This window comes from Trinickia mobilis (assembly GCF_017315705.1).
In the GTDB taxonomy this organism is placed as follows: Bacteria; Pseudomonadota; Gammaproteobacteria; order Burkholderiales; family Burkholderiaceae; genus Trinickia_A; species Trinickia_A mobilis.
This window is the reverse complement of the sequence record NZ_JAFLRF010000035.1, coordinates 1-56,053: the sequence shown is the minus strand read 5'-3', so window position 1 is coordinate 56,053 and position 56,053 is coordinate 1. Positions and strand designations below refer to the sequence as shown.

At 65.8% G+C, this 56,053-nt stretch carries 54 protein-coding genes (1 of these 54 cut by a window edge); 23 read left to right on the top strand and 31 right to left on the bottom strand.

Going from position 1 to position 56,053, the window contains the following annotated elements; translation table 11 throughout:
• From bioB to J3489_RS29655, 12 genes are all read right to left on the bottom strand, one after another.
• Positions 1-668, bottom strand: the 5' portion of a protein-coding gene (gene bioB / locus J3489_RS29710) for a biotin synthase BioB (RefSeq protein ID WP_207004403.1). It extends 397 nt beyond the left edge of the window; the window shows 668 of its 1,065 coding nt (coding positions 1-668); it begins with the start codon at positions 666-668; the stop codon falls past the left edge of the window.
• A 35-nt stretch (positions 669-703) separates the two neighbouring features.
• On the bottom strand, positions 704-1,435 hold the full coding sequence (gene bioD / locus J3489_RS29705; RefSeq protein WP_207004402.1) for a dethiobiotin synthase: 732 nt from the start codon (positions 1,433-1,435) through the stop codon (positions 704-706).
• A 37-nt stretch (positions 1,436-1,472) separates the two neighbouring features.
• A complete protein-coding gene (gene bioF / locus J3489_RS29700) occupies positions 1,473-2,657 on the bottom strand; it encodes an 8-amino-7-oxononanoate synthase (RefSeq protein WP_207004401.1) in 1,185 nt (394 codons plus the stop codon).
• Positions 2,657-4,000 (bottom strand): adenosylmethionine--8-amino-7-oxononanoate transaminase, encoded by a 1,344-nt coding sequence (gene bioA / locus J3489_RS29695; RefSeq protein WP_242540407.1) that lies wholly within the window; start codon positions 3,998-4,000, stop codon positions 2,657-2,659. Before bioA ends, bioF begins: the two co-directional genes overlap by 1 nt.
• Positions 4,001-4,415: 415 nt before the next feature.
• A complete protein-coding gene (locus J3489_RS29690) occupies positions 4,416-5,705 on the bottom strand; it encodes a dienelactone hydrolase family protein (RefSeq protein ID WP_207004399.1) in 1,290 nt (429 codons plus the stop codon).
• A gap of 360 nt (positions 5,706-6,065) precedes the next feature.
• Positions 6,066-6,539 (bottom strand): YchJ family protein, encoded by a 474-nt coding sequence (locus J3489_RS29685; RefSeq protein ID WP_207004398.1) that lies wholly within the window; start codon positions 6,537-6,539, stop codon positions 6,066-6,068.
• 15 nt (positions 6,540-6,554) lie between these two features.
• Positions 6,555-7,685, bottom strand: coding sequence for an acyl-CoA dehydrogenase family protein (locus J3489_RS29680; protein ID WP_207004397.1), 1,131 nt, complete (start codon positions 7,683-7,685; stop codon positions 6,555-6,557).
• Positions 7,686-7,789: 104 nt separating this feature from the next.
• Positions 7,790-8,467: an SDR family oxidoreductase gene (locus J3489_RS29675; RefSeq protein ID WP_207004396.1), complete on the bottom strand. Its 678-nt coding sequence runs from the start codon at positions 8,465-8,467 to the stop codon at positions 7,790-7,792.
• A gap of 65 nt (positions 8,468-8,532) precedes the next feature.
• Entirely contained in the window at positions 8,533-9,735 is a 1,203-nt protein-coding gene (locus J3489_RS29670) for an acetyl-CoA C-acetyltransferase (protein WP_207004395.1), read from the bottom strand.
• The gene (gene can, locus J3489_RS29665; RefSeq protein WP_207004394.1) at positions 9,728-10,492 is read right to left on the bottom strand and encodes a carbonate dehydratase; all 765 of its coding nucleotides are present in this window, start codon (positions 10,490-10,492) and stop codon (positions 9,728-9,730) included. The genes J3489_RS29670 and can overlap by 8 nt, the downstream gene beginning before the upstream one ends.
• 78 nt (positions 10,493-10,570) lie before the next feature.
• Positions 10,571-12,391, bottom strand: coding sequence for a bifunctional isocitrate dehydrogenase kinase/phosphatase (gene aceK, locus J3489_RS29660; RefSeq protein WP_207004393.1), 1,821 nt, complete (start codon positions 12,389-12,391; stop codon positions 10,571-10,573).
• 258 nt (positions 12,392-12,649) lie between these two features.
• Positions 12,650-13,081, bottom strand: a complete 432-nt coding sequence (locus J3489_RS29655) for a MerR family transcriptional regulator (protein ID WP_207004392.1) — start codon at positions 13,079-13,081, stop codon at positions 12,650-12,652.
• 177 nt (positions 13,082-13,258) lie between these two features.
• Here J3489_RS29655 and J3489_RS29650 point away from each other — a divergent pair, with 177 nt between their 5' ends.
• From J3489_RS29650 to J3489_RS29640, 3 genes are all read left to right on the top strand, one after another.
• Positions 13,259-14,335 carry an MBL fold metallo-hydrolase gene (locus J3489_RS29650; RefSeq protein WP_207004391.1) on the top strand — a complete coding sequence of 359 codons (1,077 nt, stop codon included), beginning with the start codon at positions 13,259-13,261 and terminating at the stop codon, positions 14,333-14,335.
• A 211-nt stretch (positions 14,336-14,546) separates the two neighbouring features.
• Positions 14,547-16,145: a methyl-accepting chemotaxis protein gene (locus tag J3489_RS29645; protein WP_207004390.1), complete on the top strand. Its 1,599-nt coding sequence runs from the start codon at positions 14,547-14,549 to the stop codon at positions 16,143-16,145.
• Between the two features lie 147 nt (positions 16,146-16,292).
• The gene (locus J3489_RS29640) at positions 16,293-17,549 is read left to right on the top strand and encodes an EAL and HDOD domain-containing protein (RefSeq protein WP_207004389.1); all 1,257 of its coding nucleotides are present in this window, start codon (positions 16,293-16,295) and stop codon (positions 17,547-17,549) included.
• On the opposite strand, the gene J3489_RS29635 is transcribed toward J3489_RS29640, so the two are convergent.
• From J3489_RS29635 to argS, 9 genes are all read right to left on the bottom strand, one after another.
• Positions 17,546-18,826, bottom strand: a complete 1,281-nt coding sequence (locus J3489_RS29635; protein ID WP_207004388.1) for an RNA polymerase sigma factor — start codon at positions 18,824-18,826, stop codon at positions 17,546-17,548. The genes J3489_RS29640 and J3489_RS29635 overlap by 4 nt on opposite strands.
• A gap of 36 nt (positions 18,827-18,862) precedes the next feature.
• Entirely contained in the window at positions 18,863-19,282 is a 420-nt protein-coding gene (locus tag J3489_RS29630) for a YciI family protein (protein WP_207004387.1), read from the bottom strand.
• A 166-nt stretch (positions 19,283-19,448) separates the two neighbouring features.
• Positions 19,449-19,802 carry a YciI family protein gene (locus J3489_RS29625; protein WP_207004386.1) on the bottom strand — a complete coding sequence of 118 codons (354 nt, stop codon included), beginning with the start codon at positions 19,800-19,802 and terminating at the stop codon, positions 19,449-19,451.
• Positions 19,803-20,024: 222 nt separating this feature from the next.
• Complete coding sequence (locus J3489_RS29620; protein ID WP_207004385.1) at positions 20,025-21,638, bottom strand: ABC transporter substrate-binding protein; 1,614 nt, start codon at positions 21,636-21,638, stop codon at positions 20,025-20,027.
• A gap of 146 nt (positions 21,639-21,784) precedes the next feature.
• The gene (locus J3489_RS29615; RefSeq protein WP_207004384.1) at positions 21,785-22,606 is read right to left on the bottom strand and encodes a helical backbone metal receptor; all 822 of its coding nucleotides are present in this window, start codon (positions 22,604-22,606) and stop codon (positions 21,785-21,787) included.
• Positions 22,607-22,610: 4 nt separating this feature from the next.
• Positions 22,611-23,399, bottom strand: a complete 789-nt coding sequence (locus tag J3489_RS29610) for an SDR family oxidoreductase (protein ID WP_207004383.1) — start codon at positions 23,397-23,399, stop codon at positions 22,611-22,613.
• Between the two features lie 19 nt (positions 23,400-23,418).
• Positions 23,419-24,057 carry a thiol:disulfide interchange protein DsbA/DsbL gene (locus J3489_RS29605; RefSeq protein ID WP_207004382.1) on the bottom strand — a complete coding sequence of 213 codons (639 nt, stop codon included), beginning with the start codon at positions 24,055-24,057 and terminating at the stop codon, positions 23,419-23,421.
• A gap of 144 nt (positions 24,058-24,201) precedes the next feature.
• Complete coding sequence (locus J3489_RS29600; protein ID WP_207004381.1) at positions 24,202-25,011, bottom strand: SPOR domain-containing protein; 810 nt, start codon at positions 25,009-25,011, stop codon at positions 24,202-24,204.
• Between the two features lie 79 nt (positions 25,012-25,090).
• On the bottom strand, positions 25,091-26,875 hold the full coding sequence (gene argS / locus J3489_RS29595) for an arginine--tRNA ligase (RefSeq protein WP_207004380.1): 1,785 nt from the start codon (positions 26,873-26,875) through the stop codon (positions 25,091-25,093).
• A 334-nt stretch (positions 26,876-27,209) separates the two neighbouring features.
• Here argS and J3489_RS29590 point away from each other — a divergent pair, with 334 nt between their 5' ends.
• Positions 27,210-27,536: a DUF1840 domain-containing protein gene (locus J3489_RS29590; RefSeq protein ID WP_207004379.1), complete on the top strand. Its 327-nt coding sequence runs from the start codon at positions 27,210-27,212 to the stop codon at positions 27,534-27,536.
• Between the two features lie 159 nt (positions 27,537-27,695).
• Here J3489_RS29590 and J3489_RS29585 read toward each other — a convergent pair whose 3' ends face one another.
• The 6 genes from J3489_RS29585 to J3489_RS29560 form a co-directional block, all read right to left on the bottom strand.
• Complete coding sequence (locus tag J3489_RS29585; RefSeq protein WP_207004378.1) at positions 27,696-27,896, bottom strand: acid-shock protein; 201 nt, start codon at positions 27,894-27,896, stop codon at positions 27,696-27,698.
• Positions 27,897-28,089: 193 nt separating this feature from the next.
• Positions 28,090-30,807, bottom strand: coding sequence for a methionine synthase (gene metH / locus J3489_RS29580; RefSeq protein ID WP_207004377.1), 2,718 nt, complete (start codon positions 30,805-30,807; stop codon positions 28,090-28,092).
• A 102-nt stretch (positions 30,808-30,909) separates the two neighbouring features.
• Positions 30,910-31,977, bottom strand: coding sequence for a homocysteine S-methyltransferase family protein (locus J3489_RS29575; protein WP_207004376.1), 1,068 nt, complete (start codon positions 31,975-31,977; stop codon positions 30,910-30,912).
• A gap of 302 nt (positions 31,978-32,279) precedes the next feature.
• Entirely contained in the window at positions 32,280-32,537 is a 258-nt protein-coding gene (locus J3489_RS29570; RefSeq protein ID WP_207004375.1) for a BTH_I0359 family protein, read from the bottom strand.
• A 223-nt stretch (positions 32,538-32,760) separates the two neighbouring features.
• Positions 32,761-33,975: a DUF3108 domain-containing protein gene (locus J3489_RS29565; RefSeq protein WP_207004374.1), complete on the bottom strand. Its 1,215-nt coding sequence runs from the start codon at positions 33,973-33,975 to the stop codon at positions 32,761-32,763.
• A 229-nt stretch (positions 33,976-34,204) separates the two neighbouring features.
• Positions 34,205-35,245 carry an IclR family transcriptional regulator gene (locus J3489_RS29560; RefSeq protein ID WP_374193501.1) on the bottom strand — a complete coding sequence of 347 codons (1,041 nt, stop codon included), beginning with the start codon at positions 35,243-35,245 and terminating at the stop codon, positions 34,205-34,207.
• 21 nt (positions 35,246-35,266) lie between these two features.
• Between J3489_RS29560 and J3489_RS29555 the strand changes: the two genes are divergently transcribed.
• The 7 genes from J3489_RS29555 (at position 35,267) to rfaE2 (ending at position 42,539) form a co-directional block, all read left to right on the top strand.
• The gene (locus J3489_RS29555; RefSeq protein WP_207004372.1) at positions 35,267-36,259 is read left to right on the top strand and encodes a fumarylacetoacetate hydrolase family protein; all 993 of its coding nucleotides are present in this window, start codon (positions 35,267-35,269) and stop codon (positions 36,257-36,259) included.
• Between the two features lie 182 nt (positions 36,260-36,441).
• Entirely contained in the window at positions 36,442-37,623 is a 1,182-nt protein-coding gene (locus tag J3489_RS29550; protein ID WP_207004371.1) for an ABC transporter substrate-binding protein, read from the top strand.
• A 110-nt stretch (positions 37,624-37,733) separates the two neighbouring features.
• Positions 37,734-38,561 carry an enoyl-CoA hydratase/isomerase family protein gene (locus J3489_RS29545; protein WP_207004370.1) on the top strand — a complete coding sequence of 276 codons (828 nt, stop codon included), beginning with the start codon at positions 37,734-37,736 and terminating at the stop codon, positions 38,559-38,561.
• Between the two features lie 95 nt (positions 38,562-38,656).
• On the top strand, positions 38,657-39,472 hold the full coding sequence (locus tag J3489_RS29540) for a PhaM family polyhydroxyalkanoate granule multifunctional regulatory protein (RefSeq protein ID WP_207004369.1): 816 nt from the start codon (positions 38,657-38,659) through the stop codon (positions 39,470-39,472).
• A gap of 54 nt (positions 39,473-39,526) precedes the next feature.
• Complete coding sequence (locus J3489_RS29535) at positions 39,527-40,717, top strand: patatin-like phospholipase family protein (protein ID WP_207004368.1); 1,191 nt, start codon at positions 39,527-39,529, stop codon at positions 40,715-40,717.
• Between the two features lie 449 nt (positions 40,718-41,166).
• Complete coding sequence (locus J3489_RS29530) at positions 41,167-42,039, top strand: ferritin family protein (protein ID WP_207004367.1); 873 nt, start codon at positions 41,167-41,169, stop codon at positions 42,037-42,039.
• The gene (gene rfaE2, locus J3489_RS29525) at positions 42,039-42,539 is read left to right on the top strand and encodes a D-glycero-beta-D-manno-heptose 1-phosphate adenylyltransferase (protein ID WP_207004413.1); all 501 of its coding nucleotides are present in this window, start codon (positions 42,039-42,041) and stop codon (positions 42,537-42,539) included. Before J3489_RS29530 ends, rfaE2 begins: the two co-directional genes overlap by 1 nt.
• Positions 42,540-42,571: 32 nt before the next feature.
• On the opposite strand, the gene J3489_RS29520 is transcribed toward rfaE2, so the two are convergent.
• The 3 genes from J3489_RS29520 to J3489_RS29510 all read right to left on the bottom strand — a co-directional run bounded on the left by J3489_RS29520 (position 42,572) and on the right by J3489_RS29510 (position 44,870).
• A complete protein-coding gene (locus J3489_RS29520) occupies positions 42,572-42,811 on the bottom strand; it encodes a hypothetical protein (RefSeq protein ID WP_207004366.1) in 240 nt (79 codons plus the stop codon).
• Positions 42,812-42,902: 91 nt separating this feature from the next.
• Positions 42,903-43,691: a type III pantothenate kinase gene (locus J3489_RS29515; RefSeq protein ID WP_242540409.1), complete on the bottom strand. Its 789-nt coding sequence runs from the start codon at positions 43,689-43,691 to the stop codon at positions 42,903-42,905.
• Positions 43,692-43,952: 261 nt separating this feature from the next.
• Positions 43,953-44,870 (bottom strand): biotin--[acetyl-CoA-carboxylase] ligase, encoded by a 918-nt coding sequence (locus J3489_RS29510; RefSeq protein WP_207004364.1) that lies wholly within the window; start codon positions 44,868-44,870, stop codon positions 43,953-43,955.
• A gap of 95 nt (positions 44,871-44,965) precedes the next feature.
• On the opposite strand from J3489_RS29510, the gene J3489_RS29505 reads away from it, so the two are divergent.
• The 9 genes from J3489_RS29505 (at position 44,966) to J3489_RS29465 (ending at position 52,641) form a co-directional block, all read left to right on the top strand.
• A complete protein-coding gene (locus J3489_RS29505) occupies positions 44,966-46,099 on the top strand; it encodes an MlaE family ABC transporter permease (RefSeq protein WP_207004363.1) in 1,134 nt (377 codons plus the stop codon).
• Complete coding sequence (locus tag J3489_RS29500) at positions 46,096-46,974, top strand: ABC transporter ATP-binding protein (protein WP_207004362.1); 879 nt, start codon at positions 46,096-46,098, stop codon at positions 46,972-46,974. The genes J3489_RS29505 and J3489_RS29500 overlap by 4 nt, the downstream gene beginning before the upstream one ends.
• 109 nt (positions 46,975-47,083) lie before the next feature.
• Complete coding sequence (locus J3489_RS29495; protein ID WP_207004361.1) at positions 47,084-48,049, top strand: MlaD family protein; 966 nt, start codon at positions 47,084-47,086, stop codon at positions 48,047-48,049.
• A 33-nt stretch (positions 48,050-48,082) separates the two neighbouring features.
• Complete coding sequence (locus J3489_RS29490; RefSeq protein WP_207004360.1) at positions 48,083-48,724, top strand: ABC-type transport auxiliary lipoprotein family protein; 642 nt, start codon at positions 48,083-48,085, stop codon at positions 48,722-48,724.
• Positions 48,725-48,917: 193 nt separating this feature from the next.
• Positions 48,918-49,241 (top strand): (2Fe-2S) ferredoxin domain-containing protein, encoded by a 324-nt coding sequence (locus tag J3489_RS29485; RefSeq protein WP_207004359.1) that lies wholly within the window; start codon positions 48,918-48,920, stop codon positions 49,239-49,241.
• A 70-nt stretch (positions 49,242-49,311) separates the two neighbouring features.
• The gene (locus J3489_RS29480; RefSeq protein WP_207004358.1) at positions 49,312-49,956 is read left to right on the top strand and encodes an alpha/beta hydrolase; all 645 of its coding nucleotides are present in this window, start codon (positions 49,312-49,314) and stop codon (positions 49,954-49,956) included.
• Between the two features lie 206 nt (positions 49,957-50,162).
• A complete protein-coding gene (locus tag J3489_RS29475) occupies positions 50,163-51,389 on the top strand; it encodes a D-alanyl-D-alanine carboxypeptidase family protein (RefSeq protein WP_207004357.1) in 1,227 nt (408 codons plus the stop codon).
• A 13-nt stretch (positions 51,390-51,402) separates the two neighbouring features.
• Complete coding sequence (locus J3489_RS29470; protein WP_207004356.1) at positions 51,403-52,338, top strand: D-amino acid aminotransferase; 936 nt, start codon at positions 51,403-51,405, stop codon at positions 52,336-52,338.
• 33 nt (positions 52,339-52,371) lie between these two features.
• On the top strand, positions 52,372-52,641 hold the full coding sequence (locus J3489_RS29465; RefSeq protein ID WP_207004355.1) for a DUF493 family protein: 270 nt from the start codon (positions 52,372-52,374) through the stop codon (positions 52,639-52,641).
• Positions 52,642-52,650: 9 nt separating this feature from the next.
• Here J3489_RS29465 and J3489_RS29460 read toward each other — a convergent pair whose 3' ends face one another.
• Positions 52,651-53,610, bottom strand: a complete 960-nt coding sequence (locus J3489_RS29460; RefSeq protein WP_207004354.1) for a transcriptional regulator GcvA — start codon at positions 53,608-53,610, stop codon at positions 52,651-52,653.
• 101 nt (positions 53,611-53,711) lie between these two features.
• On the opposite strand from J3489_RS29460, the gene J3489_RS29455 reads away from it, so the two are divergent.
• The 3 genes from J3489_RS29455 to lipA all read left to right on the top strand — a co-directional run bounded on the left by J3489_RS29455 (position 53,712) and on the right by lipA (position 55,925).
• Entirely contained in the window at positions 53,712-54,038 is a 327-nt protein-coding gene (locus tag J3489_RS29455; protein WP_207004353.1) for a DUF2917 domain-containing protein, read from the top strand.
• A gap of 74 nt (positions 54,039-54,112) precedes the next feature.
• On the top strand, positions 54,113-54,928 hold the full coding sequence (gene lipB, locus J3489_RS29450; RefSeq protein WP_207004352.1) for a lipoyl(octanoyl) transferase LipB: 816 nt from the start codon (positions 54,113-54,115) through the stop codon (positions 54,926-54,928).
• Positions 54,921-55,925, top strand: a complete 1,005-nt coding sequence (gene lipA / locus J3489_RS29445) for a lipoyl synthase (RefSeq protein ID WP_207004351.1) — start codon at positions 54,921-54,923, stop codon at positions 55,923-55,925. The genes lipB and lipA overlap by 8 nt, the downstream gene beginning before the upstream one ends.
• Positions 55,926-56,053 lie beyond the last annotated feature (128 nt).

The window sequence follows — 56,053 nt, the reverse complement described above, 5'->3', positions numbered from 1 at the left end:
CGCTCGCGGCGCGTCTCGCCCATGCCGATGATCCCGCCGCAGCACACGTTGATGCCCGCGTCGCGCACGCGCTCGAGCGTGTCGAGGCGGTCCTGGTATGTGCGCGTCGAAATGATCTGGCCGTAGAACTCGGGCGACGTGTCGAGGTTGTGGTTGTAGTAGTCGAGCCCGGCGCCGGCCAGCCGCTTGGCCTGCGCGTCTTCCAGCATGCCCAGCGTCATGCAGGTTTCGAGGCCCATTTCCTTCACGCCGCGAACCATCGCGGTGAGCGGCTCCATATGGCGTTCCTTCGGATTGCGCCAGGCCGCGCCCATGCAGAAGCGCGTCGCGCCGTTGGCCTTCGCGGCGCGCGCGGCTTCGAGCACGGCATCCACGTCCATGAGTTTTTCCGCCTTCAGGCCCGTATCGTGATGCGCGGACTGCGAGCAGTAGCCGCAATCCTCTTCGCAGCCGCCGGTCTTGATCGACAGCAATGTCGAGAGCTGCACGGCGTTCGCATCGAAATGCTCGCGGTGCACCTGCTGCGCGCGCAACAGCAGATCATTGAACGGCAGTTCGTACAGCGCGGCGACATCGGCCACGCGCCAGCGCGCCGGCGCGCCGCCGGCATTCGCTGCGGGGATGGCGGTGGCGCTCGCGGTCTCGGCGGCAGGTTGGAACTGAGTCATGTCGTCAATCCTTGTAGGCAAAGAGTCGAAGGGGTTCAGCGCTGCAGGGTGCGCAGCGTCTGCAATAGCTTGGCGGTGCCGATGCAGTCGGCTGCGGCATCGGCAATGGCGTCGGGGGCGGTCATCGCGAGATACGGCACGACGCCGAGAAGCGGGGCGCGGAGCTCGCGTTCGAGCCAGGCGCGAATCGTGTCGATGTTCTCGTCGGCGAAGCGCATCGCCGGATCGACGCGATTGGCGACCCAGCCCGCCATGCGCAGGCCGCGTGACGCAATCGCTTCGGCGGTGAGCAACGCATGGCTGATGCAGCCGAGCCGCATGCCGACGACGAGCACGACGGGCAGGTTCAGTGCGAGCGCGAGGTCGGCGGTGTCGTGCTTATCGTCAAGCGGCACGCGAAAACCGCCGACACCTTCGACAACGACGATATCCGCTTGTTTGAGCGCTTGCGCGTGACAGTCGACGATGCGCGATATCTCCAGCGCGACGCCTTCTTGCGCCGCGACGATATGCGGTGCGGCGGGCGCTTTCAGCAGATACGGCGTGCGGATCCCGGGCGGCAGCAGCACGCTGGCGGCGGCGTCGAGCTGATCGGCGTCTTCATTGCGCCATTGCCCGTCGTGCTCGTACGCGCCGGCGGCGATTGGCTTCATCGCGGCGGCGCGCAAGCCCTCGCGCGTGAAGCCGCGCAGAAGCGCGCACGAAACCAGGGTCTTGCCGATTTCGGTGTCGGTGCCGGTGACGAAAAGCGAAAGCGGCGCGCTCATGTTGCCTCGCGCGAAAGAAAGTGAGCGTGGGGGTGATTCATGACTTCACCTCGCCGAGTTGCGCTAGCGCGGTCTCGAGGCGCGCGAGATCGTCGTGCGAGTGTGCCGCCGAGAGCGAAACGCGCAAACGCGACGTGCCCGCCGGAACGGTAGGCGGACGAATCGCGGGCACCCACAGGCCTGCTTCGTCGAGACGCGCGGCAACCGCCAGCGCAGCCTCGTTCGACCCGATGATGAGCGGCTGCACCGCGGTGTGCGAATCGACCGGCTGCCAGCGCGTTGCTTTGAGCATCGCGCGCGTGCGCTCGATGAGCGTCGCGAGGTGGGCGCGCCGCGCGTCGCCTTCCTCGCCTGCGATGATCTTGATGCTCGCGGACACCGCATGCGCAACCGCCGGCGGCGAGGCCGTCGTGAAGATGTACGGCCGCGCGCGCTGCAAGAGCCACTCGATCACCGTCTCGTGCGCAATGACGCACGCGCCCGCGACGCCCGCTGCCTTGCCGAGCGTGCAGATGTAGACGAGATGCGGCGAGCGCAGCGCGGCGGCGGAAAGCGCGCCGCGGCCTTGCGGGCCGAGCACGCCAAAGCCGTGCGCATCGTCGACGACGAGCCACGCGCCATGCCGTTCCGCGAGCGCGAGCAGTGCGGCGAGCGGCGCGACGTCGCCATCCATGCTGAATACCGTGTCGGTGACGATCACTTTCACGCCGGCGCCGGACGCTTCGAGCATCGCGGCCAGCGCTTCGGCGTCGTTATGCGGATAGATCTGCACGTCGGCGCGCGACAGCCGCGCACCGTCGATCAGCGAGGCGTGATTGAGCGCGTCGGAGAAGAGCGTGGTGCCGCGGCCCGCGAGCGCGGTGAGCGTCGCGAGATTCGCCATGTAGCCGGTGGAAAACGATAGCCCGCGCGGCGCATCGGCGAAGCCGCCCGCGAATTCGGCGAGGTCGTCCTCGAGCTGCACGTGCGCGCGCGAATGGCCGCCGAGCAGGTGCGAGCCGCCGCTGCCCGCGCCATAGCGCGCGGCGCCCTCGGCCAGCGCGGCAGCCAGCGCGGGGTGACCGGCGAGGCCAAGATAGTCGTTGCTCGCAAAGCCGACGATGTCGCGCCCGTCGACGTTCATATGCGCGCCGCACGGCGTCTCGGCGATGCGCCGGCGGCGGCGCAGGCCGCGCGCGTCGAGATCGGCGAGCCCTTCCTTGAGCGTGTCGAGGATGAACATCAGTGCGCCTCCGTCAGCGTCGCTTCGAAGGTTTCGCGCGTGCGTGCGGCGAGCAGTGCGATTTCTTCGGTGTCCAGAATATATGGCGGCATCAGGTAGACCGTCGCACCGATCGGGCGCAGCAGCAATTCCTTGGCGAGCGCTTTTTCGAAGAAGCGGCGCGAGAAGGTCTGGGCGGCACTCGCTTCGAGCACGGCATCGAACGCGAAGATCGTGCCGCATTGGCGGAAGTTGCGCGCGCGCTCGTGCGTCGCGAGCGGTTTCAGCGCCTCGCACAGGTGCGCTGATTTTTTCGCGTTCTCGGCGAGCACGTTGTCGCTGGCGAACAGATCGAGCGTCGCAAGCGCCGCGCGGCATGCAAGGGGATTGCCGGTGTACGAGTGAGAATGCAGGAAGCCGCGGGTCGTGTCGTCGTCGTAGAACGCCGCGAAGATTTCATCGCGCGAGAGCACGATCGACAGCGGCAAGTACCCGCCGCTGATGCCCTTCGACAAGCACAGGAAGTCGGGCCACACGCCCGCCTGCTCGCTCGCGAAGAACGTGCCGGTGCGCCCCGCACCGACGGCGATTTCGTCGGCGATCAGGTGCACGCCGTATTGATCGCACAGCGCGCGCAGCCCCGCGACATACGAGGCATCGTGCATCGCCATGCCCGTTGCGCATTGGACGAGCGGCTCGACGATCACCGCGGCGATCTGCGTCGCGCGCGCTTCGAAGAGCGCGCGTACGCTTTCGAGCGCGCGCCGTGCGACGTCGGCGGCGCTTTCGCCATCGCGCGCGTTGCGCGCATCGGGCGAGGCTACGACATGCGCGTGGCGGATCAGCGGGTCGTATGCGTCCTTGAACAGCGCGACATCGGTCACGCCGAGCGCGCCGATCGTCTCGCCGTGATAGCTGTTCGCTACGCAGACGAATTCGCGCTTCTCGCTCCTGCCGTGATTGCGCCAGTAGTGAAAGCTCATCTTCAGCGCGATTTCGACGGCCGATGCGCCGTCCGACGCGAAGAACGCATGGCCGAGCGTGTTCTGCGTGAGTTGCGCGAGCCGCTCCGCAAGTTCGATCGCGGGCTCGTGCGTGCAGCCGGCGAGCATGGCGTGTTCGAGCGTATCGAGCTGGGCTTTGAGCGCGTCGTTGATGCGCGGATTCGCGTGCCCGAACAGATTGACCCACCACGAGCTGATCGCGTCGAGATAACGGTGCCCCGCACGGTCGTAGAGCCATGCGCCGCTGCCTCGCGCAACGGGGATGAGCGGCAGCCGCTCATGGTGCTTCATCTGCGTGCACGGGTGCCACACGGCTTTGAGGCTACGTGCGACCCAGTCTTCGGTTGCTGGTGCTTTCAAAAACCACTCCGTAGCATGAACGTTCGTCGATGCGCGTCCCTCGTGGCGGCACGCGTTCATGCAAAAACAGATGACAGGTAGCCCGATTGCGCATCGACACGCAGAAAACGATGAGCGTCTCGCTGCCAATCGGAAAAACGGCACTGAGAGTAACGCGTTCTGCGCGCCGATGCACTAAGCGATGCAGTCCATGCCTACCTGTCCCGTCGACGAGCTAAGCGGCTGTTAAACGCAGCTCGCGGCGTTTCGCATCAAATCGGGAAAATTCGATGCCGTTGACGACGGCAAAGCCGTGCGATTCTTCGGACGAAATTCAGCCGTGGCAGACCGGCTGCTGCGTGTTTTCGTCTGCGTATTGTGGCGAGCGGTGGGTTTGAAGCGCGGCCGCGCTAAGCGCGCGGCGAACCGCCGATCATTAGCGGCTTGCGAGCGCGTGGCTCTCGCGATCGTCCGCGGCGGGCGCGTCAGCCGTCGCTTGCGCGGTCGCTGCAGGCGTGGCCCCATGCCCGTCTTTCCACACCACCGCATCGTTGACCGCATAAAGATGGCACGTGCCCGCGCCTTCCTTTTCGCAGTTCTGGATGGCGAGCGCCATCGGGTTGTCGCCGCCTTCGGCCCACGACCACGCGCCCGAATCGGACACGGCGAACGCACGCGTCGGATACTGCTTGAGGAAATTCTGGTAGCCGGCACGGCCCGAGGCATCGAGGAACGGTACGGCGCTCACGGCATCGAGCGCCGCATAGCCGGACGCCTTCGGCATCGATGGTTCGTCGACGCGGTACTGGATGCTGGTCGGCATGCCAATGTGCGCAAGGAACGCCTCGACGGACGGCCACCAGATGCTCACGCCATCGCGATCGACGACGAGCCGATGCGCGTCGTTCTTGTAGTCGCCGAAGTCGACCATCTGCGCGTGCGCGCCATGCGCGACGTAGGCCGCGTACATCTTCGCGGCGAGTGACGGCGTCCATACCGAATCGTTGTCGCCGTAGAGCCACAGCGACGGCACTTGCGTATTCTGGCCGTACGTTTCGAACGCTTGCGTGAGGTTGTTCTGCCAGCCGCTGCAGGCATCTTGGCGCAAGCCGCCCGAGAAATTGATCAGGCCGCGCACGCCGGGCGCCGCGTTGACGCCGTAAGCCATTGTCGTGAGGCCGCCGTGCGACGAACCGGCGACGACGACGTGCTGCGCGTCGACATACGGTTGCTTCGACATGTAGGCGACCGTCGCGGCGACATCGTCGGCCTGCGCGACGCCGTTGCGTTCGACATCGCAGCCGGCCTGCTGATACGTGCCGCCCGAGCCGGCGAAGCCCTCGCGATTAGGCGCTACGACGAGATAGCCGCGCCGCACGAATTCGCGCGCGAACGCGATCGGCCGGCTGCGCGCCTGATCGCGCGGATCGCCCGGGATCTTGCCGTGGTTGAACACGACCATCGGAAAGGGGCCGGATCCATTCGGCTTGAAGATCGTGGTCTCCAGCGTGACGGAGCCGGAGGCGTCGACGGGAATGCGGATGATCTGCTCGTTCAGATCGGCGGCGACGTTCGGCTGATAAGCGTCGTGGTACTCAAGATTTGGGACGTGGGCTTTGGAAAGCGGCCCGGCAGCAGCGATGTTCGCGATTGCGAGCGGATCGGCCTGAGCGACGGACAGCGCGCACGCTGCCATGCATCCGGTCAACATGTTCTTCAAACTCATTCGCTACACCTGCCTGCTATGAAGTGATTCCTGAATAGCGCGCTGCTTTCAACGCGCCGGACTAAAAAAGACATCCGGGCGAAGCCTATCGAACGACTTTAGAAAGCGCACTGCAAGGAGGGCGATGCTGGCGCGCATCACATTTCGCGGCAAACGTGATGCGGCAAAACGTGAGGTCATCCTAGCGCGACAATTTTTCGTTGTGCAATGCAGGAGAACCCCGACCTTTCGGGCGGGTTGAACAATGCGAGGCGGTCTACTTAGGGTCTACTTAGGGAAAAACCTAGGCGGCGTTCGTTCGAGTCCCTTATTTGCCGCCTGGCGATCGTTGGGTACAACCAACAATGCGGAATAGCAGTCTCAGCGTTCGCTTACATCGCCGTCGACATAGCGCCAGCGCGAATCGGCGCCGCGCACGAAACGGCTCACTTCGTGCAGCCGCTGCGCACGTCCGCCGACTTTGTATCGTGCGACGAATTCGACGATCGCGTGGGTGTCGTCGAGTGTCTCGAAACGTTTGACTTGCAGGCCGAGCCAGCGAGGTGCGTCGGGGGCGGCCGTGTCGATCTCAAGATCCGCGGGGCAGGTCGCCGGGTCCCAGGTTGCACGGAGGTAGTCGGCATCGCCGAGCACGTACGCGCTGTAGCGCGAGCGCATCAATTCGAGCGCGGTGGGCGCGGCCTCGCCGCCGTCAACGAAGCGTCCGCAGCAGTCGGCAAAGCGCGGCGCCTTTGCGGCAGCAGCCTTGCCCGGCGCCGCGCCGCCGCAAGGACATTCAAGCGGACATTCAAGCGGGCGGGCGGCTGGGGGCGCCGTCGATGCGCGATTCCTCATGCGTGGTTGTCGTTTTCAGTTGAGACCGCGTGCGATCAGGATCTTTTGGATATCGCTCGTGCCCTCGTAAATCTGGCACACGCGCACGTCGCGATAGATGCGCTCGACGGGGAAGTCGCTCAGGTAGCCGTAGCCGCCGTGCACTTGCAGCGCCGCCGAGCAAATGCGCTCGGCCGCCTCGGACGCGAAGAGCTTCGCCATCGCCGCTTCGGTGAGACAGGGCTTGCCAGCATCCTTCAACGCCGCCGCGTGCCAGATCAACTGGCGGGCGGCTTCGAGCTGCGTCGCCATGTCGGCGAGGCGGAACTGCACGGCCTGATGCGCAAAAAGCGGCTGACCGAAGCTCTCGCGTTCCTTCGCGTAGGCGAGCGCCGCTTCGAACGCCGCGCGCGCCATGCCGACGCTTTGCGCCGCGATGCCGATGCGTCCGCCTTCGAGACCCGACAGCGCGATCTTGTAGCCCTCGCCCTCCGTGCCGATCAGATTCGCTGCCGGCACGCGGCAATCCTCGAACACGATCTGCGCGGTGTCCGACGAATGCTGCCCGAGCTTGTCCTCGACGCGCGCGACGAGGTAGCCGGGCGTGTTCGTCGGCACGATGAACGCGCTGATGCCGCGCTTGCCCGCGGCTTTGTCGGTGACGGCCATCACGATCGCGACGTCGCCGTTCTTGCCGCTCGTGATGAACTGCTTGACGCCGTTGAGCACGTACTGGCCGCCGTCGCGGGTCGCGGCGGTGCGCAGCGCCGAAGCGTCGGACCCCGCTTGCGGTTCGGTCAGGCAGAACGCGCCGAGCATCTCGCCGCGCGCGAGCGGCGTGAGCCAGTCGCGTTTCTGCGCGTCGTTGCCGTAGGCGAGCAGAATGCTGCAGACGGGGCAGTTGTTGACCGAGATCGCCGTCGACGTGCCGCCGTCGCCCGCCGCGATCTCTTCGAGGATCACGGCGAGCGCGAGCGCATCGAGGCCTGCGCCGCCATACGCCTCAGGCACGAGCACGCCGTATGCGCCGAGCTCGGCGAGCTGACGGTGCACGTCCTTGGGGAACGTGCGGTCGCGGTCCCACTGCGCGGCGTTGGGCGTTATCGCCTCGCGCACGAACGTGCGCACGGCATCGCGGATCATCTGATGATCTTGATCTAGTACCATGCTGCCTCCTGCCGGGCCGCCCCAAAGGAGGCAGCCGCCCCCTCGGGGGGCAGCGAACGAATGTGAGCGTGGGGGCCGTTCATCCCTTTGCCTCCTGCCGGGCCTTACCAGTCGATGGCGATGCCGTCGTATTGAAAGAAGCGGCCGTTGAACGACGCGTGCGCGGCGGCGGCTTGCGCGAGCACTTCGCGCATGCCCGCCACGCTGCGCTCGGGATCGATCGCCGCTTGCGCACCGCCCATGTCGGTGCGGACCCAGCCGGGATGCAGCGCGACGCAGGTCGCGCGGCGCGTCTGCAGCGAGGCGATCTTCACCGCGTCGTTGAGCGCCGCCTTGCTCGCGCGATAGAGCCAGCCCGTCGTGCCCGTCCCCTCGCTGATGCTGCCCATCTTGCTCGACAGCACCGCGAGCACCCCTTGCGCCTCTTCGACGAGCGGCAGGAGGATCGGCATCAACTGCATCGGGCCGCGGACGTTGGTCGCCATCACGTAGTCGAAATCCTCCGCCGTGATCGTCTCGACGCCTTCGGTGCGCGGACCGTACACGCCGGACACGATGACCGCGGCATTGAGCCGTTCGCCGTCGAGCTTCCGGCCGAACGCGGCGATGTCCTCGGGCTCGGTGATATCGAGCGAGAACGTCTCGCAGCCGAGCTCGGCGAGAGCGTCGAGCGCGCCGTCATCGCGCGCCGTGGCGAGCACGCGCCAGCCGGCGCGCTGGTATTGACGCGCGAACTCGCGGCCGATGCCGCGCGATGCGCCTACGATCAGTGCTGTCTTCATTCTTTACTCCCTCTCGCGGTTGTGACCCATCGCCGAATGGTACGACGATGGGTCTGCGAGCGTCGTCAGACGAGCTCGATGCCCATCGCCGTCGCTTCGCCGCCGCCGATGCACAGGCTCGCGACGCCGCGTTTCCCGCCGCGCGCCCTCAACGCGCCGATCAGCGTGACGAGAATGCGCGCGCCTGAAGCGCCGATCGGGTGGCCGAGCGCACATGCGCCGCCGTTCACGTTGACCTTCTCGTGCGGCAGGTTGTGCTCCTTCATCGCGGCCATCGCGACGACGGCGAACGCTTCGTTGATCTCGTAGAGATCGACGTCGCCCGCGCGCCAGCCGTTCTTGTCGAACAGCTTCTTGATCGCGCCGATCGGGGCCGTCGTGAACTTCGCGGGCTCCTGCGCGAACGTCGAGTGGCCGACGACGCGCGCAAGCGGCGTGACGCCCAAGCGTGCGGCCGTCGATTCGCGCATCATCACGAGCGCGGCGGCGCCGTCGGAGATCGACGACGAGTTCGCCGCCGTCACCGTGCCGGTCTTGCTGAACGCGGGCTTGAGCGTCGGGATCTTGTCGAGGTTCGCCTTGAACGGCTGCTCGTCGCGCGCGATCGTCACTTCGCCCTTGCGGCTTTCGACTTTCACCGCTGCGATTTCCCAGGCGAACGACCCGTCTTCGTTCGCGCGTTTCGCGCGCGTCAGCGATTCGATCGCGAACGCATCCTGCGCGGCGCGCGTGAAGTCGAACGATGCGGCGCATTCCTCCGCGAACGTGCCCATCAGACGACCCTTGTCGTACGCGTCTTCGAGACCGTCGCAGAACATGTGATCGATCACCTGGCCGTGGCCCATGCGCATGCCGGCGCGCGCTTTCGGCAGCAGATAGGGCGCGTTCGACATGCTCTCCATGCCGCCCGCGACCATCACGTCGACGCTGCCCGCGGCCAGCATGTCGTGCGCGAACATCGCCGCGCGCATGCCGGAGCCGCACATCTTGTTGACCGTCGTGCAGCCCGTCGCAAGCGGCAGGCCGGCGCCGAGCGCCGCTTGCCGCGCGGGTGCCTGGCCGAGACCCGCGGGCAGCACGCAGCCCATCAGCACTTCGTCGATCTGCTCGGGCTCGAGGCCGGCGCGCTCGAACGCGGCCGCGATCGCGACCGAGCCCAGTTGCGGCGACGTGAGCGCGGCGAAGTCGCCCTGAAACGCGGCCATCGGCGTGCGCGCCGCTGCCGCGATGACGATCGGATCTTGGTTACCGCGAGTTGCATCAGTCATGTTTCAACTCCTTGATTACGCCATTGACGATCGCCTGGACGTCGCCGAGTTGGGCGGCGTCGGCAGCGACCACATCGTTTTGCGCCAAGCGTGCGCTTTTCGCCGACAGCGCGGCGACGCAGCGCTGATAGGTGGCGTCGAGCTGGTCCGGGTCGGAAATCGTCATGCCGAGATTGCGCACGCGGCCGTCGTGTACGCCGTAGGCCCAGCCGTGCACGGCGAGCGGCTGACTGCGCGCCCACGCGTCGTTGACGATCGTCGTGCGGCACACGTTGACGACCTGTTCGATTGCGTTCAATTCGACGAGGCGCCGGTGACGCGCTTCGCCCATCGGCCACTCGTCGAGCAGCGCAGCGTGTTTCGCGCGCACGTCCTGAATGTGATGGAGCCAGTTGTCGGCGAGCCCGACGCGCCGGTTGTGGAGCGCCGCGCCGACGCCCGAGCAGCCATAGTGGCCGACCACCATGATGTGCTTCACCTTCAGCAGATCGACGGCGAACTGGATCACCGACAGGCAGTTCAAGTCCGTATGCACGACCACGTTCGCGATGTTGCGGTGGACGAACACCTCGCCCGGCGGCAGGCCGATGATCTGGTTCGCCGGCACGCGCGAATCGGAGCAGCCGATCCACAGGTATTCGGGCGTTTGCTGGTCCGCGAGGCGCGAGAAGTACTCCGGGTCCTCGGCGAGCATGCGCTCCACCCAGGCTTCGTTATTGGCGAACAACGGGTCGAGCGGATTGTTTTTGATACTCATGGTGCGTGTCCAGGTTCGTGGAATTGGACCGGTAACGGGTCAGTCGGACGCGCTGAGCGCGGCTGGTTTTCGCGCCTTTCACGCGGCGCGCGCATTGCCTCCGTGATCTTCGGAGGCGTCATTCGAATCCGTAAAGCGTTCGGGGTAGCGCACGCAGAACCGGATGCTCTGGTCATACGGAAAGAAATCGGGCAACTCGCCCTTGAGCAGATGATCCTTGTGCCGCTGCCATAGCGCCGGATTGAAGAAATCCGCGTGATGACGCATGAAGTGCTTGCGCACCGAAGGGTCGCCGAGCAGGAACGTGCCGTACGTCTCCGGAAAGATGTCATGCGGCCCCACGGCGTACCACGGCTCGGCGGACATCTCTTCTTCCTCGTTGCGCGGCGCCGGCACGTGCCGCACGTTGCAGTCGGTCAGGTACTCGATTTCGTCGTAGTCGTAGAACACGACGCGCCCGTGCCGCGTCACGCCGAAGTTCTTGTACAGCATGTCGCCGGGGAAGATGTTCGCTTGGATCAGTTCCTTCACCGCGTCGCCGTATTCCTTGATCGCGTGCTCCACGTCCGCTTCGCTGCCGTTTTGCAGGAACAGATTGAGCGGCACCATCCGGCGCTCGATGTACACGTGGCGGATCACGAGGTTGTCGCCCTCGTATTCGATCATCGACCGCGCCTCTTTTTCGAGCTCACGAATCAATGCCTCGTCGAGACGCGAGACCGGCAGCGCGACGCTCGAATATTCGAGCGTGTCGGCCATGCGGCCCAAGCGGTCGTGCCGTTTGACGAGCAGGTACTTCTCCTGGATCTTCTCGCGTGTCGTATCTTTCGGCGGCGGGAACGTGTCTTTGATCAGCTTGAACACATACGGGAACGACGGCAGGGTGAAGACGATCATCACGAGCCCCTTGATGCCGGGCGCGATGATGAACGGGTCGCTCGAATGCGACAGGTGATGGAGCAAGTCGCGATAGAACAGATTCTTGCCCTGCTTTTGCAGCCCCACCGACGTATAGATTTCCGCCCTCGGCTTGCCCGGCATGATCGTGCCGAGAAACTCGACGTAGGCCGAGGGCACTTCCATGTCGACGAGAAAGTACGAGTGCGAGAAGCTGAAGATGATCAGCAGTTGCTCGCGCTTGAGCAGCACCGTATCGAGCGCGAGCACGCCGGGCTTCACGTGACGGATCGGCACCGCGAACGGCAGCACGAGTTCGCCGTTGATGATGCGCCCGACGATGTACGCCGCCTTGTTGCGGAAGAACAGCGACGACAGCACGTGCATCTGGAAGTTGGCCGCTTCGGTGAACGTGCCGAACGCTTCGTGAATCGACTGCATCGCGCACTCGACGTCGCGCGTCAGATTCTCGAACGGCGGCTCGAGCTGGAAGTTCGTGACGATGCGCTCGAGCGTGGCGGCGAGGCCGTCCTTGCCGGGGTAATAGGCGCGGAACGTCGGCTTCGCGGCGGGCTCGTCGTTTTCGAGGTACTCGGTCGAAATGACCGGGCGCACGAAGATGAAATCGTTGTTGAAATACGAGCGATGCAGGATCTTGCAGCAGACCGAATTGAAGAACGTCTCCGCGCATTCGGGCTGATGGTGGTTCGTCAGAAGCCCGATGTAGTGCAGCTTGATCTGCTGCCAGACTTCGTCGTCGATGTTCTCGGCGTCGAATTCGTCTTCTAGCCGGACGACACATTCCTTCACGCGGTCGTCGTATGACGCGATGCGGTCGCGCGCGAGCTTTTGCAAGCCATGCCAATCGCCTGCTTCGAACAGCGTCTTCGCATGGATCGCCGCGTCACGGAAGATACGGTAGTGACGGTCGAATCCTTCGAGCATCGTCTGCGCGACGTCGAAGCCGATTTGCGACGAGAGCAATTTCGGAAAGTGATTCATGTCTGCCGTCCATCCGTCCAGACTCGTGAAAACGCTTGCCATTGTATCGTCGGCAGCGGGCCGTCAAGCGCCTTCGCGCCTGATGGACAGGCTTTGCCGTGCGATGCGTTAGCGTGCGTTCGGCGCCGTTCGGATCATCTCCTTGCAATGCTGCGGTTATGCGTTCGATCCTGCTGCGAAATATTTTTTTGCCGGGTTGTGCTGAGTACGTGGTTAGCGCGATGGGCCGTGTTCACGGTTGGCGGCGCCAGAGCCGGGTTATGCCTTGACGCGCTTGCCCGCCGTTTGCGCGGCTTGCGCCACGCCGCTCTCCTCCAGCATCGCGCGGCACTGCGCTTCGTATTGCGCCAAATCTTCGAGCGTCGCGTTCAGATCTTCGAGCTGACGTTCAAGCACGTCGCGATGCTCGGCGATCGTCGCGAGAAAGGCATGGAGCTGGGGTACGGTATCGGTCGGCGATTCGTACAGGTTCAGCAAGTCGCGAATCTCCGACAGCGTGAAGCCGAGCCGCTTGCCGCGCAGCGTGAGCTTCAGGCGCGTGCGGTCGCGTCCCGAATAGACCCGCCGCAGACCGCTCGAACCTTCGCGGCTCGGCGCGAGCAGGCCCTGGTCTTCGTAGAAGCGGATCGCGCGGGGCGTCACGTCGAATTCGCGGGCGAGTTCCGTGATCGTGTATTGCTGCTGGGTCATGGCATTGGCGACGTTCGCTTGCGCGCTGCGGGCGGCCGGTTCGGCAAGAACTGCGACGGCGGCCGCGCGCAGACGCGGATTGGAGATAGAATCGACGTTTACGTTATCGTCAACTCAGATAAAGCGCAACTGGCTGCCGGTGCGGGCGGCTGTGCGCGATTCCAGCGAGACCCCCCGATGAATGCGCTCGAACACGAACTCGACTATCCGTTTGCCGACACGCTGCCCGAGCCGGGCCACAAGCTGGAGGTGGCGCCGGGCGTCTTCTGGCTGCGCATGCCGCTGCCGTTCGCGCTGGACCATATCAACCTCTGGTTGCTGCGCGATGAAATCGACGGACAAAAGGGCTGGACCGTCATCGATTGCGGGATTGCGGACGAGACGATCAAGAAGCACTGGGAGCACGTGTTCGAGACCGGGCTCGACGGCTTGCCGGTATTGCGCGTGATCGTCACGCATTGCCACCCGGATCATCTGGGACTCGCGAACTGGATTTGCGAAGGCGGCGAGCGCGGGCGCTGGAGCGTGCGGTTGTGGATGGCGCTCGGCGAGTACATGCTCGGACGCGTGATGGCGGCGGGCGATGGGTCGAACGCGGGCGGGGAAGGGGCCGCGCGGCACTTCGCACGGCACGGGCTCGCGGATCAGGATGCGATCGAGAAGCTGCGCAATCGCCGCAGCTACTATTCGAACCTCGTGCCATCGATGCCCGCGCGATATCGGCGGATGCGGGAAGGCGATAGGGCGGCGATCGGCGGCAAGGCGTGGCGCGTCGTGACCGGCTTTGGTCATTCGCCTGAGCATTGCGCGCTGCATTGCGAGGCGGACGGCGTGCTGATTTCCGGCGATATGGTGCTGCCGCGGATTTCGACGAATGTGTCCGTGTTCGATATCGAGCCGGAAGGCAATCCGCTTGCGCTGTATTTGGAATCGCTCGGGCGCTATGAGGCGATGCCTTCAGGCACGCTTGTTTTGCCGTCGCACGGGAAGCCGTTTCGCGGCCTGCACACGCGGATCACGCAGTTGCGTGAGCATCATGATGCGCGGCTTGCCGAAGTGCGCAAGGCGTGCGAGGAGCAACCGCGGAGCGCAGCCGATATCGTGCCGCTCATGTTCAAGCGCCAGCTCGATATTCATCAGATGACATTCGCGATGGGCGAGGCCCTCGCGCATTTGCATCTGCTTTGGCTCGAGGGGGAGCTCAGGCGCGAGATCGGAGCGGATGGGGTGATTCGGTTTGGCGTTGTGCGGTAACGTTTTGGTCCAGTCAACCATCATCAATCATCGGGTGAACGTCGATCGAGACCGATCGTTCTTTCACCCCGCCACTGCGTAAAGTGAAACCGCTTCCACCTCGTTTCCCCTGACTCAAGTCCCCCCTCCTTGCTCCCGTCAAATACCTCAGATTGTCCCGGCCTCCGCGTACGCAGTCGCCACATCCATCTGAAGTATTCAAAGGAGTCCCATGAACATCCGCCGCAAGCTTCAAGTTTTTTCGTTGATCACGATCGTCTCGATGGCAGGCGGCATGCTCGTCACCGCGACGGGTCTGCGCATCGCGATGAAAGCGGAGGACGCGTCTCACGCGAGAGAGAAGGAAGTGCAAGGCATCACCGAGATCAAGGCGAGCGCGCTGTCGACGATCCAGCTCGATCCGACGTCGGACGACACCAAGAAAATCTTCGCCGACGCCGAGCGCAACATCGGCACTTGGTCCACGACATTAGGCTCGATGTTCGCGATGCCCGAGCACGCCGAAAAATTCCGTTCGCTGATCGCCAAGTGGAACGCCTACGATCAGAAGTCGCACCAACTGTTCGACCTCGCGACGCACGACGTCAAAGCCGCCAACGATCAAACCACGGCGCTCTATCACTCCGATTTCCAGCCCTTCCAGGCCGACCTCGAACAGATGGCGGGCGAATTCAACCAGCTTGCCGCTGAAGAAAACGACCACGCGCACGCCGTCGTCGATCAGCTCTTCGTGACCGTGATCGCCGTCATGCTGCTTGGCATGGCGATCGTCTGCACGATGATCTTCTTTCTCGCCCGCTCGCTCAATCGCGGCATCTCGGGGCTGCAGCACGCGATCGTGCAAGTGAGCGGCACGCGCGACTTCACGCTGCATGCCCCCGTTCTCGACGCCGATGAAATCGGGCAGACCGCCGAGGCGTTCAACACGCTCGTCGAGGGCGTGGCCGCTGCGCTGCGGGAAGTGCTCGCCGCCTCGGAATCGGTAGGCGCGGCGACCAAGGAGATCGCGGCCGGCAACGCCGATCTGTCGTCGCGCACGGAAGCGCAGGCCGCGTCGCTCGAAGAGAGCGCGGCGAGCATGGAGCAGCTGACCGCCACCGTCGCACAGAACGCGGAGAACGCGAAGGCCGCGAGTGCGCTCGCGGGCACCGCATCGGGGGTCGCGGAGAACGCGCATCGCGTCGTCGAATCGATGGTCGAGACGATGGGGAAAATCAGCGACAACTCCTCGCGCATCGCCGAGATCACGACGCTCATCGAAGGCATCGCGTTTCAGACCAACATCCTCGCGCTGAACGCCGCGGTCGAAGCGGCGCGCGCCGGAGACCAGGGCCGGGGCTTCGCGGTCGTGGCGGGCGAGGTGCGCAGCCTCGCGCAGCGTTCGTCGAGCGCGGCCAAGGAGATCAAGGATCTGATCGACCTGTCGGTGAGCACGATCGCGACGGGCGAAGGGCAGGCCGCGCACGTGCGCGAAACGATGGCCGAGATCCACAGCGAGACGACCAAGGTGTCGGACGTCATCGGCGAAATCTCGGCGGCGTCTCACGAGCAAAGCCGCGGCATCACGCAGGTCAATCAGGCGGTGAGCCACATGGACGAGGTTACGCAGCAGAATGCGGCGCTCGTCGAAGAGCTTTCGGCGGCGGCGCAATCGATGGCCTCGCAGATGAACGCGCTGCGCGAGGCGGTGACCGTGTTCAAGGTCGATGGGGCCGCCATGACGGATTTCGGCGGCGCACGCTCATCGAGAACAAAGCGAGCGCACCGTGCCGATGCGCTTCGTCACGCACCGGAACCGGAGCCGGCGTAACGGTGTGAGCGGGCCTTGCTTCGAGCCGCGATGCTCGACGCCCGCGCGGCGCCGCGCATCAAACCGTAAGGCTGCGCAAGGAATTTGCGCTAAAGAGATCGCTTGGGGCGTCCGTTAGCAGGGGTACGACACTCTGACCTGAGCACTATGAACGACACCGCCGCACTGTCTTTGATCGCACTGACTTCCTATCTCGGCCGTCAGCCCATCTTGAATCGTCACGGCGCGCTGGTCGCATACGAGCTGCTGTTTCGCTCCGACAAGGACATCCGCTCGGTGGACCCCACGCGCGCGACCGCCGACGTCGTGATCGGCGCGCTCTGCGAGCAAGGCGTCGATCGCGCGCTGGGCGGTCATGTCGGTTTTGTGAACGCCGGGCGCGACTGGCTGATGAGCGACATGCTGAACGTGCTGCCGCCCGAGCAGTTCGTGATCGAAATCCTCGAATCGGTCGATTACGACGAGCGTCTGGCCGAGCGCGTCGGCGCGCTGAAAGAGGCCGGTTATCGCTTTGCAATCGACGATGTCAGCGAGAAGACGCAACGGCGCGGCCGCACCTTCGTCGAGGCCGACTTCGTGAAGGTCGACGTGCAGTTGTGGGAGCCGAACGCGCTCGTGCGCTTCGTTTCCTCGATGCACGGCGCGGGCAAGCAGGTCGTCGCGGAGAAAGTCGAGACGCCTGCGCAATATTTCACGACCTACGAGGCCGGTTGCGACTATTTCCAGGGGTTCTACTTCGCGCATCCGCAGGTGCTGGCGACGCGCAAGATTCCGCCCCAGCGGCAAAGCCTCGTGAAGCTCATGGTGCTGCTGAACATGGAGCCGTCCGTCGCGGACCTCGAAGAGGAGGTCAAGCACAACCCGACGCTGACGATGCACTTGCTGCGCTTCGTGAACTCGGCGTCGTTCGGGAGGACGGAGCGCGTCGCTTCCGTGCGCGACGCGATCGCCTTCGTCGGCACGTCGTGGCTCAACCGCTGGGCGCTGCTCACGCTCTATGCGGACGGCGGCACGACCTCGCGCGCATCGAACGCGCTCGTGCAGCTGGTCGGCACGCGGGCGCGCTTCATGGAGCTGGCGGCGAAGCGCCTCCGCGAGGGCGACGACGCCTTCGCCGACGCCGCGTTCATGACCGGCATGTTCTCGCTGCTGCATTTCGTGCTCGACCGCAGCGCCGCCGATCTTGCGGGCGAACTGCGCATCGCCGAGCCGGTGGCCGAGGCGCTGCAAGGCGGCCCCGGCACGCTGCAGGCGTTGCTCCGCTGCGCGGAGGCCATCGAAGCGCCCGAAGACGAAGCCGAGCTCGAGCATGTGTGCGGCGAGCTTGCGCCGCTTAGTCCCGCGCTGGTCCGGCTCTTGTTTGCCGCTGCCGGGAACTGGATGGCGGAGTACGCGGTGTTCTAATCGCCCGCGTCCGCCTGCCGCGCTCGTGCGAGCAATAGTGCCTGCTCTTTCGTATTGCGCGTCATCGCGGCGGCGCGCTCGAATTCGGCGCGAGCCTCATCCATCCTGCCGAGCTTGAGAAGCAGATCGCCGCGCACGCTCGGCAGCCAGTGATAGTTCGCGAGCGTCGGCTCGGCGGTGAGCGCATCGACGATCTCGAGCCCCGCCGCGGGGCCGAACGCCATGCTGAGCGCGACGGCCCGGTTCAGTTCGACGACCGGCGACGGGCTGATCTGCGCGAGCGCGTCGTAGAGCGCGACGATCTGCGCCCAATCGGTCTCCTCGGCGCTGCGGGCGTGCGCGTGACAGGCCGCGAGCGCGGCCTGCAGCGCGTATGGCCCGAGCGCGCCGTCGAGCGAGCGTGCGCGCTCGAGCGCGGCGAGTCCGCGCCGGATCAGGAGCGGGTCCCAGCGCGAGCGGTCCTGATCGGCGAGCAGCACGGGCTGGCCCTCGGCGTCCACGCGCGCGTGCGTGCGCGACGCCTGGATCTCCATCAGCGCGACGAGGCCGTGCGCTTCGCCTTCGTCGTGCGCGAGTTCGGCGAGGATGCGTCCGACGCGCAACGCTTCGTCGCACAGCGCGGGGCGCATCCAGTCGTCGCCCGCGGTGGCCGAGTAGCCTTCGTTGAAGATCAAATAGATCACTTCGAGCACGGACGCGAGGCGCGCCGCGCGCGCTTCCTTCTGCGGCACTTCGAACGGCACGCCCGCCGCGCGCAGCGTGCGCTTCGCGCGCACGATCCGCTGCGCGATCGTCGGCTCGGGGACGAGGAATGCGCGCGCGATTTCGTCGGTCGTCAGGCCGCCGATGAGGCGCAGCGTGAGCGCGACCCGCGCGTCGGTCGACAGCACCGGGTGGCACGCCGTGAAGATGAGCCGCAAGAGGTCGTCGCCGATGTCGTCCGCGCGCGCCGCGTCGAGCGAATCGACGAAGTCCGGCACGATGTGCGTCTCCAGCGCATCGAGTTCGCGGCCGAGTTCTTCGTGCTTGCGCGCGTGCAGCGCGTCGAGCCTGAGCTTGTCGAGCGCACGGTTCTTGGCCGTCGACATGAGCCAGGCGCCCGGGTTGTCCGGCACGCCTTCCGTGGGCCAATGCTCGAGCGCGGCGACGAACGCGTCCTGTGCGATTTCCTCGGCGAGTCCCACGTCGCGCACCACGCGCGCCACGTGCGCGATCACGCGCGACGACTCGATCCGCCAGACCGCTTCGATCGTTTTTTGCGCCGTCGCCAGGGTCATCGTGCGCCTCGCTTTGTCACGCCGTTCGCGTGCACGTTACGCATCGCGCCGCGAGGCTTCGAGATCGCGGAATCGCTCGACCGCGTCGCTCGGCTCGAAATCATCGAGCTCGAACAGCTGTCGCACTTCGATCTCGCCGTCGGCCATCTCGCCGAACGGCGCCGGAAAGCGCCGCGCCCATTCCATCGCTTCTTCGCGCGAGCGCACCTGGATCAGCGTATAGCCCGCGATCAGCTCCTTCGTTTCCGCGAAGGGGCCGTCGACGATCGTGCGCTTGCCGCCCGAATAGCGGACGCGCCAGCCTGTCGAACTCGGCTGCAGGCCCGTGGCGTCGAGCAGCACGCCGGCCTTCGCCAGTTCTTCGTGATAGGTCGTCATCGCGGCGATCAACGCGTCTTCCGGCATCGCGCCGGATTCGCTCATCTGATTCGCTCTCACCATGATCATGAATCGCATTGCAATCCCCTTTTGTGTTGAGTGGGCGGGAAGGGCGGGCAGGGCGGTTATCGCGCTCCTGTCTACACGACGAACCATGCGCGGGCGGATCGACATTTGCAGCGGAGAATAAGGGAAAACACTTGGTTTGCCGGGCTGATTCGCTCAGACGCAGCCGCCGACGGCCTCACTCGTAGCAAGGCGCGATTTTGCGGACTTCCACAGTGCACCAGTGCGCGGCCGGGCACTCGGCTGCGATCGCAACGGCTTCGTCGAGGCTCTCGCAATCGAGCAGGAAAAAGCCGCCGATCATTTCCTTCGCTTCGGCGAACGGCCCGTCGACGAGCCGGCGCTCGCCTTCGCGCACCTGCACGCGTACGGCCTCCGAGGCCGAGGCAAGCGATTCGACGGCGCGCAGCACGCCGCGCGCCTTGAGGCTTTCGCCGAAACGCGACATGGCGTCGTAGAGGGCGCGTCCGTCTTCGACGGTGCGGTGGTTCCGCTGATCTGACGGCTCGACGATTAGCAGCAGGTAGCGCATGACGTCTCCATTGGGGGTTGGGACGCCGCACGGCGCCGGTGGAATCGTCTCAGAATAGTGCAGGCTGGCCGCGCCTGCCATTTTCTGCTCAAGACCGAAGCGGCCGAGCGCCCGCTTGTTCCGTCAAGCGGATCGCAACGACTGGGCGCCGGTGATCGCTCACGTGCGCGCTGCGCTCGACGAGTTCGCGGGCTCGGCCGAGCGCGGCTGAAACTCAATCGCTTACTGCAGCGACACCGCCGCAAAGTTCTGGCGCCCAAACGGGCTCACCTGATAGCCGCTCACGTTCGCACGGGTGATCGCGGCAGCGGTCGGATAGCCGAGTGGAATCCACAGCGCTTGATCGTGGATGATCTGCTGTGCGTCCTGGTACGACTTCACGCGCTTGGCCTGATCGGGAGTCGATTTGCCGTCGGCAATCAGCTTGTCCAGGCGCGGATCGCAATAGCGCGCGAAGTTGATGCCCGAGCTCACCGCGTTGCAGCTGAAAAGCGGCGACAGGTAATTGTCCGGATCGCCGTTGTCGCCCGCCCAGCCCATGAAAAGCAGGTCGTGCCGGCCTTGCTTCGCTTGCTTGATGAGCTCGCCCCACTCGATCACCTTCACGTCGGCCTTCACGCCGATCTTCGCCAAGTCCGCCTGCAGCAGCTCGGCGCCCGCCTTCGGACTGGGGTTCAGCACGCTGCCGTTCGGCCGCACCCAGATCGTCGTCGTGAAGCCGTTCGGATAGCCGGCGTCGGCGAGCAGCTTCTTCGCCTTGGCCGGATCGTACGGATACGCGGCAATCGACTTGTCGTAGCTCCACGTATTCGGCGGATACGGGTTGTTGGCCGGCAGCGCGGTGTTGTCGAACACGACCTTCAGATAGGTGCTGCGGTCGAACGCCATGTTCAGCGCCTGGCGCACCTTCGCGTTATCGAGCGGTTTCTTCTGCGTGTTAAGCGCGACGAACGCGGTCATGAACGCGGGCGTCTGCACGACTTTGAGCGACTTGTCGTTCTTCGCATCGGCGACGTCCTGCGGCTTCGGCGACAGCGCGATCTGGCATTCGCCCGCCTTCACCTTCTGCGCGCGCACGGACGGATCGGGCGTGATCGCGTAGATCAGCTTGTCGACCTTCGGCTTGGCGCCCCAGTATGCGGGGTTCACATCGAAGCGGATGATCGCGTCCTTCGTATAGCGCTTGAGCACGAACGGGCCGGTGCCGACCGGCTTCGCGTTCAAGTCGGCTTGCTTGCCGGCCTTCGCCAGTTGATCGGCGTACTCGGCCGAATAGATCGACGCGAAGCCCATCGTCAGGATCGGCACGAACGTCGCGTTCGGCTCGGTCAGCTCGAACTTCACGGTGCTGTCGTCGACTTTCGACACCGACTTGATCAGCTTGGTCAGCCCCATCGATTGCGCGTGCGGAAAGCCGCTCGGGCCCGCGATCTTGTGCCACGGGTTGGTGTCGTCGAGCATCCGGCTGAACGTGAAGACGACATCGTCGGCGTTGAGCGCACGGGTCGGCTTGAAGTAGTCGGCGGTCTGGAACTGCACGTTCGGGCGCAGATGGAACGTGTAGGTGAGGCCGTCGGCGCTCACGTCCCAGCGGTCGGCGAGCGCGGGCACGACTTTCTTCTGCTGCTCGTCGTAGGAGACGAGCGAGTTGAAGATGACGTCCGCCGACGCGTTCGTCGTGACGAGCGAGTTGTACTGGACGACATCGAAGCCGTCCGGGCTCGCTTCGGTGCAGACGGTGAGCGGCTTGGCGAGCGCCGCGAGCGGCGCGGCGAGAAGCGTTGTGCCGAGCGCGGCGGCAAGCAGAGTGAAGCCGGGTTTGAAGCTGAAGCGCATGTAATCTCCCTGGCAAGCGTGGTGATGCAGTTCGTTCAAGTTCTGATTTGGCGCGTCGTTCGCGCCCAGGTGCAGGGGCGTCCGATCGAGCGGTGCGGCATGCGGGCCGCTTTATTCTGATCTGTTTCGAGCCGCCGCGCAGCGCGTCAGCCCGCCGCGCGCGCTATCTGCGTCAAATAATCGATCCCGGCGATCGCCCGCGATCCGTACCACGACACCCTTTCCCCGTCGATCAGATCCACCGTCTTGCCGGCGAGGCGCGGGTCGGCGGCCAGCGCGTTGCGGTGCGCGGCTGTGAAACGATACGGCTCGCTCGACAGCAGCACGCGCTCGACATTCGCAAGCCACGGCGCGTCGAAATCGAACGACGGGTAGCGGGCCGCGCCCGTTGCGCCGCCCCTGACCGCAGGCCACGTGTGCCAGTTGACGAGCCGCAGCATCGCCGAGATATAGGTGTCGCGCGCGACGGTCATCCACGGGTCGCGCCAGATCACGTAAAGCACGCGCCGCTCCGGCCACGCTTCCAGCGCGAGCGTGCGCAGACGCGCTTCGAGCGTATCGGCGAGGCGCTGGGCGGCGTCCCGGCAATCGAAGATCGCGCCGAGGAGCGCGTAGAGCACAACGTTGTCGCGTGGCGTGAGCGGATGGGTGACGACGATGTTCGGCACGAACGCGCGCAGTCGGTCGACCGTGGCTGGTTCGTTTTCGTCGATATTGACGATCACATGCGTCGGTTTCAGCGCGCGAACCGCGTCGATCTTCACCGCTTTCGTGGCGCCTACCTTCGGCACTGCGCGCACGCGCTCGCGCGGATGAATGCAAAACCCGGTGCGCCCGACGATCTGCTGCTCCAGGCCGAGCGCGAACAGCAGCTCGGTGATGCTCGGCACGAGCGAGACGATGCGCGCGTTCGCGCCTGCGGGGGCGTGCGCGACTCCGGCGGCATCGACGGCAGGCGCAGCACGCATCGCGCTACTCCGCGGTGTCCGCGGCGTCCGCCGCCCGTGGCTTGCGCGGCGCCTTTTCGAGCGCGCGGTCGTAGATCCAGCGCGGCAGGATGTGCAGCAGGAGTGCGGCGACGCGCATCTGCCACGGGAAGATTGCAAAGCGCGTCTTGCGCGCGATCGCATCGGCGGTTCTCGCGGCGAAGCGGTCGGCGTCCATCAGAAACGGCATCGGATACGGATTGTGCTCGGTCATCGGTGTACGGATGTAGCCGGGCGCGATCGTGACGACCGCCACACCGTGCGGGCGCATTTCGACGCGCAGCGATTCGAGGTACTTGAACGCCGCCGCCTTCGACGCGCTATAGGCGCCGGACCCGGGCAGCCCGCGCACGCCCGCCACGCTCGCCACGCCGACGAGTGTCCCGCGCCGCGCTTTGCGCATCTGCGCCGCGAACGGCTCGAACGTCGCGACCATGCCGAAGTAGTTGACGTCCATCACTTCGCGAAACGCGTCGAGGTCGCCGTGCCCGGTGATGACGCCTTTGCTGATCCCCGCATTGGCGATCACGATGTCGGGCAAGCCGTGCTGGGAGATGAACTGGGAAGCCGCGTCGGCGAGCGCGCCAGCGTCGCGCACGTCGGCGGGATAGATCGAGACGGAAAGCTGGGGGAAGCGTTGTGCGAAATCGGCGAGCCTGTCGCGGCGGCGTGCGACGAGGCCGAGAATCGCGCCGCGCCGCGCGTATTCGGCGGCGAGCGCGAGGCCGATGCCGCTCGAGGCGCCGGTGATGAACACTTTCAACGTTGAGTTCACGCCGCCGCCCTCGGGGCCATCACATCTTCTTCGCGCGGATTTGCGAGACGAGGTAGTCGAGCACCTGGATCGTGCCGGGCAGGCTGTTCGTCACGGACGGGCCGGTTTCGTACTTGCCTTGGACGGCGATCGTCGGCACGCCGTCGATCTTGTAGTCTTCGAGCAGCTGCTTGACGCGCTGCATCGAGCTTTGGGTCGAAAACGAGTTATACGCGTCCATGAACTTCTTCGGATCGACGCCCTTTGTCGCCAGGAATTTGGCTTGGTCTTCCGGCGTCAGCAGATAGTTCTTTTTGACGTGGATCTCGTTGAACACGGCGGGCGTCAGCTGTTGCGCGAGGCCGAGCGAATCGAGCGCGTAGTAAAGCTTCGAGTGGGGGATGAAGTCGTCGCGGAACGCCACCGGCACGCGCTTGAAGACGACATCCGGGCCTTGCTTCTTGATCCACGCTTCGAGGTAGGGGTCGAATTCGTTGCAGTGCGGGCAGCCGTACCAGAAAAATTCGGTGACTTCGATCTTGCCGGCCGGCACGTCGACGGGCTGCGCCGCCGCGAGCACGGTGTAATCCTTGCCGGCGACGGGCGCTGCCGGCGTCGCCTGGACGACGCCCGCGGCGAGGCCCAGTGAGAGAAAAAGGATACTGATCAGTTTTTTCATGTTGGTCCGTAAGTGCGAGTGATCGTGAACTGCCGCGTGCCTGTTGCGCGCTGATGCGCCCGGTTTGCGGCGATAACGGCTGCCAAATTCAGACTTTCGCCACGCGCCATTGGTTCAGCGGCGCGCGGCGCGTGAACCTTCCGGTTACTGCTTCGTAAAACGGATGACGGCGGTGTCGACGCCTGCGTCGGAGAGCCGCTGGCGAGCCGAATTCATGTCGTCGAACTTCGAGAACGGCCCGATGCGCACGCGGAAGTACGTAACGCCGCCGGCGTCGCGCTGCGACACTTTCGATTCGAACCCTTGGAACGCGAGGCGTGCGCGCTGCTGCTCGGCGTCCGCTTCGGTCTTGTACGCGCCCACTTGCAGGAAGTAGCCGGTGTTCACTTCGTTGTTCGCGGTCGCGGTGGGCGAGCCGGGCTTGGCGGCCGGTGCCGCCGGTCCGGCGCCTTGCGTTGCGGTGCCCGGCGGCGTGGCGCGTGCGGTCGCGACCGGTGCGCTCGCCGACTGCGGCTTCTTCGCTTGCTCCGTGGCGCCGCTGCCTCCCGTGGACGGCTGCGGCCCGACGGCGACGCCGTTATTCGCCGGCGGAACCTGAATGATCTCCGGCTCCTCGAGCATGCCTGACGATTGCGTCTGATTGTTCGACTGGCCCGGCGCGGTATTGGGCGGCGCGGGCTGGGCCGCTTGCGGCACCGGCTGGCCCGGCGTCTTGCCTTGCAGCGCGCGGTTCGGATCGTACTGAGCTCCGCTTGCCGCGCCGGTATCGGAGGCGGCGGGCGGTGCGACCTTCGAGACAAACGGCGTCGGCGCACGCGTGATGTACAGCGCGACGACCACCGCAATCGCGAGCCCGACGATCAGGCCCAGCACAATGCCGAGAAACGTGCCCCCGGACTGCTTCGACTGCTTTGACGTGCTGCGGCTTGACGAACTGCGGCTGGGTTTTGCCATCGTATGAATCACCTGCGAAAAGAAATCGGGACGACCGCCGATTATAACGACGGTCTATCGCACATTATGGCGAGGACGATCACATCTTGACCGGAGCGGACACGCCGATTGCCGCAAGACCGTTCTCGAGCACCTGACGCGTCGCCGCGAGCAGCGCGAGGCGCGCTTCGCGCACGTCCGGCTCGTCGACGAGAACGCGCTCGGCATTGTAGAACGAGTGAAATTCGCCCGCGAGGTCGCGCAGGTAGAACGCGATTGCGTGCGGCGCGAGTTCGTCTGCCGCATGCGTGAGCGTGTCCGGATACTCGGCGAGCTTTTGCAGGAGCGCCATGGCGCGCTCGCTCGTGAGCGGCGAGACGCCGACTTGCGGCAAGGCCGCTGCGTCGCTGCCGTAGCGCGACTTCGCTTCGGCGAGCACCGAGCAGATCCGCGCGTGCGCGTACTGCACGTAGTACACCGGGTTCTCGTCGTTCTGCTTGAGCGCGAGGTCGATGTCGAATACGAACTCGGTGTCGGCCTTGCGCGAGATCAGGAAGAAGCGCACGGCGTCGCGCCCGCGTGTGATCGTCGCTTCGTCGATCAGGTCCGGCGCCGTTTCCGAGCCCGGCGCCGCGCCGCCCGACCATTCGATCAGGTCGCGCACCGTCACGTAGCTGCCCGCGCGCTTCGAGATCTTCACTTCCTGGCCGTCGCGCATCACGGTGACCATCTTATGCAGCACGTAGTCGGGGTAGCCCTTCGGAATGCCGATGCCGACCGCCTGCAGGCCCGCGCGCACCCGCGCGATCGTGCCGTGGTGGTCCGAGCCCTGGATGTTGATGACCTTGGTGAAGCCGCGCTCCCACTTCGTCACGTGATAGGCGACGTCCGGCAGGAAGTACGTGTAGGTGCCGTCGGACTTGCGCATCACGCGGTCTTTGTCGTCGCCGTCGTCGCTGGTGCGCAGCCACAGCGCGCCTTCCTGCTCGAAGGTCTTGCCGGACGCGATCAGCGCCTCGACCGTCTTCTCGACGCGGCCGTCCTTGTACAGCGACGACTCGAGGTAGTACCGGTCGAACTTCACGCCCAACGCCTGCAGGTCCATATCCTGCTCGTGACGCAGGTAGGCGACTGCGAATTCGCGGATCGCGTCCAGGTCCTCGGGATCGCGCGCGCCCGTGACCGGCGCGCCGTCCTTCGCGGCAACCGTTGCGCCGTTCAGGTAGTCCTGCGCGATGTCGGCGATGTATTCGCCGTTGTAGGCCGCTTCGGGCCAGCCGGCGTCGCCGGGCTTGAGTCCGCGGGCGCGCGCTTGAGTCGAGACGGCGAGGTTCTGGATCTGCACGCCGGCGTCGTTGTAGTAGAACTCGCGGTGCACGTCGCAGCCCTGGCTCTCCATGACGTTCGCGAGCGAGTCGCCGAGCACGGCCTGGCGGCCGTGCCCGAGGTGGAGCGGCCCGGTCGGGTTCGCCGACACGAACTCGAGCAGCACGTGCTTGCCGGCATCGCGCGTGGAGCGGCCGAACGCGCGGCCCTCGGCGAACACGGCGCCGACCGCCGCCTGCTTCGCGGCGGGCGTCAGGCGCAGGTTGATGAAGCCCGGCCCGGCGATTTCGGCGGCTTCGATCAAGCCCTTCGCGCCGGGTTGCGCGAGGAGGGCGTCGACGATCTGCTGCGCGAGCTGGCGCGGGTTCGCCTTGAGCGGCTTCGCGAGCTGCATCGCGACGTTGCAGGCGACGTCGCCGTGCGCGGCCGCTTTCGGGCGTTCGAGCGTAATCGAGGGGGCGACGAAGGCGGCTTCGGTCGAACCTTGTACCTGGGTTGCGGCCTGCTTCACGCTGTCGGCGAGCAGGGTTTCGAGAGTGTGTTTTTGTGCGGGCAGCATGCGGGTCCGTTGAAGTCGAGTGAGGGGTCCGGTCGGGCGGACCTGAGCGCGGCGGCGTCGGATCGGATGCGCGTTCGACGCGCGAAGAGCCGATCCGGTTCTATGTAAGCGCTGAACGCGGGCGCTCGCGCCTCGCGTTGCCGGCCACCGGCCTGCAACAGCGAGTGGTAGCGCGCTTTTTTCGAGCTAGGCAGATTTTAGCAGGTGCTAATATGTCCAAATAGCGCGACGGCCGCACCTGCCGGCCGGTGCGCGCCCCGTCCAGCGGGGCGCGAGGCGGGTTTGACGGTCTGCCGTCATGTGAGTCGATCAAAACGAAAAAAGGGAGTTGATTATGCTGGTCACCTTTAAATGTCGCGCGGCGCCGGACGTCGTGATGCTGGAGAATCTCGCGCAGTACCTGGTCGGCATCGTCGGCAAGCAGCTCGGCAAGCGCGGGGTCATCACGTACGAGGAAATGGGGACGGCCATCTCGAAGCTCGAATCGGCGATCGTTACTGATAAGAAGGAGCGCCAGGAGCACGAAGGCCATTTCCACGAGGGTGAAGACGGGCACGAGCATCACGAACTGCCCATCGGGCTCGCGCAGCGGTCGTTTCCGTTCCTCGACATGCTCCGTGCCGCGCAGCGGGAAAACGTCGACGTGCTGTGGGGCGTTTGACGCGGGCCGGGCGCCGCCGTTTTCAGCGGCTGCTTGGGGCCTGGTCGATCGAGCGGTACCGCCTCCGTGGCAGGTGAACGAGAAAGAGCCCGCTGAAAGCGGGCTCTTTCGTTTCCGAGACCTGGCGATATCTCGACGCGCCGCAGCGCACCATCGTCGTTATTGGCTGGCGCCTTGCGGTGCGGCCGTCTCGGAGCTGGCGGCTTTCTTCTTCATCTTCTTCGGCTTCTTGTGATGCTCTTCCTTCGGGGCCGAATAGGAGCTCGTCGCACTCGCTTCAGACGCCCCGCCCTGAGCCCAAACAACTGACGATCCCCCCACCAGCGACAGCGCAATACCCAGCAACGTCAGCTTCTTCATACGATTTTCTCCGCAACGATTGAAGGAAAGGCCGAAGGACGCGCGACGCAGCGGCGTCCCCGGCTTCAGGTGCTACCGTCCGCTAGTTTAGAAAGGTGAAAAAAAGCTTGCCGAAAATCTTCGTAATAACAAAAACGGACCGTTGACGTATAGCCACGGCCTTTTTGGCGGGCATCGGCCCGCCCGCCGTGCCTTACAGCAAAGGCGCCAGGGCCCGTTCGGCGTCGGCCGTCGAGAGCGCCATCCTCCGCGCGTAGTCTTCAAGCTGGTCGCGGCCGATCTTGCCCACCGAGAAATACGTGCTGTCCGGATGCGCGAGGTGGAAGCCCGACACGCTTGCCGCCGGCAGCATCGCGAGCGACTCGGTCACGCTCATGCCGATTTCGTCTGCCTGCAGCACGGCGAACATGTCGCGCTTGACGAGGTGATCGGGGCAGGCCGGGTAGCCCGGCGCCGGGCGGATGCCGGAGTACTTTTCGGCGATCAGCGCGTCGCTGTCGAGCGTTTCGCCGGCGGCGTAGCCCCACAGGTCGCGCCGCACGCGTGCATGCATCGCCTCGGCGAACGCTTCGGCGAAGCGGTCGGCCAGCGCCTTCAGCATGATCGAGCTGTAGTCGTCGAGGTCGGCTTCGAACTGCTTTTCCTTCGCATCGACGCCGATGCCCGCCGTCACCGCGAACATGCCGATGTAGTCGGCGACGCCCGATTCCTTCGGCGCGATGAAGTCGGCGAGCGACCGGTTCGGCCGCATCACGCCGTCCACGACCGGACGCACGCTCTGCTGGCGCAGGTTGCGCCACGTGAGCGCGACTTCGGAGCGGGTGTCGTCGGTGTAGATCTCGATGTCGTCGTCGTTGACGGTGTTCGCCGGCAACAGCGCGATCACGCCGTTTGCCGTGAGCCAGCGGCCTTGGATCAGGCGCGCAAGCATCGACTTCGCATCCGAGAAGACGCGCCGCGCCGATTCGCCGACGATCTCGTCGTTCAGGATCGCCGGGTAGGGGCCGGCCAAGTCCCAGGTCTGGAAGAACGGACCCCAGTCGATATAGTTCGCGAGCTCGTTCAGGTCGTAGTTTTTGAAAACGCGGCGGCCGATGAACTTCGGCTTGACCGCCCGGTAGTTCGCCCAATCGATCCTCGCCTTGTTCGCGCGCGCTGCGGCGAGCGTGACCATCGGCTGCGCCTTCTTGTTCGCGTGCTGGTGGCGGATGCGGTCGTAGTCGGCCTTGAGCTCGTCGAGATACTTCGCGGCGCCCTGGTCGGACAAGAGGCTCGACGCGACCGACACCGAACGCGACGCATCCGGCACGTACACCACCGGACCTTCGTAGTTCGGCGCGATCTTGACGGCGGTGTGGACGCGCGAGGTGGTCGCGCCGCCGATCAAAAGCGGGATCTTCTTCACGCGGAAGTAGTCGTCACGCTGCATTTCGGAGGCCACGTAGGCCATTTCCTCGAGGCTCGGCGTGATGAGCCCCGACAGCCCGATGATGTCCGCGCCTTCGACCTTCGCCTTCGCGAGGATATCGTTGCACGGGACCATGACGCCCATGTTGACGACTTCGAAGTTGTTGCACTGGAGCACCACCGACACGATGTTCTTGCCGATGTCGTGCACGTCGCCCTTCACGGTGGCGATGACGATCTTGCCCTTCGCGCGCACCTCGCCGCCCGCCGCGGCGAGCTGCTTCTTCTCTTCTTCAATGAACGGAATCAGGTGCGCGACGGCCTGCTTCATCACGCGCGCGGACTTCACGACTTGCGGCAGGAACATCTTGCCCTGCCCGAACAGATCGCCGACGACGTTCATGCCGTCCATGAGCGGCCCTTCGATCACGTTGATCGGCCGGCCGCCATCCGCGGCGATCTTCGCGCGCGCTTCCTCGGTATCGTCGACGATGAAGTTCGTGATGCCGTGCACGAGCGCATGCGCAAGACGCTTCTCGACCGGCTGGTTGCGCCACTCGAGGTTTTCTTCCTTCTTCGCGGCGCCGGTCTTGAACTTGTCGGCGATTTCGAGGAGACGATCGGTTGCGTCGTCGCGGCGGTTCAGGATCACGTCCTCGACGCGCTCGCGCAACTCGGGGTCGAGCTCCGCGTAGACGCCCAGCTGGCCCGCGTTGACGATGCCCATGTCCATCCCCGCCTGGATCGCGTAGTAGAGGAACACGGTGTGGATCGCTTCGCGCACCGGGTCGTTGCCGCGAAACGAGAACGACACGTTCGACACGCCGCCGCTCACCTTCGCGTACGGCAGGTTCTGCTTGATCCAACGGGTCGCTTCGATGAAGTCGACCGCGTAGTTGTTGTGCTCTTCGATGCCGGTCGCAACGGCGAAGATGTTCGGATCGAAGATGATGTCCTCGGGCGGAAAGCCGACTTCGTTCACGAGGAAGTCGTAAGAGCGCTTGCAGATTTGGGTCTTGCGCGCGAACGTATCGGCCTGGCCTTGCTCGTCGAACGCCATCACGACGGCTGCGGCGCCATAGCGGCGGATGAGGTTCGCGTGATGCCGAAAGGCGTCCTCGCCTTCCTTGAGCGAAATCGAGTTGACGATCGCCTTGCCCTGCACGCACTTCAAGCCCGCTTCGATCACCTCCCACTTCGACGAGTCGATCATGATCGGCACGCGCGCGATGTCCGGCTCGGACGCGATCAGATTCATGAAGCGCACCATCGCCGCTTTCGAATCGAGCATCGCTTCGTCCATGTTGACGTCGATGACCTGCGCGCCGTTCTCGACCTGCTGGCGCGCGACGGCAAGCGCTTCGTCGAACTGGCCGTTGAGGATCATGCGCGCGAACGCCTTCGAGCCGGTCACGTTCGTGCGTTCGCCGACGTTGATGAAGAGCGTTCCTGAAGTGACGTTGAACGGCTCGAGGCCGGACAGGCGCATCGGGTGATCGGTCATGGCGAGTGCGGTGTTAGAAGGAGAAGGGGTTTCGTGTGGCGCCGGACGGTTCGGATTCGGCTTGGACTCAAGTGGCTTGGACTCAAGTGACGCTGACGACGCTCAAGCCACGTCGCGATACTGGCTCGGCCATTTGCGCGGCTTCACTTCGGCGAGCGCGCGGGCAATGGCGGCGATGTGCTCCGGCGTCGTGCCGCAGCAGCCGCCCGCGACGTTCACGAGGCCTGCCTGCGCGAATTCCTTGAGCAAGCCGGAGGTGACGTCAGGCGTTTCGTCGAAGCCGGTGTCGCTCATCGGGTTCGGCAAGCCGGCGTTCGGATAGCACGACACGTATGCGTCGCAGAGCTTCGACAATTCCGCGATGTACGGCCGCATCAGCGCCGCGCCGAGCGCGCAGTTCAGGCCGAACATGAGCGGCTTCGCGTGACGCAGCGAATTCCAGAACGCTTCGACTGTCTGCCCCGACAGAATGCGGCCCGATGCGTCGGTAACGGTGCCCGAGATCATGATCGGCAGCCGCTCGCCGGTGTCTTCGAAGAGCTCGTCCAAAGCGAACAGCGCGGCCTTGGCGTTGAGCGTGTCGAAGATCGTCTCGACGAGGAACAAGTCGGCGCCGCCGTCGAGCAAGCCCTTCGCCTGCTCGTAGTACGCTGCGCGCAATTCGTCGAAGGTGATGTTGCGCGCGCCGGGGTCGTTGACGTCGGGCGAGATGCTCGCCGTCTTCGGCGTCGGCCCGATCGCGCCCGCGACGAAGCGCGGTTTATCGGGCGTCGAATACTTGTCGCAGGCGGCGCGCGCGAGCTTCGCGGACTCGACGTTCATTTCGGCCGCGAGCGATTCCATCCCGTAGTCGGCCTGCGCGACGGTGCTCGCGCCGAAGGTGTTGGTCTCGATGATGTCCGCGCCCGCCGCGAGATACTGCTCGTGAATCTCGCTGACGATCTGCGGCTGCGTGAGCGACAGCAGTTCGTTGTTGCCCTTGATGTCGCGCGAATAGTCCTTGAAGCGCTCGCCGCGATAGCTGGCTTCGTCGAGCTTGTGGCGCTGGATCATCGTGCCCATCGCACCATCGAGAATCAGGATGCGCGTTTCGAGCAGCGCGGGCAGCGCAGCGCCGCGCGTGTAGTGCGTCGCGCGCCGGACGGCAGCGGTGGAGACGGGCTGGTTCATATCAAACGAGGGCTTGCGCCGGCATGTACGGGAAGTGTGCCATTGTAGCGGTTGCGGGCCGTGCCGGCTGAGGAGGGGCGACAGCCAAAGCGCTAACTCGGGTCGACCGCTTTGCATGGGACCGGAGTAAGTGCTGAAGCACTAACTCGGGTCGATCGCCTTGCATGGGACCGGAGTAAGTGCTGAAGCACTAACTCCGGTCGACAAAGAAAAACCCCGTCCGGCAAGGAACGGGGTTCCGGTTGCGGCCGCCATGCTTGGCCGCCTGAGTGAGCCTGAGTGAGGTGCCTGCGCGCGGTACCTTAGTGAAGCACCACAGGCTGGTTCATCAGACTATCGAACTGCCCCAGAAACTCATCGACTTCATCAAGCGACGGCTCTTCCTCGATCAAACGTTGGACATGCTCGCGAAAGCGAGCGGCCATTGCGCCTTCGATAAAAATTTCCCGCTGCGTGTTCTTGTCGACGATCTCGTAGCCACCCGCCTTCATCGCGAGGTGGCCGTCTTGCGGCGGAAATTCGACGACGCAGTAGTTCGGGCTGTTGTAGATCATTTGCATGGCGACACTCCTTATTCCGGTTGGCTCCTGGCCTTTCTGCCGCCTACATGGAGCAGGTAGTGTGGAATTTCAAGGGGTGGGCCCGGCGCGACTTTGCAAATTTTTCCGGGCCTGCAGGTTAGACCGGGGTGTTGCGAATCGTTCGTGGCCTTGCGGCAAAAGAGCTCAGTCGGCGTTCGGCGCTTGCGGCGCTTGGGGTCGGCCGAGTCAGGCGCCGGCGCGATCAGGGCTTGTCGTGGGTAAACGCCTCACCGCTGTTAGCGGAGGTGCCAGCGCTGACCGTACTGTTCGCATCTTCCGTGCCTTGGGCGCCGGCGGTGGCGGACGCGGCGAGCTTGCCGCGCCACAGAAGCTCGAACTGCGTGCCGTTCGGTTCCGTTTGCAGGATGCGCACCGGCAGCCAGCCGAGCGACGGCGCGAGCCACACGTCGATGCGCCGCTTGTCGCCGTCCTGGCGCGGCAGGCGCATGAAGTGGCGGGCAGCGACGAAGCCGTCGCGGGTGCGGACCGTTTCGTCTCCGATCGTCTCGATCGGCCAGATCTGTCCGCTGTCGTTATCCGCCACGTAGAACTGGCGGGTGACGCCTGGCCGGTACGTGTCCGGGTCGCCGCGCACGAGGCTCGCGAGCTGCATCACGACGCTGAAGCGGTCCTGCGCGCCGTCGGGGAGCGCAAGTGCGGCCGGCGTCTTCGTGAACGCGATTTGCTTCGTCGTGTGATTGAAGATCGTCACGTCTTCGGGACGGCGGCCGCGTTTTTCGATGTATTGCTCCGGCGCGAGACCGAAGGCGTCGATACGGCCATGGCTCGAGTAGGAGAACGTGCCGACGAACGGCAGCGGCACCGATACCACCATTTCGTAGCTCTGGCCGTCGCTCGACCAGTGGATCGTGCCCGGCTGATTCTGCACGCCGTTATAGAACGTGTCGTAGTTCAGGTCGCCCGACGGCGGGACGGAGAATTTGAGGCCCGGGGCCGGCTGTGCGGCTACGGCGTCGCTTGGGCGGGCGTCGCTGGCTGCCGTGCCGCCGGCAGCGGTGCCGCCGGCAGCGCTGCCGGCCGCGGGGGCGCTTGCCGCGGCGGCCTCCGATGCGGCCACTGTCGTCGCTGTTTGGGGCGCCGCCTGGGGATGGATCGCGCTCAGCACATGCTCGTCCGCTGCGCGCGGCTTGCTCGCGTGCGCAGCGGGCGCCGGATGCAGCGCCGCGCTCGCGGGTTTGCGCTCGATGCGCTGCGGTGTCAGCAGCGCGGCTTGAATGGGGGCGCGCGTCTCATCGGTCGATGTGAACGTGTCGCGATGGCGCTCGAACCACACTCCCGCGACCCAGTGCATCGCGAGCACCGCGACGAGCACCGCGGCCCAGCGCCAGCCGCGCGGCGACGGCGCGCGAGGCTCGCGCGCAGCGACGGTAGCGGGCTTGGTGAGGGTGGTCGACATGAAAACCGGCAGTTTTTACAAAAATGGGTCGAAACGTTAGGGCGCCCGATGGTTCGGCGCGTGAACAGGCTGCTAGGTCAGCGCGGCGTGAACGTAGAAGGAGAGCGAACGGTTTCGACTGCGAGCGAAATGACGATGTTCCGCTCGCGCAAAACTTGCACCCGCACCCAGCGCTGGAGCGCGCGTCGACCGAGCCGTCTCCGGCAACCGCCCAGCGGCGCGCTCGGGGCTACCGTGGCGTCGGACTATACCCGAGTTCATACGAGAGCTTCTTCGCGCAAGCGCGCAGCTCCACGGCGATTTCACCCTCCCAACGGATATCGAACACGCCTTCGTGTCCGAGCGCGATCAGCCCGAGCGCGAGTTCGCCCTCGGCATCGAACACCGGCACGCAGAACGCGTGAATCGTCGGCAGCAGCATGCCTTCGACGCGCGCGCCCTCGTGCTCGCGCACTTCGGCGAGCGCGCGCTCGACCTGCTCGGCCGTGCGCGGCCCGTTGCCATACGCCGAACGCCGGGAATCGGCGAGTTCGCGCTCGATCAGCGCGTCGGTCTTGCTGCGCGGCAGATACGCGGCGAAGAGGAGCCCGGTCGCGGAACCGAGCAGCGGCATCACGTCGCCGAGCTTCAGCGACGCCTTGGCCGGATGGCTCGATTCGGTCCAATGCACGACGGTCGGCCCCTGGTTGCCCCACACCGCGATGCCCAAGGTCTGGTCGAGCCGCTCGCGCAGGTCGGCGAGCGCAAGGCGCGCGAGCTTCACGCCATCGACGCGCGCGAGACGCGCAAGCCCCATCTGCAGCGCGAACCCGCCCAGCTCGTAGCGGCCCGACACGGGGTCTTGCGCGACCACGCCAAGCCGCTGGAAGCTCACCAGATACCGGTGCGCCTTCGCCGGGCTCATCCCGGCGCGCTGCGCGAGATCGCGCAGCATCATGGCGCGCGGCTCGTGAGTGAGCACCTCGAGCAGGCGAAAGCCGACTTCGATCGATTGAATCCCCGAGCGGACTTTTTCCTCGCCGGTGTCGTCGGCCGATTCGATGAGGTCGTCGTCGGCCGGATCGGCCGCGGTGGGGGGATCGAGCGAGGCTTTGGCGGTGCCGAAGCGGTCGGAGGCGGACATGAGCGAGGCGCACAGGCGCGGAAGTGAAGCGGTGCAAGGCCGACTGCGCGCGGGCGTCGTACGAACATCGTACCCATCGTACGAATCGCCGATGCGGCTTTGGCCTCGCGGATTCACCATCGTAAAATAGATTCCCTCTATCGTCACTACAACTGCCCCAATCCTCCTATGAAACTTGCCACGCTGAAGGACGGCTCGCGCGACGGCCAACTGATCGTCGTCTCCCGTGACCTGCGCACTGCCGCCGTTGCCGACGCGATCGCACCGACGCTGCAGCGCGCGCTCGACGACTGGCCGTTCTACGCGCCGCAACTCCACGATCTGTACGACGCGCTGAACCAGGGCCGCGCGCGCCACACGTTCTCGTTCGACGCGAAGGACTGCATGGCGCCGCTGCCGCGTGCATTCCAATGGGCCGACGGCTCCGCCTACGTGAACCATGTCGAGCTCGTGCGGCGCGCGCGCGGCGCCGAGATGCCGCCCGAATTCTGGACCGATCCGCTGATGTACCAGGGTGGCAGCGATGATTTCATCGGGCCGAAGGACGACATCGTCTGCGCATCCGAGGCGTTCGGCATCGATTTCGAAGCGGAAGTCGCGGCGATCACGTCCGACGTGCCGATGGGCGCGACGCCCGACCAGGCGCTAAAGGGCGTGCGGCTGCTCATGCTCGCGAACGACGTGTCGCTGCGCCACCTGATCCCGGCCGAGCTTGCCAAGGGCTTCGGCTTCTTCCAGAGCAAGCCGGCGACGTCGTTTTCGCCGGTCGCCGTCACGCCCGACGAACTCGGCGAGCATTGGCGCGAAGGACGCGTGCACCGCCCGATGATCGTCCACTGGAACGACAAGAAAGTCGGCCAGCCGGATGCCGGCGTCGACATGGTGTTTCACTTCGGCCAATTGATCGCGCACGCGGCGAAGACGCGCAACCTGCGCGCCGGATCGATCGTCGGCTCGGGCACGGTCTCGAACCAGGACGCCAAGCGCGGCTACTGCTGCATCGCCGAGAAGCGCTGCGTCGAGACGATCGAGCACGGCGCGCCGCAGACCGAGTTCATGAAGTACGGCGACACCGTGAAGATCGAGATGTTCGACGAGGCGGGCAAGTCGATTTTCGGTTCGATCGAGCAATCGGTCGCGCCGCTCGACGGCGCAAGTTAAGCGAAGCGGACGCGCTGCCGCCGAGGCGGCAGCGGTGCGCGCAAAGCCGTAGCGGGCGGCATCGGGCGCCGGGTTTCGCCCGATGCCGCATCGAGGGCGCTTCGCTACACTTGGGCGCCTATCGCAATGCCAAGCATTTCCAAGCCGTTCCACGCAATAACAACGACGAAAAGGAGACTGGGATGCAGCGATTCCCCTCGGTAGCGCCGTGCCTTTCACGCTTTGCCATTCGATGCGCCGCCGCCGCTGCGGCGTTCGCGCCCGCGCTGGCGCTCGCGCAGGTCAAGATCGGCCTCGTGCTGTCGCTGACCGGGCCCGCCGCGTCGCTCGGCATTCCGGCGCGCGATACCGCCCTGATGCTGCCGCGCGAAATCGCCGGGCAGAAAGTCGAATACGTCGTGCTCGACGACGCCTCCGACACCACGCAAGCCGTTCAGGACACGCAGAAGCTGATCTCTGAGCAGCACGTCGACGCAATCATTGGTTCGTCGACGACGCCCAACACGCTCGCGATGCTCGATACGGTCGCAAGCGGCGAGACGCCTGCGATCTCGCTCGCCTCGTCGGCGAAGATCATCGAGCCCGTCGACGCGAAGCGCCACTGGATGTTCAAGACGCCGCAAACCGACGCGATGATGGCCTCGGCAATCGCCGAGCACGCGAGCAACCACGGCGTGAAGACGATCGCCTACATCGGCCAGGCCGACGCGCTCGGCGAGACGTTCTACGCCGAAGTCGCGAAGTTCGCGCAGATCCATCACATCGAGATCGTCGCGAGCGAGCGCTTCAGCCGCACCGATCCGAGCGTGACGGGGCAGGTGCTCAAGATCATGGCGGCGAAGCCCGACGCGGTCGTCGTCGGCGCGGCCGGCACACCTGCCGCGCTGCCGCCGAAGACGCTCGTCGAGCGCGGCTACAAGGGCAAGATCTATCACAACCACGGCGTCGGCAATAACGACTTCCTGCGCGTGTGCGGCGCCGACTGCAACGGCACGTTCCTGCCCGCGAGCCCCGTGCTTGTCGCTGCGCAATTGCCGAACGACCACCCGGCCAAGCGCGTCGCGCTCGGCTACATCGCGCGTTTTGAAGCGCAGCACGGCGCGGGCAGCGTGTCGGCGTTCGGCGCGTACGCCTGGGATGCGGGGATGCTGCTCGCCGGCGCCATACCGGTCGCGCTGAAGCGCGGCGCGCCCGGCACGCCGGCGTTCCGCCACGCGCTGCGCGATGCGCTCGAAGCGACGCACGGGCTCGCCGACACGAACGGCGTCGTCGACATGAGCGCGACCGATCACCTCGGGCTCGATCAGCGCGCCCGCGTGATGGTCGAGATCGTCGGCGGCAAGTGGGTGTATCAAGCGCGCTGAGCGTCGCACCGCGCCCCTTTCGACACGCGCAGGCAAATCTCATCGACATTCGATTAACGCCTACCATGAATTCATCGACACCCGGGCGCAGCGCCCCGCAGGACACGGCCATGAACGACGCTACCTTCTATGCCCACTACAAGTCATTGCGCCTGCGCCGGCATCCGCACGGCATCCTCGAAATCGTGATGAGCGGCGAGGGCGCGAACAAGAGCAACCTCGCCACCGCCGACGAGCAGATGCACCGCGAGCTGGCCGACATCTGGCGCGACGTCGACCGCGATCCCGAGACGCGCGTCGCCGTGATCCGCGGCGAGGGCAAGGGTTTCTCGGCGGGCGGCGATCTGCACCTCGTCGAGCAAATGGCGACGCACTTCGACGTGCGCGCGCGCGTCTGGCGCGAGGCGCGCGATCTCGTCTACAACGTGATCAATTGCGGCAAGCCGATCGTGTCGGCGATGCACGGGCCGGCGGTCGGCGCGGGGCTCGTCGCCGGGCTGCTCGCCGACATTTCGATCGCGGCGAAAAGCGCGCGCATCATCGACGGCCACACGCGCTTGGGCGTCGCGGCCGGCGATCACGCGGCGATCGTCTGGCCGCTTCTGTGCGGGATGGCGAAGGCGAAGTACTACTTGATGCTGTGCGAGCCGGTGAGCGGCGAGGAAGCGGAGCGCATCGGCCTCGTGTCGCTCGCGGTCGACGACAACGATTTGCTGCCGAAGGCGTTCGAAGTCGCGACCAAGCTCGCGAACGGCTCGCAGACCGCGATCCGCTGGACCAAGTACGCGCTGAACAACTGGCTGCGCATGGCGGGGCCGTCGTTCGACACGTCGCTCGCGCTCGAATTCATGGGCTTTTCGGGGCCGGACGTGCACGAAGGCGTGCGTTCGCTGCGCGAGCGGCGCGCGCCGGATTTTCCGGGCGGCGATCCGTTCTGAGGCCGGCGCAGTTGCCGCCGGAGCGGCGCGCACAAGGTATGATCGATTGAACCTGGACTGCCTGGTTTTCGATTGAGTCAAACGGAGAAACGCAAATGACCAATACCGCCGGCGCGACGCCGCCTTTTCCCGGCTTCCCGGGTTTTCCGCCTGCCGAGATGCTCGACCAGATGTGGGACATGATGCGTCTCACGCCGTTCGGGTCGGCGTTTCCAGGCATGCAGCCGGGCGCCGCGAGGGGGCTCGGGCCGTCGCTGTCCGTGATGTCGGACATGATGAGTCCGCTCATGAGCGTCGAGGAGCTCGACAAGCGCATCACCGATATGCGCGCGGTCGAGCAGTGGCTCAAGCTCAATCTGAACATGCTGCAGTCCGCGATCCAGGGGCTCGAGGTGCAGCGCGCGACGCTCGCGACGCTGCGCGCGTTCGGCTCGTTCGCGCAGGCGTCGATGGAGCAGGCGGCTCAGGGTGCGCAAGGGGCGGCGGCGAAGGCGGCCGAGGAGACCGCGTCTTGGGCACGGCCGGCCGCGGCGGCGCCGAATGCACAGCCCGATGCGGCTGCGAACCGCGCGGCACTGCCGAAAGACGAGCCCGCGGCGGACAGTGCGCCCAGTGCGGCGCCGTTCGATCCGTCCGTCTGGTGGAATCTGCTGCAAACGCAGTTCAACCAGTTGGCGCAGTTCGCGATGGCGCAGCCGGGCGCGGCGCCCGGCGCCGAGCACGCGGAAGCATCGGACGTGGCCGAGTTCGCGAAGGATGCCGAGCAGGAAGCGCAGGCTGCCGCGAAGGCGGCTACCGGCAAGACAACGGGCGAGTCCGAAAAGACGGCAGCGCCCAAGCGGCCTGCGGCGAAACGCGCTGCGCCCAAGTCCGCCGCCAAGGCGGCGGGCTCGCCGAACGACGACAAATAAGCGCGGGAATACTCACATGATGCGCGCCGGCGCCAGCCTTTCGATCGTTGCATCGTGCGGCTCGCGCTCGTCCTGATGGGCGGCGGCGCGCGCGCTGCTTACCAGGTCGGTGCGCTCAAGGCGCTCGCCGAAATCGGCCGCGGCGTCGATCCGGCACGCCGCGCGACGCCGTTCACCATCATCTGCGGCACGTCGGCTGGCGCGATCAACGCAACGTCGATCGCCAGTCACGCCGACGATTTCAAGCACGGCGCCGATCGCCTGATCGAGTTCTGGTCGAACATCCGCGCGCACCAGGTGTATCGCACCGATTGGCCCGGCGTCGCCGCGGCCGGTGCGCGCTGGCTCGCGGCGATGAGTTTCGGCTGGGCCGTGCGCCGCTCGCCGCGCGCGCTTTTCGACAATGCGCCGCTCACGCATCTGCTGCGCGGGGCGCTCAGCTTCCATCGCATCGAGCAGATGCTCGACACGCGCGCGCTGCACGCGCTGTCGATCACCGCGCTCAGCTATTCCACCGGCCGGCATCTGACCTTCTACCAAGCGGACGAGCCGATTCACTCATGGCGGCGCGCGCAGCGCACGGCGCGCATGGTCGCGCTCGATTCGGCGCATCTTTTGGCGTCGTCGGCGATTCCGTTCATCTTTCCGGCGGTGCCGCTCGAACTCGACGGGCGGACCGAATTTTTCGGCGACGGCTCGATCCGCCAGGTCGCACCGCTCTCGCCGGCGATCCACTTCGGCGCGGACCGCATCGTCGTGCTCGGCGCGGCCGCGCCGCGGCCCGAAGTGCCGGCGGCGGCCGGCGTCGAAAGCGGCTACCCGTCGCTCGCGCAGATCGGACAGCAGGTGCTCGCGAGCGTCTTTCTCGACTCGATCGGCGCAGACATCGAGCGTATCGAGCACATCAACGGCATGGTCCGGCACCTGCCGCACCAGGTGGAGCCGGAAAGCGGCTGGCGTCACGTCGACGTGCTCGCGATCGCGCCGTCCGAGCGGATCGAGCTGATCGCGGCGCGCCATTTGAAGCGGCTGCCGCTGACGGTGCGCGGCCTCTTGGGCGCGGTCGGCGGCAATCGCGCGGCGGGCGCGGCGTTTGCGAGCTATCTGCTGTTCGAGTCCGAGTTTGCGCGCGAACTGATCGAACTCGGCTACCGGGATGCGCTCGCCTGCCGGGGGCAGCTGGTGCAGTGGATCGAGACGGCGGAGCACGCGGGCAGAAACGGCGACCGCCGAAGCGAACCCTGACTTAACGGCCGACAGCCGCGCCTGGCACGCCTCTGCGCCTTCTGGCGCAAGGCCGGCGTGCTATCATTGTGAAAGCTCTGGGCCCGTTGGCGTGAAGTGTGGAAACACCCGGAATCAGCCACTTCTGGCGGCCCGTCGCGCCGTCGTTCAACGGTCGCCGCTAGGCTCCCACTGCTTGGCTCCCACGGTACGCAGCCGGCAACGCAAAACCGGCGCTATCACAAGTACAAGGCATTCCGCACCGTGATCCGTGCCTGTCTGCACGAAGTGTCCGCTTCTTGCAACGAGGGCAAAGCTTCGCGGAAGCTTCTTCGGACATCGTGCGTCCGACGGCTCGATTACCGCGTAAAATTGAAATCTTGGCTGCAATGGCGGGTGGATTGGTACGTTTGCAGCAACAGTTAAGCGTTAAGAACAGGCGTCACAATGTGCAGAACAGGGGTGGGACGATGAACACCATGCTTTATCCGGAACTTTACAAATCGCTCGAGTCCGTCCGATGGGACATGGAGAAAGACATTCCCTGGGACAAGTTCGACGCGTCGCTCCTGACCGACGAGCAGGCGCAGACCATCAAGATGAACGCGATCACCGAGTGGTCCGCGTTGCCCGCAACGGAAATGTTCCTGCGCGACAATCATCACGACAGCGATTTTTCGGCGTTCATGAGCGTGTGGTTCTTCGAAGAGCAGAAGCATTCGCTCGTGCTGATGGAGTACCTGCGCCGCTTCAAGCCCGAGCTGGCGCCGACCGAAGCGGAACTGCATGCGGTGCGCTTCGAGTTCGATCCGGCGCCGCCGCTCGAAACGCTGATGCTGCACTTCTGCGGCGAAATCCGCCTCAACCACTGGTACCGCCGTGCCGCCGAATGGCACACCGAGCCGGTCATCAAGCACATCTACGAAACGATCTCGCGCGATGAAGCGCGGCATGGCGGCGCGTACCTGCGCTACATGAAGAAGGCGATGAGCAATTTCGGCGACGTCGCGCGCGCGGCGTTCGCGAAGATCGGCGTGCTGATGGCGTCGGCGCGCCGCACCGAAAAGCCGCTGCACCCCACGAATCTGCATGTGAACCAGTCGCTGTTCCCGCGCGATACGATCCAGTCGCGCCTGCCCGATCCCGAGTGGCTCGAGCGCTGGCTCGACGAGCAGATCCGCTTCGACGACGGCTGGGAGAAGAAGGTGGTCGAGCGCATTCTGCACAACCTGTCGCTGCTGTTCGAGCGCACGTTCACGACCGCGCAGGAACTGAACCGCTATCGCAAGGAAGTCACGGCGCGTCTGCAAGCCGAGCAAGGTTCGGCGCACCAGCCCGCGTGATATTTCCGAGTAAAAAGCCCGCCACTTTCGAGCGCAAGCTCATTGCGCGTGAAGCGCTCGTCCAGCTTCGCCCTTCGCTCAAAGGGCCCGTCGTCTTCACGAACGGCGTCTTCGACATCCTGCATCGCGGTCACGTCACCTACCTGGCGGACGCCAAGGCGCTGGGCGCATGCCTGATCGTCGGCGTGAACAGCGATGCGTCGGTGCGGATGCTGGGCAAGGGCGACGATCGGCCGATCAATCACGAGGACGACCGCATGGCGCTGCTTGCCGCGCTGGAAAGCGTCGACTGGGTAGTGCGATTCGACGAGAAGACGCCGGTCGATCTGATCGAGGCCGTGCGCCCCGACGTTCTCGTGAAGGGCGGCGACTACGACATGGACACGCTGCCGGAATCCGCGCTCGTGCGCGGCTGGGGCGGCAAGGCGCTTGCCATCCCGTTCGAACACGAGCGTTCGACGACGGCCTTGCTCAAGAAAGTTCGGACGTTCGGCAACTAGGGCCTGTTATTAGCGGGAACAGGCCCTACGCGTTATTGCCCGAGCGTCGACGCCTGAACGCGCGCAACGGGCGCCGGGCCGCCGACCACGGCCTGATCCGTCGCATCGGCCGTCGATACCGGCTGCACGGTCAGCCAGTCGGGATGAATCTGCCGGTTCAGATGACTCGGCTCGCGCTCGCCGGAAGCGGGCAGCGCGCCGAGCAAGCCGCTCGCGAACACGAACGCGAGCAGGTTGGCGAGAAAGAGAATGGCGACCAGCCAGCGCAGCATTGTTGGGCTCTCCATCAAATAAGTGAGACTTTCATCGGCTCGGCGCGACACGCCGAGCCTCGCTTGTCGCGCGAAGCCGCCAGGCGCCGGCTCAGGCTTCGTCGCCCGCCGCCGCGATCAGCGCGAGGCCGGCCAGCACGAGCCCGTCATGCCGCGTATGCGGCACGGAAAGCGCCGGCGCGACTTCCTCGGCGGCGCCGCCGCCCAGCACGAGCCGCACCGGCGCGTTCCACGCGTCGCTCGATTCGCGCCACGCGCGTTCGATCAATCCCGCCTGCGCGAGCAGGCACCCCGCCGATAAAGCGTGCGGCGTGTCGGTCGCGAACCACTCGCGCGCGCCGTTGCCGTCGATCAGGCGGCGTGCCGACGCAGCGGAGAGCGTTGGCAGCTGCGCCGTGTGCTCGCCGAGCGAATGCATCATCAGCGACCAGCCCGGCGCGATCAGGCCGCCTGCGAAGAGGCCGTCCGCTCGCAAGGCTTCGAGCGTCGTCGCGGTGCCGAGCGTGGCGATCAGCAGGTGCTCGCCGGGAAACGCCGCGCGCGCGCCGATCATCCCGGCCCAGCGGTCGCTGCCAAGCCGCGCGGGTTCGGGGTAGCTGTTCGTCACGCCGCATTGCTGCTTGGCCGAGCGGATCGTCGTGCGCGGCAGACGAGGCCAATGCAGGTCGATCAGCGCCGCGAGCCGGGCGGCGACGGCATCGCCGGCAACGTTCGAGATCCACGCGCTGCCCGGCGCCGGCACCGACGACCAGGCGGGCTCGTCGGCGAGCGCCGCAACGGCTGTGGCCGGCTCGTGCGCGAAGACGCCGCTTTGCAGCAGCGCGCCGTTCGCATCGGCGAGCGCCCACTTGACCCGGCTGTTGCCCGCGTCGATCAGCAGGAACGGTGCGCCGCTTACCTCAGTACGTGCCGGGCCGCCCCGAGCGTACTGAGACGCCCCCTCGCGCCCCGATGGAAGTCCCGCGCCCCGTAGGAAGTCCCCCGCCCCGTAGGAAGTCCCCCGCCCCGTAGGAAGTCCCCTTGGGGGATTGGGGGATTGGGGGATTGGGGGAGCGGGCAGCGAACGTGTCGATCCGGAGTTGGCGCTTTTAGCGCTTACTCCGGTCCCATGCAAAGCCAGAGAGCGTGGGGGGTGTTTCATCTAGGTGTTCTCCGCGAGGCGCAGCGAGACGTCGCCGGTCGCGATCGGCCGCACGCCGTCTGCGGTGTCGAGCAGGAGCTGGCCTAGTGCGTCGACGCCGCGCGCGATGCCGCGCGCCACTTCGGCGCCGTGTTCGAGCAGCACGACCTCGCGGCCCGCGTACGCGTGATACCCCGACCAGCGCTCGGCGAACGGCGCGAATCCCTCTGACGAAAAGCGTGCGAGCGCGCCGTCGAGCGCGTTGAGCACGGCAATGAACGTATCCGTGAGATTGGCGCCGGACCACGCTTGGGAGAGCGCCGCGGGCCGTGTCGCGCGCGCCTGCGCCGCGACGCCGGCCTGCTGCGCTTCGACCTGCGCGGCGAGCGCTTCGGCGCCTTGCACGTTGATGCCCGCGCCGATCACGACGGCGCTCGCTTCCGGCGTGTTCCACGCGGTTTCGATCAGGATGCCGGCGAGCTTGCCGCCGTCGAGCAAGACATCATTCGGCCATTTCAGCGCGACATTCGCCTCGCCCGCGAGCGGCAGCGTGCGCAATCCGTCGACGAGCGCCGTGCCGACGGCGAGGCTCAATCCCGCAAGCCCTTCGAGCGGCCGAGGCAGCACGCAGCCGAGCGAGAGCATCAGCGCGTTGCCCGGTTCGCCGAACCACGAGCGTCCTTGGCGTCCGCGTCCGGCGGTCTGGCGGTACGCGACGCGCACGGCCGGGACGTGCAGGGCGAATGCGTCGCGCGAAAGGCCCTTCAGTTCCGACATCAAATCGGCATTGGTCGAGCCGGTTTCGTCGACGATCTCGATCGTCCACTTGCGCACGGCGGGTGCGAAGCGCTCGGCGGCGCGCCGGCGGTCGATGCGCCGGGCGCCGTTGGCCCCGGCGGACGCGCCGCCCGAAGCAAAAAGGGAGTGGGTGTCGTTCATGAAGCGTATTGTAGCGACAGGGTGCGACCTGACGGACCAACGACAGCGGGTTCGCTACAATGGCCTCTGTCCCTTTTCGCATCGATGCCCGATCCTTGAACTTCGATACCCCACCTGGCCTGCGAGTCGATGCCGGCGGTGCAGGCAAGATCATCCGGCTGTCCGGGCAGTGGACGGCACTTGCCCTCGCGCGCGATCGCGACCGCGGCACGGGCGCCATGGCGCGCCTGCGCGCGCAGCGCGAGCCGGCGCGCGGCCAATGGGATTTGCTGGCGATCGAACGGATGGATCACGTGGGCGGTCAGGCGCTGTGGAGCGTCTGGGGGCGCAAGCTGCCGGAGCGCATCGAGCTCACCGATACGCAGCGCGACATCTTCGAGCGCATCGCCTTGCTCGACAGCCAGCGCGAGGAGGCGGAGCCGGTCGAGCGCACCGACCCGGTCACGCGCCTGGGGCTGTCGATCTTCGCGTTCTTCGAGCACTTGCAGGGCGGCGTCGAGATGTTCGGCCGCGTCGTGCTCGACTTGATCTCGGTGGTGAAGAAGCCCAAGACGATGCCGTGGACGGAGATCTCCGCGAACGTCTACAGCACCGGCGCGCAGGCGCTGCCGATCACCGCGCTCGTCGCGTTCCTGATCGGCATCGTGCTCTCCTACTTGTCCGCGCAGCAATTGCGCCTCTTCGGCGCGAACCAGTACATCGTCAACATCCTCGGGCTGTCGGTGATCCGCGAGCTGGGGCCGGTGCTCTCGGCGATTCTCGTCGCAGGGCGTTCGGGCTCGGCGATCACCGCGCAGATCGGCGTGATGCGCGTCACCGAAGAGCTCGACGCGATGCGCGTGATGGGCATCCCGCACGGCCTGCGCATCATCCTGCCGCGCGTGATCGCACTCGGCCTGGCGATGCCGCTCCTCGTCATGTGGACCAACATCGTCGCCCTCCTGGGCGGCGCGCTCGCCGCGAAGCTCGTGCTCGGCATCGACATGTCGTACTTCGCGCGTGCGCTGCCCGGCGTGGTGCCGATCGCGAACCTGGGGATCGGGCTCGGCAAGGGCGTCGCGTTCGGCATGCTGATCGCGATCGTCGCGTGCCACTTCGGCTTTCGCATCAAGGCGAACTCGCAGAGCCTCGGCGAAGGCACGACGACCTCGGTCGTCACGTCCATCACGGTCGTGATCCTCGCCGACGCCGTGTTTGCGATTCTCTTTCAGAACGTGGGACTCGGATGACCGCACCGCTCGCCCCCGCCGTTCGCAACCAGCCGCCGCCGGAGATCGCCGAGCCGGTGATCGAAGTGCGCGACCTGACCAAGCGCTACGGCCGCAACATCATTCACGAGAACCTGAATTTCGACGTTCGGCGCGGCGAGATCGTGTCGATCGTCGGCGGCTCGGGGTCGGGCAAGACGACGCTCGTGCGCCAGATCCTCGGCCTCGAGCGGCCGACTTCCGGCACCATCAGGGTATTCGGCGAGGACACCGCGAAGATCGATCCGGAGGAGGCGCATGTGATGCGCAGCCGCTCCGGCATGCTGTTTCAGCAGGGCGCGCTGTTCTCGTCGCTCTCGGTGTTCGACAACGTCGCGCAGCCGATCCGCGAGCTCGGCAAGGTGCCGGCCGGGCTGCTCCGCGACATCGTCATGCTCAAGCTGGAAATGGTCGGGCTGCCGTGCAAGCACGCATCGAAGATGCCGGCGGCGCTCTCGGGCGGGATGATCAAGCGCGTCGGCATTGCGCGCGCGCTTGCGCTCGAACCGGAGCTGCTGTTTCTCGACGAGCCGACCGCCGGGCTCGATCCGCGCGCGTCCGACGAGTTCGTCGAGCTGATCGCGACGCTGCATCGCGCGCTTGGACTGACGGTCGTCATGGTCACGCACGATCTCGACACGATGGTCGCGCTGTCGAGCCGGGTCGCCGTGATCGCCGATCGCAAGGTGCTCGTGGCGGCGCCTGTCGAAGAGGCGGCCAACGTCGACCATCCGTTTATCAAGGAATACTTTCTCGGCCTGCGCGGCCGGCGCGCACTGCAGGCGCTGCCGCCCGAGCGCCGCGCGAAGCTGCCGCCGGCGGCGCTCGAGCCCGCGTCGGCGGAAGTGCCGCTGTGAGCGGCTCGCGTGCCGCCTGGTTTGCCGATCATAGCGAGAGCCGTCACCAAGTACGCCGAAACCGCAATACTGCAGGATTGAGCGAAGCCGCCTGCAAGGGAACCCGCGAATGGAAAACAAATCACATGCGTTCTGGGCTGGGCTCTTCACGATCGGATTGGCGATCGCGATAGCGCTGACCGTGTTCTGGTTCAACATCGACCGCTCGGTGCGAATCCCGTATGACCTGATCGCGCGCACGAACGTGACCGGCCTCTTTACCGATGCCGCCGTCCGCTATCGCGGGCTCGACGTCGGCAAGGTGCAGTCGATCCACTTCGATCGCGAGCACCCCGGGCAGATCGTGATCCGCATCCTCGTCGACAAGACCGCGCCGATCACGCACTCCACGTACGGCAGCCTCGGTTTCCAAGGCGTCACGGGCATCGCCTTCGTGCAGCTCGAAGACACCGGGCGCAATCTGACGCCGTTTCCCTCGTCGGCGAAGAACGTCGCTCAGATACCGATGCGTCCGGGTCTGCTCGACCAGTTGCAGGAGCGCGGCGACGTGGTGATGCGCGAACTCGAAAGTGTCGCAAAGCGTGCGGACAATATGATGTCCGACGATATGCGCGACCAGTTGAAGGCGACGCTCGCAAGCGTGCAAGGCGCGGCCGACAACGTGTCGACGCTCGCCAAGGCGGCCGCTCCGGTCGCGTCGAAACTGCCGGGTACGCTCGATCAGCTCGACAGCACGCTCGCGTCGACCAACGCGCTGATCCAGCAAGTGAACGGCCACAACGGGCCGCTCGTGACGAACCTGAACAAGATCGGCGACGCGGCGGATCGCGCGGGTGCTGCGCTCTCGGCGATGGATGCTTCGCTGCAGGACATGACGGCGCGCGTGAACTACGAGACGCTGCCGCGCGTCGACGCGTTGACCACCGATGTCGGCAGCGCCGTGCGCTCGGTCGATCGCGCGGCGGACCTGTTCAGCACGAGCCCGCGCAGCGTGCTGTTCGGCGCACCCGCTGCGGCGCCCGGCCCGGGCGAGCCCGGCTTCGCCTGGCCGAAGGCAGACGCTGCCGCCCATTGACCGAATTTGAGAATCCAAGTCAGGAACACTGCAATGTCACGCTCGACTGACCGATCATTTTTTTTCCCCCCGCAGCTGATCGGCGCGTTTGCGACGATCGTGCTCACGGCCGGCATGCTTGCCGGCTGCGCGCTCGGCACGCCCGCTGCCGTGGCGAACATCCGCTACGATCTCGGCCCCGCCAATCCGGCGACATCGCCCGGACCGCTGCCGCCGTTCAAGGTGCTCGACGTGAGCGCGCCGCAGACCCTCAACAGCGACGGCCTCATCTATCGCCTGAGCTACGCCGACAGCCAGCGCACCGCAACCTACGCGACCAGCCATTGGACGATGCCGCCCGCGCAGTTGCTCACGCAGCGCCTGCGCGCGGCGCTGTCGTCGCACGGCACGGTGCTCACGGGCGGCGACGGCGTGCACGCGCCGGTGCTGAAGGTCGATCTCGACGAGTTCGAGCAGGTCTTCGACGGCGAATCGGAAAGCCACGGCGCGCTCACTGCGCGCGCGACGCTGATGCTCGACGGCAAGGTGCTCGGCCAGCGCACGTTCGTCGCGCGCGCACCCTCGAGCACGCCGGATGCCGCTGGCGGCGCGCGCGCACTTGCCGCCGCGAGCGACGATTTCGTCTCGCAACTCGTCGTGTGGCTCGGCATGACGCCGATCGTCGCGGTGAAGTGATCGGCGGCAGGGCCGCTAGCTGCGCCTGAACGGTCTCGCGCAGAGCGGCGTCGCGCCGCGCTCGCTATAATCGCCCGGACCCTCCTCAACTTTTCGCCGATGCGTCGATTTGCAGCGTCTTGAAGCGGCGCCGTGCCTGCGGGCATGGCGCAAGCGCCAAGCCCGGCCGACGTTTCTCCACACCTCCGACACCATGGATTCCTTCTACAAGTACCACGTGTTCTTCTGCCTGAATCAGCGCGAACCGGGCTCCGAGCGGCCGAGCTGCGCGAACTGCAACGCCCAGGCGATGCAGGAATACGCGAAGAAGCGCGTGAAGCAACTGGGCTTGGCCGGCCCCGGCCAGGTCCGAATCAACAAGTCAGGCTGCCTGGATCGCTGCGAGGAAGGGCCGACCGTCGTCGTGTATCCGGAAGGCACCTGGTACACCTATGTCGACGAAGCCGATATCGACGAGATCGTCGACTCGCATCTGGCTAACGGCAAGGTCGTCGAGCGCTTGTTGATCGACCGCTGATCGATCGGCTTTCAATCGACCGCTGCCTGACCTTTCGCGACCTCACGCGGCACACCCGCCGCGCAACGCAATGAATATCCACACGCAAAAATTCCTGATCGACGGGCCCGTCGGCAAGATCGAAGTGGCGCTCGACGTGCCCGACGCCGTGCGCGACGAAGGCGCCGCGCCGCGCGGCATCGCGCTCGTCGCGCATCCGCATCCGCTCTTCGGCGGCTCGATGGACAACAAGGTCGCGCAGACACTCGCGCGCACGTTCGTGCAGCTCGACTACGCGACGTACCGCTCGAATTTCCGCGGCGTCGGGCAAACGCAAGGGGAGCACGACAACGGCCACGGCGAGCGCGACGATCTGCTCGCGGTCATCGACTACATGCGCGCGCAGCCGGGGCAAGCCGATCTGCCCCTCGTGCTCGCGGGCTTTTCGTTTGGCACGTTCGTGCTGTCGCATGTCGCGAAGGCGCTCGCCGAGGCGGGCAAGGAGATCGAGCGGATGGTGTTCGTCGGCACGGCCGCGAGCCGCTGGGAGGTCGCGACGGTGCCCGAGAACACGCTCGTGATTCACGGCGAGACCGACGACACCGTGCCGATCGCGTCGGTCTACGACTGGGCGCGGCCGCAGGAATTGCCAGTGGTCGTGATCCCGGGCGCCGAGCATTTTCTCCATCGCAAGCTGCACATCCTCAAGCGCATCGTCATCGAAGCCTGGCGCTGATTTGTATTTTCCGGCATACAGGTACGCATAAAACGCAAAAACGCCACAACGCGGCGCGTATAATGGGCGCAATTTTTTGCGCGAGTGCCGCCGTTCGATGTGACCCCGAGAGCGTGAAGAGCGGGTCGCGGTGAAGCGCTCGTGACCGCTCTTCCAAACGGCGCGCGCTCCGGCGTGCATTGCTCACTACCGCCCGAATCGATCCTATGCGTTTTTCCTCCTCCGGCCTCTCGTCCGTCGCCACGTCTTTCGTCCCTCAATCCATCAGCCGTGCCGTCTCTCTCGGCGTCTTGCTGCCCGCCACGCTCGTTGCAAGCACCGCGTTCGCGCAGGTGCCGCCGCCGGGCGTGAACGCGCGCTCGTGGGTGCTCGTCGATGCGACCAGCAACCAGGTGCTCGCCTCGGGCAATCCCGATGAGCGCGTCGAGCCGGCGTCGCTCACCAAGCTGATGACCGCGTACCTCGTCTTCGAAGCGCTGCAGACGAGGAAGATTTCGATGGATCAAGTGGTGACGCCGAGCGAAGCGGTGCGCCGCGTGGGCACCGACGAATCGCGCATGTTCATCGAAGCGAACAAGCCGGTGACGGTGCATGACCTCGTCTACGGCATGATCATCCAGTCGGGCAACGACGCGGCGATCGCGCTCGCCGAACTCGTGGGCGGCAGCGAGGCGCAGTTCGTCAACATGATGAACACCGAAGCGCAGCGCCTCGGCATGAAGGGCACGCACTACGCCGACGTGAACGGCATGCCCGACCAGAGTCACTACACGACGGCGGCGGACCTTGCGACGCTGTCGACGCACCTGATCCGCGACTTCCCCGACTACTACAGCATCTTCTCGGTCAAGGAATTCACGTACAACAAGATCAAGCAGCCGAACCGCAATCGTCTGCTATGGATCGATCCGACCGTCGACGGCTTGAAGACCGGCCACACGCAAGCAGCCGGCTACTGCTTGATCGCGACGGCTAAGCGTCCGCTGCCGGGCTCGCCCGATGCGAACCGCCGCCTCGTCACCGTGATGATGGGCGAGCAGAAGGAACACGACCGCGTGCAGGACAGCATGAAGATGCTGAACTACGGCTATAGCGCGTACGACACCGTGCGCTTGTACAAGGCGAACCAGGTCGTGCAGACGCCGCGCATCTATAAGGGCGCCGCCGATACGGTGCAGGTCGGCGTGAAGGGCGACCAGTACATCACCGTGCCGCGCGGCATGGGCGACAAGGTGAAGCCGCAGGTCACGCTCGCCGAGCCGCTCGTCGCGCCGCTCGCCAATGGCCAGCAGGTCGGCACGGTGCAGCTCGTCGCAGACGGCAAGTCGCTCGCGCAATTCCCGGTCGTCGCGCTGCAGGCGGTGCCGCAGGCGGGCGTCGTCGGCCGCATCTGGGATTCGCTGCTGTTGATGATCAACAAGAAGAAGTCGTAAAGCTTTCAGGACCATGACCGAACCGACACTGGACCCCGTCGTCTATTTGAACGGCGAACTGGTGCCGCTGTCCGAAGCACGCATTCCGGTGCTCGACCGCGGCTTCATCTTCGGCGACGGCATTTACGAAGTCGTGCCGCTCTACGCGGGCGAGCACGGCCTCACGCCGTTTCGCTTCGCGTCGCACCTCGCGCGACTCTCGCGCAGCCTCGCGAAAGTCGGCATCGAGAATCCTTTCGACGACGACGGCTGGCGCGCGCTGCTCGCGCGCGTGGTCGCGGCGAACTACCCCGAGCACGGCGCCGCCGCGGATTCCCGTGCCGGCGGCCACGCGCTTGCGTATATTCAAGTTACGCGCGGCGTCGCGAAACGCGGGCACGCGTTTCCGGCGGGGATCCGGCCGACAGTGTTCATGATGGTCAATCCGATGCGTCTGCCGGACGACGCGGTGCGCGCACGCGGCGTGCGCTGCGTAAGCGCGGAGGACCGGCGCTGGCTGCACTGCGACATCAAGTCGGTATCGCTGCTCGGCAATGTGCTGATGGCCGAGCACGCAGCGCGCAACGATGCGTTCGAGACCATTCAATTGCGCGACGGGATGCTCACCGAGGCGTCGTCGGCGAACGTCTGGGTGGTGAAGGGCGGCGAGCTGTTCGCGCCGTGCCGCGATCACAAGATCCTCGAAGGCATCCGCTACGGGCTGATCGAGGAGCTGGCGCGTGAATGCGGTATCGGCTTCACCGCACGCGACGTAACGGAAGCGGAGCTGCGCGCCGCCGACGAGATCCTGATCAGCTCGGCAACGAAGGAAGTGTTGCCCGTGACCGACCTGGATGGCGTGCCGGTCGGCAACGGCAAGCCGGGCCCGGTGTACGCGGCCCTATATGCAGCGTATCAGCGCGCAAAGGCGCGCGAGGCGCAGATCGAAAGTGCACGTGCCTGTTATTAGCGAGAACAGGCACGAAGCTGCACGGAGAGAAAGATGAGCCCGGTCAACGAATCGCTGTTTGAGTTTCCTTGCGACTTTCCCATCAAGGTGATGGGAAAGTCGCACCCCGATTTCGCCGACACGATCGTGACGGTGATCCGCCAGTTCGATAGCGAGTTCGACGCCGCGCGCATCGAGACGCGGCCGTCATCCGGCGGCAATTACATCGGGCTGACCGTGACGGTGCGGGCGTTGAGCCGCGAGCATCTCGACGATATCTACCGGGCGCTGACCGGGCACCCGATGGTCAAGGTGGTGCTGTAGGGCGACGGGCTATTGCCCTGCCGTTCTCAGCACCGCCGCCGCCCCGTCCCTTCCTGCAGCGCAGGCGCGGCCGTAAAGCGCCTGAAACCGCTCGACCTCCTCGAACAGCCAGTCCCTGAATGCCCGCACGCGCACGGTTTCCAGCAACCGCGGCGGGCACACGAAGTAGTAGGCCCAGGGGCTGGGCCCCTCGATATTGAACAAGCGCACGAGCCGCCCCGCGGCAATCTCCTGCATCGCGATCGAGCGCCGCACGAGCGCGATGCCCTGGCCGTCGATCGCCGCTTGCAGCAGGTTCGACGAATCCTGGTACAGCACGCCGCGCTTCGGCTCCGACGCGCTTTCCAGGCCGGCCGCGGCGAACCACGGGCGCCATAGCTCGTCGTCCGAGCGCAGGAGCGCGTACTTTGCCATGTCGGCGGGTGTCGCCGGCAATCGTCCGCCGTTGTAGGCCGGCGAGCAAACCGGGAAGAACACCTCGTCGAGCAGCGGCTCGACGTGCAGCCCCTCGTATTTGCCGAAGCCGAAGCGGACGGCCGCATCGACGTCGTCGCGCGCGAAATCGGCCAGCGCATTGGTCGACAGCAATTCGAGGTCGATTTCGGGGTACTGCTCGATGAAGCGGCCGATGCGCGGCGTGATCCACCTCGCCGCAAACGACGTCAGGATCGACACCACCAGCCGCCGCTCGCGGTCGCCGGCGCGCACCGAGCGGGTGGCTTCTGCCAGCGCCATCAGCGCTGCGCGCACTTCCTTCGCATAGCGGCAGCCGACTTCGGTGAGCCGCACGCGCTTGCCGTCGCGTTCGAACAGCGCAATGCCGAGTTCGGCCTCGAGCGCGCGGATCTGGTGACTGACCGCGCCATGCGTGACGAACAGCTCGTCTGCCGCGCGCGTGAAGCTCTCGTGGCGCGCCGCCGCCTCGAACGCCTTGATCGCATTGAGCGCAGGAAGTTGTCGAAGGTCCATTGCTAATTTTTCTCACAACGACGTGAAAATTGATCGTTTGGGGGAATCCCTTGCTGCATTTACGATTCTACTCACGAACCAGCACTTTGACGGAGCGGATCATGCAAGAAATTTCCTCAAGCATTACGTTCGAAATCAACCCTGGCGAAACCGTGCCGATGATGGTCATGAAGAGCACGCGGCTCACGGTGCAGGGCGCGAGCATGTGGGTGACGCGCAGCAACGACACCGAGGACTATTGGCTCGAGCCGGGCGATTGCCTGCGTCTGCGCCGCGGGGAGCGGCTCTGGCTCAGCGCGGAAGGGACCCAGCCGGCGTCTGTCGCTTTTTGGGTCGCGCCCCGGCCGAAGGACGGCCTGCGCCATTGGCTCGCTGACGTCGGCGCCCGCCTGGGCCTGCGCATCGGTAGCGGCTGGCGGACCGTCTGACACGGTGGCCGGAGAATTCGACTGATGATTGCGCCCCGGCGGGGCGCGCACGATTTCGGTAAACTACCGCGATCATGTGTGCCACGCCGGTTTCCCCGCTTTCCCGTTCTTCCGACTTGCCTGCCGCCGATCCGCTAGGGGCGGTGGTGCCCGGATGGCCGCCCCCCGCGAACACGGCTGATGCGCTCGCCATCCTTCTGCGCCGGCGCGGTCTCGAACCCTACCAGACGAGCTTCGACGCGATGCGCGCGTTCACCGACGCCCGCACCGACGACACCCGCGACGAAATCTGGCTCGTCGAGCACCCTCCCGTTTTCACGCTAGGCCAGGCGGGCGATCCGGCCCACCTGCTCGCGGCCGATGCCGGCATTCCGCTCGTGAAGGTCGACCGCGGCGGGCAGATCACCTACCACGGCCCCGGCCAGGTGGTCGCGTATCTGCTCTTGAACTTGCGCCGCCGCAAGCTCATGGTGCGCGAGCTGGTCACGAAGATCGAGGAGGCCGTGATCGAAACCCTCGCGGCGTATAATCTGGCGGGCGCCCGCAAGGCAGGCGCTCCCGGCATCTACGTGGCACCGGGGCCGCAGGCCGGCGTTCACGAGGGCGCGAAGATCGCGGCGCTCGGCCTCAAAATCCGCAACGGTTGCAGCTATCACGGTGTGAGCCTGAACGTGAAGATGGATCTGCAGCCGTTCCTTGCGATCAATCCGTGCGGCTACGTGGGACTCGAAACGGTCGACATGGCGACGCTAGGCGTCGCCGCCGGCTGGGACGACGTGGCCAGGACGCTCGCGGCTCGTTTGGCCGCCAACCTCGACGGCGCTCCCGCGCACCGCTCTCAACCGCACGCCGGCACTGCCGCCGTCCGACTGGATCAATCGAATGACTGACGTTACCGCGAACTCCGCCGAATCTGCCGCCAACGCCTCCAACGCCGCGCCGGCCGTCTACGACGCGACCGCCAAGCAAAAGGCCCAGGCCAAGACTGCGCGCATTCCGATCAAGATCGTGCCGATCGAAAAACTGAAGAAGCCCGATTGGATTCGCGTGAAAGCCGCTACCGGCAACTCGCGCTTCTACGAGATCAAGCAGATCCTTCGCGAACACAACCTGCATACGGTGTGCGAGGAAGCGAGCTGCCCGAACATCGGCGAATGCTTCGGCAAGGGCACGGCGACGTTCATGATCATGGGCGACAAGTGCACGCGGCGCTGCCCGTTCTGCGACGTGGGCCACGGCCGTCCCGATCCGCTCGACGCCGACGAGCCGGCCAATCTCGCGCGCACCATTGCCGCGCTCAAGCTCAAGTACGTGGTGATCACGAGCGTCGATCGCGACGATCTGCGCGACGGCGGCGCGGGACACTTCGTCGAATGTATCCGGCAGGTGCGCGAGCAGTCGCCCGAAACGCGCATCGAAATCCTCACGCCGGACTTCCGCGGCCGCCTCGACCGTGCGCTGGCGATCCTGAACGCCGCGCCGCCCGACGTGATGAACCACAACCTCGAAACGGTGCCGCGTCTGTACAAGGAAGCGCGCCCCGGTTCGGACTATGCGCACTCGCTCAAGCTCCTGAAGGACTTCAAGGCGCTGCATCCCGATGTCGCGACGAAGTCGGGCCTGATGGTCGGCCTGGGTGAAACCGAGGAAGAGATCCTGCAGGTGATGCGCGATCTGCGCGCGCACGACGTCGACATGCTCACGATCGGCCAATACCTGCAGCCGTCCGAGCACCACCTGCCGGTGCGCGCGTACGTGCATCCGGACACGTTCAAGATGTACGAAGAAGAGGCGTACAAGATGGGCTTCACGCACGCGGCCGTCGGCGCGATGGTGCGTTCGAGCTATCACGCCGATCTGCAGGCGCACGGCGTGGGCGTCGTGTAAGCACGGCGCGCTTCGTGGCTGTCAAAAAGAATCGGGCGGCTTCGGCCCCAGCCCTTCACTTGGCGTGTTGATGAAGGTGCTGTAGTTCTCTAAGATGCCCCGTGAGTCATGGACTTCCGGGGCATCGT

What these genes read in the sequence shown, in the direction of transcription:
- bioD (WP_207004402.1), bottom strand. Translation starts at nt 1,435, where the DNA reads ATGAGCGCGCCGCTTTCGCTTTTCGTCACCGGCACCGACACCGAAATC.
- bioF (WP_207004401.1), bottom strand. Translation starts at nt 2,657, where the DNA reads ATGTTCATCCTCGACACGCTCAAGGAAGGGCTCGCCGATCTCGACGCG.
- J3489_RS29690 (WP_207004399.1), bottom strand. Translation starts at nt 5,705, where the DNA reads ATGAGTTTGAAGAACATGTTGACCGGATGCATGGCAGCGTGCGCGCTG.
- J3489_RS29685 (WP_207004398.1), bottom strand. Translation starts at nt 6,539, where the DNA reads ATGAGGAATCGCGCATCGACGGCGCCCCCAGCCGCCCGCCCGCTTGAA.
- J3489_RS29680 (WP_207004397.1), bottom strand. Translation starts at nt 7,685, where the DNA reads ATGGTACTAGATCAAGATCATCAGATGATCCGCGATGCCGTGCGCACG.
- J3489_RS29675 (WP_207004396.1), bottom strand. Translation starts at nt 8,467, where the DNA reads ATGAAGACAGCACTGATCGTAGGCGCATCGCGCGGCATCGGCCGCGAG.
- J3489_RS29670 (WP_207004395.1), bottom strand. Translation starts at nt 9,735, where the DNA reads ATGACTGATGCAACTCGCGGTAACCAAGATCCGATCGTCATCGCGGCA.
- can (WP_207004394.1), bottom strand. Translation starts at nt 10,492, where the DNA reads ATGAGTATCAAAAACAATCCGCTCGACCCGTTGTTCGCCAATAACGAA.
- aceK (WP_207004393.1), bottom strand. Translation starts at nt 12,391, where the DNA reads ATGAATCACTTTCCGAAATTGCTCTCGTCGCAAATCGGCTTCGACGTC.
- J3489_RS29655 (WP_207004392.1), bottom strand. Translation starts at nt 13,081, where the DNA reads ATGACCCAGCAGCAATACACGATCACGGAACTCGCCCGCGAATTCGAC.
- J3489_RS29650 (WP_207004391.1), top strand. Translation starts at nt 13,259, where the DNA reads ATGAATGCGCTCGAACACGAACTCGACTATCCGTTTGCCGACACGCTG.
- J3489_RS29645 (WP_207004390.1), top strand. Translation starts at nt 14,547, where the DNA reads ATGAACATCCGCCGCAAGCTTCAAGTTTTTTCGTTGATCACGATCGTC.
- J3489_RS29640 (WP_207004389.1), top strand. Translation starts at nt 16,293, where the DNA reads ATGAACGACACCGCCGCACTGTCTTTGATCGCACTGACTTCCTATCTC.
- J3489_RS29635 (WP_207004388.1), bottom strand. Translation starts at nt 18,826, where the DNA reads ATGACCCTGGCGACGGCGCAAAAAACGATCGAAGCGGTCTGGCGGATC.
- J3489_RS29630 (WP_207004387.1), bottom strand. Translation starts at nt 19,282, where the DNA reads ATGCGATTCATGATCATGGTGAGAGCGAATCAGATGAGCGAATCCGGC.
- J3489_RS29625 (WP_207004386.1), bottom strand. Translation starts at nt 19,802, where the DNA reads ATGCGCTACCTGCTGCTAATCGTCGAGCCGTCAGATCAGCGGAACCAC.
- J3489_RS29620 (WP_207004385.1), bottom strand. Translation starts at nt 21,638, where the DNA reads ATGCGCTTCAGCTTCAAACCCGGCTTCACTCTGCTTGCCGCCGCGCTC.
- J3489_RS29615 (WP_207004384.1), bottom strand. Translation starts at nt 22,606, where the DNA reads ATGCGTGCTGCGCCTGCCGTCGATGCCGCCGGAGTCGCGCACGCCCCC.
- J3489_RS29605 (WP_207004382.1), bottom strand. Translation starts at nt 24,057, where the DNA reads ATGAAAAAACTGATCAGTATCCTTTTTCTCTCACTGGGCCTCGCCGCG.
- J3489_RS29600 (WP_207004381.1), bottom strand. Translation starts at nt 25,011, where the DNA reads ATGGCAAAACCCAGCCGCAGTTCGTCAAGCCGCAGCACGTCAAAGCAG.
- argS (WP_207004380.1), bottom strand. Translation starts at nt 26,875, where the DNA reads ATGCTGCCCGCACAAAAACACACTCTCGAAACCCTGCTCGCCGACAGC.
- J3489_RS29590 (WP_207004379.1), top strand. Translation starts at nt 27,210, where the DNA reads ATGCTGGTCACCTTTAAATGTCGCGCGGCGCCGGACGTCGTGATGCTG.
- J3489_RS29585 (WP_207004378.1), bottom strand. Translation starts at nt 27,896, where the DNA reads ATGAAGAAGCTGACGTTGCTGGGTATTGCGCTGTCGCTGGTGGGGGGA.
- metH (WP_207004377.1), bottom strand. Translation starts at nt 30,807, where the DNA reads ATGACCGATCACCCGATGCGCCTGTCCGGCCTCGAGCCGTTCAACGTC.
- J3489_RS29575 (WP_207004376.1), bottom strand. Translation starts at nt 31,977, where the DNA reads ATGAACCAGCCCGTCTCCACCGCTGCCGTCCGGCGCGCGACGCACTAC.
- J3489_RS29570 (WP_207004375.1), bottom strand. Translation starts at nt 32,537, where the DNA reads ATGCAAATGATCTACAACAGCCCGAACTACTGCGTCGTCGAATTTCCG.
- J3489_RS29565 (WP_207004374.1), bottom strand. Translation starts at nt 33,975, where the DNA reads ATGTCGACCACCCTCACCAAGCCCGCTACCGTCGCTGCGCGCGAGCCT.
- J3489_RS29555 (WP_207004372.1), top strand. Translation starts at nt 35,267, where the DNA reads ATGAAACTTGCCACGCTGAAGGACGGCTCGCGCGACGGCCAACTGATC.
- J3489_RS29550 (WP_207004371.1), top strand. Translation starts at nt 36,442, where the DNA reads ATGCAGCGATTCCCCTCGGTAGCGCCGTGCCTTTCACGCTTTGCCATT.
- J3489_RS29545 (WP_207004370.1), top strand. Translation starts at nt 37,734, where the DNA reads ATGAACGACGCTACCTTCTATGCCCACTACAAGTCATTGCGCCTGCGC.
- J3489_RS29540 (WP_207004369.1), top strand. Translation starts at nt 38,657, where the DNA reads ATGACCAATACCGCCGGCGCGACGCCGCCTTTTCCCGGCTTCCCGGGT.
- J3489_RS29530 (WP_207004367.1), top strand. Translation starts at nt 41,167, where the DNA reads ATGAACACCATGCTTTATCCGGAACTTTACAAATCGCTCGAGTCCGTC.
- J3489_RS29520 (WP_207004366.1), bottom strand. Translation starts at nt 42,811, where the DNA reads ATGCTGCGCTGGCTGGTCGCCATTCTCTTTCTCGCCAACCTGCTCGCG.
- J3489_RS29510 (WP_207004364.1), bottom strand. Translation starts at nt 44,870, where the DNA reads ATGAACGACACCCACTCCCTTTTTGCTTCGGGCGGCGCGTCCGCCGGG.
- J3489_RS29500 (WP_207004362.1), top strand. Translation starts at nt 46,096, where the DNA reads ATGACCGCACCGCTCGCCCCCGCCGTTCGCAACCAGCCGCCGCCGGAG.
- J3489_RS29495 (WP_207004361.1), top strand. Translation starts at nt 47,084, where the DNA reads ATGGAAAACAAATCACATGCGTTCTGGGCTGGGCTCTTCACGATCGGA.
- J3489_RS29490 (WP_207004360.1), top strand. Translation starts at nt 48,083, where the DNA reads ATGTCACGCTCGACTGACCGATCATTTTTTTTCCCCCCGCAGCTGATC.
- J3489_RS29485 (WP_207004359.1), top strand. Translation starts at nt 48,918, where the DNA reads ATGGATTCCTTCTACAAGTACCACGTGTTCTTCTGCCTGAATCAGCGC.
- J3489_RS29480 (WP_207004358.1), top strand. Translation starts at nt 49,312, where the DNA reads ATGAATATCCACACGCAAAAATTCCTGATCGACGGGCCCGTCGGCAAG.
- J3489_RS29475 (WP_207004357.1), top strand. Translation starts at nt 50,163, where the DNA reads ATGCGTTTTTCCTCCTCCGGCCTCTCGTCCGTCGCCACGTCTTTCGTC.
- J3489_RS29470 (WP_207004356.1), top strand. Translation starts at nt 51,403, where the DNA reads ATGACCGAACCGACACTGGACCCCGTCGTCTATTTGAACGGCGAACTG.
- J3489_RS29465 (WP_207004355.1), top strand. Translation starts at nt 52,372, where the DNA reads ATGAGCCCGGTCAACGAATCGCTGTTTGAGTTTCCTTGCGACTTTCCC.
- J3489_RS29460 (WP_207004354.1), bottom strand. Translation starts at nt 53,610, where the DNA reads ATGGACCTTCGACAACTTCCTGCGCTCAATGCGATCAAGGCGTTCGAG.
- J3489_RS29455 (WP_207004353.1), top strand. Translation starts at nt 53,712, where the DNA reads ATGCAAGAAATTTCCTCAAGCATTACGTTCGAAATCAACCCTGGCGAA.
- lipB (WP_207004352.1), top strand. Translation starts at nt 54,113, where the DNA reads ATGTGTGCCACGCCGGTTTCCCCGCTTTCCCGTTCTTCCGACTTGCCT.
- lipA (WP_207004351.1), top strand. Translation starts at nt 54,921, where the DNA reads ATGACTGACGTTACCGCGAACTCCGCCGAATCTGCCGCCAACGCCTCC.